This is a genomic window from Streptomyces sp. M2CJ-2 (genome assembly GCF_016757295.1).
Taxonomy (GTDB): Bacteria; Actinomycetota; Actinomycetes; order Streptomycetales; family Streptomycetaceae; genus Streptomyces.
In genome coordinates this window covers 1-57,332 of sequence record NZ_JAESIF010000039.1, presented here as the reverse complement: position 1 = coordinate 57,332, position 57,332 = coordinate 1, and the positions used below count along the sequence as shown (strand labels likewise).

Below are 57,332 nucleotides of genomic sequence, written 5' to 3'. Positions count from 1 at the left end.
CTCGGCGCCATCGGCAATGACGCGTACGACCTGCTGGGCCGGCTGGCGAAGGAGGGCGACATCGCCCGTGCCTCCACGTTCGAGGCGGCGACGGCGCTGACCAACGGGAACTTCGTGAGCGGTTCGGCCGTGCTGAAGGTGCATGACTTCTGGCAGACCCACCTGAAGACGCTGCTGGACGCCTGTGCACGGATCTCGAATCACCTCGATTACAGCAAGGCCCAGCACGCCAAGGACGAGGCGAAGATCGAGGGAGAGCTGACGCGGATCTCCGTGCTCTCGGAATACATGAACTAGCTCGGGGGAGCGCTCAGCATGCTGAAGTACGAGGACATCGTCGACGCCCCGGTGGCGAAGCTGAAGGCCGCCGTCGACGACTGGGCGGAGATGGTGGGGAAGCTGGACAAGCTCGCCACCGCCGCCGCCGACGGGATGAAGACGAAGGCGGACAGAGCGGCCTGGGAGGGCGTCAACGCGGGGGTCACCAAGGCGTTCATCGGTAAGACGGCCAAGGAGTTCACGGACGCCGCGGCCGAGGCCAGGGGTGTGAAGCGGGTCCTGGAAGAGGGCTACGCGGCCATCAAGAAGGCCAGGGACGACCTGGTCGACATCCGGGACCACGAGGGGCCCGCGGCCGGCATCCACGTGGACGGCAACGGCAAGGTCACGGCGAAGAACCCGTTGTCCGAGAACGAGGCGGCGCGGCACGACCCCGACTACAGCGAGCTCCTGCGAAAGGAGAAGCGGAACATCGCGTCGTGGCAGAAGAGGATCGACCTCATCGTCGACAACTGCAACGACACCGACCTCGCCCTCAAGAACACCCTCGAGGCCAACGTCACCGACCGCAAGGACTTCAGCGCCCCGACGTACACGAAGCTGGACCAGGAGGAGGCCGCCCGCGCCGCCGCCCTGGCGGCCAAGGGCCGGGCCATCACACACGCCGAACTTCAGCAGCTCAACGAGCTGCTGAAGGACAACAGTTCGTCGGTGGAGTTCGCCAAGGGCTTCTATGAGAAGCTCGGTCCCGAGAAGTCGCTCGCGTTCTTCGGTCAGCTCTCCACGGACACGCACGAGCTCGGCAAGGTCGATCCGGAGCGGCTCAAGGAGGTCCAGGAGCTCCAGAGGAACCTGGGCCTCAACCTGGCCACCGCCTCCCACGACAAGGCGTTCACCGACAAGTGGGGCCCGGAGCTCCGCAAGCTGGGTATGGAGCAGATCCCGCTGAGCAGGTACGACCACAGCGCACCGTTCGGGTACCAGCTGCTCGGCGGGATCATGCGGCACGGGGACTACGACGCGAAGTTCCTCAACCCGATCGCCGAGCACGTGGCACAGCTGCACCAGAAGGACCCGGACCTGTTCACCACCAACAGAGGGATGGGGAGTACGGCCAGGAACCCGTTCAACCCCTCCGGAGTGAACGGCGCCGGCTACGACCCGGTCACCGCCATGCTGGAGGCGCTCGGCAACAGCCCGGAAGCGGCGAAGAGTTTCTTCGCCGACCCCCCGACCGCGTACAACGAGGACGGCACGGTCAACCGTGGTGCCACGGCCGATCTCGGCAAGGACGAGAACGGCGAGGCGATCGACAACTACCTCGACTTCTTCGGCAACGAGAAGTGGGAGCCGTTCTGTGACGCCGAGCTGAACGACCTGGAGGGTGTCGAGGCGTCGGTCGGTCACATGCCCGACGCCCTCGGGCACGCCCTGGAGGCGGCGACCCTCGGCTACCCGGCCGGACAGCCGGACCCCGGCGTGGTGCGGGACGCGGACAACGCCGCGGTCATGCAGAAGGTCATGGAGAAGTACGGCGACGAGCCGGGACTGCTCAAGAAACACGAGGTGATGGCCGACAGCCTGGGCGTCATGGGTGCCGGCTACATCGACGACATCAACTGGGCGCTGGCCAAGAACGAACAGGGCAGCGTGTTCGCGCCGGGCCGGAACCCGGAGGGGCGCATCGACTTCGCGGACACCGCGGACGGGGACGGGCGGAGCGTCGTCCGGGGCTTCCTCAGCACCTTGGGCCAGCACCCGGACGCCTACGCGACGCTCTCGACCGCGGAGCAGGTCTACACCCGCAGTGTCCTGGAGGAGAAGGCGGTGGGCCCGGACGGAACGATCAAGGAGGGCCCCGCCAGGGCGGCCGTGCGCGTGGGCGCCGAGGTGCAGGGCATGCTCGACCAGGCCCGGGCCGACCAGGTGGAGGCGACGAACCTCAAGCTCCACGAGGACTACGAGAAGGCGGTCGCCAAGAGGGCGGGCTGGATCGAGTTCGGGGCCACGGCGGGCATCGCGGCGGGCGTCGCCTTCCTGCCCGCCACCGCGGCCGTGGGTGCGGCCGCGGTACTCGTCCCGCTGGCGACCGACACCGCCAGCGGCGCTGCCGAACAGGTCATCGGCCAGGTGATCGGTGATATCTCCGACAACTCGGTGGATGAGCACAAGGAGAAGGTGGAAGACCTCAACGACAAGGAGAAGGAGAAGATCTACTTCGCCGGTGAGAGCCTGGCCGAGGCTCCGGCAGAGGATTTCTTGAAGCGTCACGGTCAGGACGGAGAAGGCCCGGCTAGTCAAAATATCAAAGAATCGGTATTGATCGGTTACGGGGTCGGCAACGACCGGCAGCAGCAGCAGGGCAACTCCCCGGAAACCGGTTGAGCCGGTGGAAGGCCGAAGACACGTGAGGATGCGGGCAGTGATCAGTCGTAGGTCGGTACGTAGAAGGCTCCTTGCCACGGTCACGACCAGCTCATTGGTTTTCGGGGCCACAGGTTGTGGGGGGGACGGAGAGGTGGATGGGACTCCGAAGACTCCGAAGGGCTACAAGGTGGTCTCGGGGACGGAGCTCTGTGGTGGTAAGGCGATGTCCGCCGAGGCTTCCAAAGCGTTGAAGGTGATTACGGGGACGTCGCGGTTCGAGGCGTCGGGGGAAGAGGACACCATTACGCAGGCTGCGGAGAATCTGATCGAGGCGTTCCCGGTCCCCACCGTTACCAAGGACATCTGCCGTACCTACACGCCTATCGGGACGCCGGATTTCGATCTGAGAATCACATGGAGTCTGGAAGACGGTGCCCCGACGGGACCCCCGGCCCCGGAGTTCACCGTGCTGAAGATGGGGGAGCGGGCCGTGACGGCGGCGAACAAGGCGTACGTCCGGTTCGCGTGCCGGAGCGAGAGGCTGCTCAACTCGTCGAGGGTGGGCCACATCGTCATCGGCGTGCGGCATTGGGCCGTGCCGACGGAGCCCGAGGGCGACGTCGAGGCGTTGAAGGACGCCTACGCGACCGTGGCCCACTCCGTCTCGCTGGCCATGGCCAAGGAACTGCGCTGTGAGAAGGACGGCGGACTTCCCGCGCGGCCCGTGCTGGATCCCGCGTAGCCGCCGGCGTGCGCGGAAACGACCGTGAGCAGGCGGCCCTTCCTGTCCGGTGGAGGGGCCGTCTGCCGTGTGCGGTGCGCCACGGCTGAGCGGTGCACGGACCTCACCTTCAAGAGGCCGCCGGCCTCGCACGCGCTCACGATCCCGGCCCGGCCCCCCGTACCGGACGGTGCGGAGAAGCCCTGCTCGGCGAAGACCCGGTCGAGGTCTGCGTACCGGTCACCCCCCTCGTCGGCTGGGCCGTGCTGACACTGTCGCCGGGGAAGAGCTACAGTCCACACTTCGAGGAGCTCGCCCGCCAGTGGTGTTTCGAACATGCCGTGCCGGAAAGCCTCGGGGCCGGGCAAGCTGGGTGTGCCTGACTGAGATCGCCGGCCGGGAACATCGGCGCGGTCACGAACTGGACCTGGTGGTCGCGGAGTCGCCGGCGTTCGGGGCCGAGCGGATCACCGCGATCGGTGAGGCCAAGGGGACGCTCACGCCTGTCGGCCTGCCGCAGTTGGAGCGGCTGGAGCACCTGCGGGGGCTGCTGCCCAGCGCCAGGGTGGGGTCCTGCCGAAGCTCCTGCTTTTCGCCCGCTCTGGCTTCACCGGAGATCTGAGGCGCGAGGCCGACCGGCGCGGTGATGTCGAGCTGGTCGACCTGCACCGCATTCACCGCTGAGAGTGATGCACAGCGGGTACGGCGGCCGGCCCAGGCATTGCAGGACGCAGCCGCACTCCTCGGCCCACTCTGCTCGCCGCCTCTTCGTCCTGCGCAGCCCCACATGCACGGCCATGAGGCTTGAAGCTCGTTTGACGCTCAGGAGCTTGGGGGGCGTCAGGGGCACTCGGAAGACCGCTTCTGACCTGGGGTTCTGTACCGCCTTCCGGTACTGACATGTTCCCGATGACCCACCACGTGGAGTGCGTGGCGGTTCTGGAACCAGCTGTTAAGGGTGCCTGACCTGCGGGTTCTTCTGGATTGCCAGTCACGGGCTTGACCTTGACACGGTGGCAAGGTGTCCCCTGGGTGCAGGAGGTGGTTTCGATCAACCCGAGCAACGGAACCCCGCAGAACGCCCGTGTGGTCGGTGCCCTGAGCGCCGAGGACGCGTCGGTCCGGCTGCAGGCGGCCCTGGCGGTCGGCTCGACCCCCGACCCCGGCTTCCTCGAGACGCTCGTCGAACGGTGCGCGGTCGAGCCGGACTTCTTCGTGCGGGACATGCTGTCCTGGGCCCTGACCCGCCTCCCGTCGGAGATCACCCTGCCCCGGATCCGCCGGGAACTCGCCTCCGAGCGGACTCAGGCCCGCAGCCAGGCGTTGCACACGCTATCCAAGATCGGCGACGGGAGCGCCTGGGTCTGGATCACGCACGACCTGCTGCGCGACGCCGACGACGAGGTCGCGCGGACCGCGTGGCGGGTCGCGGTCGCCCTCGTACCCGAGGACGAGAAGAAGGAGCTGGCCGACGAACTGGTCATGCAGCTCGGCCGCGGCGACCGCGATGTGCGGCTGAGCCTGAGCCGGGCCCTCGTCGAGCTCGGCGACGTGACCGAGCCCGCCCTGGAGAAGGCCGCGGCGAGCCCCGACCCGGCGGTGGCCACGCACGCCCGTGCCACCGAGCTGCTGCGGCAGAACCCGGAGACCGGTTTCGACGCGGCCGTCGAGGAGGCGAAGCGAGTCGTCGCGCTCGGCCCGGAACGAGCCGCTGCCGCCGCGGAGGCAGCGGAATGCTGATCGGTGAGGTGTCCCGCCGCTCGGGGGTGAGTACCCGGATGCTCCGGCACTACGACGCCCTCGGGCTGGTGCGGCCGACCGGTCGCACCGTCGGCGGCTACCGCGAGTACTCCGCCGAGGACGTCCGCAGGATCTTCCACGTGGAGAGCCTGCGCTCCCTCGGGCTCTCGCTCAAACAGATCGGACGCGCGCTGGAGGACCCGGCCTTCACGCCGTCCGCCCTGGTCGGCGATCTCATCCGGTGGACGGAAGACCGCTTGGAGCGGGAACGGGAACTGCTCGAGCGGCTCCGTGCCGTCGACGCGTCGGCGCCCACCGGCTGGCAGGACGTCCTGCGCATCGTCGAACTCATGCAGGGGCTCGACTCGACCAGCGCTGCGCGCAGACAGCAGGCCGTCCTGGCCCGGCCGGGGAGTGTGTCGGTTCCCGCCGAGCTGCTGGCCGGGGCGGTCCTGGCCGAATCCGACGCCAACGTCGCCGGCGCCCTGCGCTGGGCGCTCGCCCGATCGGACGGCGACGGCGTGGCGGCACTGGCTGACGGCGTGTACGCGCAGGATGTCGACATCCGGCGGCGCGCGGTGCTGGCGATCGCCGAGATGGCCGAGGCCCCGGGTGCGGCCGCGGTGCTCGCGGACGCCCTCGGGGACCCGGACACGGTGGTGCGCAGGCACGCCGCTCTGGCTCTGGGCAGGCGGGGAGTGACCGCGACCGTGCCGACACTCGTCGGCATGGTGGTCGAGGGTTCCCACGACGTCGACGCGGCGGAGGTCCTGGGAACGCTGTCCCGGGACCCCGGGTGCGCGGACCGGATCACGACCGCACTGGTCGACGAACTCGCCGCCCCCACCGCGGACTCCGCGACGCGGATACGTCTGGCCCAGGCGCTGGTCGAGCTGCCGGGGACCACCGTGCGGGATGTCCTGCGTCAACTGGCTCGCGACGACGACCCCGCCGTCGCCCTCGTCGCCTCGGCCTTCGTCACGGTCCTCGACGAGCGGTCCCCCGAAGACCGAGGAGCCGAGGATTCCTGAAGACGTACGACCGAGGCGCCGCGGCACCCTGTCCCGACAGGCATGCCAGCCGTGGGATCGGAGACGGCGCTCACTTCCTCACGGCCATCACCCACCCCTTTTCGGCGACGACTCCTGGCGACTCGCCCTCGTTGCTCCGGGGTACACCTCATGTCACGGGCGCGTGCCACTACTCGCCCCGGCTGCGGTCCGAGCAGTCTCAAAGGGGGAGGCACACAGGCGTGTTGGCAGGCAAGACGGCACTGGTGACGGGGGCGAGCAGGGGGATAGGGCGGGGCATCGCGCAGCGACTGGCGCAGGACGGCGCCCTGGTGGCGGTGCACTTCCACGAGGACGAGAGCGCGGCCGAGGAAACCCTCGAGGCGATCCGGGACGGCGGCGGACGCGCTTTCGCGATACAGGCGGACCTCGGCGCGCCGGGGGGAGTGGAGAGTCTGTACGCCCGGTTCGACGCCGGAGTGGCACGGTACGGCACGAGTCCGGGCCTGGACGTACTCGTCAACAACGCCGGCGTCAGCGGGTCCGCCCGTATCGACGAGGTGACGCCCGAACTCTTCGACCGGATCTTCGCAGTGAACACAAAATCCCTGGTGTTCATGGCACAGCAGGCCCTGAAACGCATGCCCGACGGGGGCCGCATCATCAACATCTCATCCGCGGTGACCCGCGTCGCCTATCCGGAGTCCCTCGTCTACTCCATGAGCAAGGGGGCGGTCGACACCTTCACCCTGGCGCTGGCCAAGGAAGTCGGGGCGCGCGCCATCACGGTGAACTGTGTCCGGCCCGGATTCGTCGAGACGGACATGAACGCGGGGAAGCGGCGTACGAGGGAAGCGGCGGCGGGCCTGGCGTCCCTGTCCGTCTTCGGACGGCTGGGACAGCCGTCCGACGTGGCCGACATCGTCGCCTTCCTGGCGTCCGAGTCCTCGCGGTGGATCACCGGCCAGTGCATCGACGCCTCGGGCGGATCCCGGCTGTGAGGATTCCTGACGCTCGTGTTGAAGGCGGTGGTGGCAGTGCCGGACGTGGCCCCGGCGAGCCGGCCGCCCATGGAGGTCGCCCGGCTGCCGACCTTGTCGTGTCCGGCCCCGGTGGGCCGGGGCCGGACACGAGGTCGGCGTGGCAGAGGGCGCGGTGGAGGCGACCGAGTCGGTGTCGGTGTGCGGTGCCGTCGACGCTCGCCGCGCTCGCCGTCGTCCGACGGCGCTGCCCTGCACCGGGCCATCCCGTGGCGCTCACCCGCATGGCCGTCCTGGATGCGGACGGGACGGCTCATGCGATGCTCAGCTCGTCGGTACGGCGGCCCCGAGTACCGGAGGTTCGGTTTTCGCCCTGACCTCCTCGACGGTGAGGTCCGGGGCCAGTTCGACCAGGCGCAGGCCGTCGGGGGTGACGTCCAGGACGCACAGGTCGGTGATGATCCGCTGGACGACCCCCTTGCCGGTGTAGGGCAGGGAGCACTCCTCGACGATCTTGAAGCTGCCGTCCCGGGCCACGTGTTCCATGAGGACCACGACCTTCTTGGCGCCGTGCACCAGGTCCATGGCCCCGCCCATGCCCTTGACCATCTTGCCGGGGATCATCCAGTTGGCGATGTCGCCGGTGGCGGAGACCTGCATCGCGCCGAGGACGGCCGCGTCGATCTTGCCGCCGCGGATCATCCCGAAGGACAGGGCGGAGTCGAAGAAGCTCGCGCCGCGGCGTACGGTCACGGTCTCCTTGCCGGCGTTGACGAGGTCGGGGTCGACCTCGTCCTCGGTCGGGTAGGGGCCCCGTGCCGAGGATGCCGTTCTCCGACTGCAGCACCAACTCCACGTCGTCGGGAACGTGGTTCGGGATGAGGGTCGGGAGGCCGATACCGAGGTTGACGTAGTCGCCGTCCCGCAGTTCCCGGGCCGCGCGTGCGGCCATCTGCTCGCGTGTCCAGCTCATGCGCGTGCGCCTTCCGCACTCATGCCCGTACCGTCCTCTTCTCGATGCGCTTCTCGGCGGCCTGCTCCGGGGCGAGGGCGACGACCCGGTGGACGTAGACGCCGGGGACGTGGACCTCGTCGGGATCGATGTCGCCGGGTTCGACCAGGTGCTCGACCTCGGCGACGGTGGTCCGGCCGCACATCGCCGCGAGCGGGTTGAAGTTGCGGGCCGCGTCCTTGAAGACGAGGTTGCCGTGCCGGTCGCCCTTCCAGGCCCGTACCAGCCCGAAGTCGGCCACGATCGCGCGCTCGAGCACGTGGTCGAGGCCGTCGAAGGTCTCCACCGGCTTGGCCGGGGAGGTCACCTCGACGCTGCCGTCGGTCGCGTACTTCCAGGGCATGCCGCCCTCGGCGACCTGGGTGCCCACGCCGGTGCGGGTGTAGAACGCCGCGATGCCGGAGCCGCCGGCCCGCATCCGCTCCGCGAGCGTGCCCTGCGGAGTCAGCTCGACCTCCAGCTCCCCGGCGAGGTACTGCCGGGCGAACTCCCTGTTCTCCCCGACATGCGACGCCACCACCCGGCGCAGACGGCCCGCGCCGAGCAGGATGCCCAGCCCCCAGTCGTCGACGCCGGCATTGTTGGACACCGTCTCGAGCCGGTCGGTGCCGGTCTCCAGCAGTGCCCGGATCAGCACGGCGGGGATGCCGCACAGCCCGAAGCCGCCCACCGCGAGGGTGCTGCCCGAGGGGATGTCGGCGACCGCCTCGGCGGCCGAGGCCACGACCTTGTCCATCACGCCGCCACCCCTGCGGCCGGAGCGAGGTGTTCGCGCAGCGCCCCGGGGACCGGTGCCGGGCGGCCGGTGGCATCCACGTGCACGACGGCGTGTGCGCCGCGTACGCAGACACCGGCCGGACCGGTGACCGTCCAGGTGTAGGTGATCGAGCTGTTCCCGAGGCGGTCGAGTTCGAGGTCGACCGTGTACGCGTCACCGGCCGTGAGCGGTCGCTCGTACGTGGCCGACGTGGAGCGGCGGGGGAACCGGCCGATGTCGACGTCCGGGAGCACCGAACGGTAGAACGCGTGCTCGGTGTTCTCCGCCCACCGGTACGCGGCGGTGTGGTGGAACCGGCCGGAGGCGTCGGTGTCGGAGAAGGCGACGACGCCGGACGTGCTGTGGACGCTCATGCCGGCACCTCGTCGAGCTGCCCCAGTCCCAGCATCTCGCGCGCCTCGCTCGGGGTGGCGATCTCGTGGCCGAGTTCGCGGATGATCCGCACGGCGCGCTCGGCCAGCTCCAGGTTGGTCGCGAGCCGGCCGCGCGAGTAGTAGAGGTTGTCCTCGAGGCCGACCCGCATGTGGCCGCCGAGCAGCAGGCCGTGGGTCGTCGCCGGAAGCTGGGTCGGCCCGATGCCTGACACCCCCCCACACCGTGCCCTCGGGAAGGTGCTCCACGAGCATCTGGAGGATCTTGGGGGTGTACGGCAGGGCGCCCTGGAAGCCGCGCTGGCAGCCGAGCACGATGTTGCAGTAGTACGGCCGGGAGTCCAGGCCCTCGGCGGTCAGGGTGGTGAAGTCGGACAGGATCCTGGACAACCTCCACGCCGAGGCCGGCTCCGGTGCCTGGCTGCGCTACCGGTACCGGCACATCGTGGTCGACGAGGCCCAGGACCTCAGCGCCGCCCACTGGAAGATGCTGCGCGCCATGGCGCCGTCCGAGCCCGACGACATCTTCCTCGTCGGCGACACGCACCAGCGGATCTACGACAACCAGGTCACCCTCGGCAGCCTGGGCGTCCACATCCGCGGCCGGTCCTCCCGGCTGACCCTCAGCTACCGGACGACCCGGGAGATCCTCCGCGACGCGATCCGGGTCCTGGGCGACGCCGACTACGACGACCTCGACGAAAACGCCGACACCCTTGCCGGGTACCGCTCGGTCCTCCACGGCCCGGCCCCGTCGCTGCGCGGTGCGCGGAGCTGGGCCGAGGAGATGGACCTCGTCGTGGAGCAGCTGCGTGCCTGGCACGACGTGCCCCGTGAGTCCACGGCCGTCTGCGTCCCGACCAACGACATGGTCACCCAGCTCGCCGACCGCCTGGCCCGGCGCGGCATCACCCCGACGGAGATCACGCAGGACGGGCCGCGCGGCGATCAGGGCGTCCACATCGGCACCATGTACCGCTTCAAGGGACTGGAGTACCGCTGTCTGATCATCGCCGGGGTGGCCGAAGGACTCGTTCCCCGTGCTTCCGTGGACGCTTGGGAACACACGGACCTGAGCCGCCACCGGCGAGAACTGCACCGGGCGCGATCGCTGCTCTTCGTCGCGGCGACCCGTGCCCGTGATGCACTCGCCATCACCTGGCACGGCGAGCCGAGCCGCTTCCTGGCGCGTGTACGCGACTCCCCCGTGAGCCCGTGAACGGGGGTGGAAGAATGTGCCGAGATGACCTCTGCCGACTACACCCCCTTCGCCCACCTCACCGCCCCCAACGTGGCCCTCTACCGCCAGGTGATGCGGGCCTTCCTCGCCGCCAAGGAGCGGTTCGCCGTGCATCTGCGGCCGGAGGACGTGTACGCCGCCCTGGACGCGGGGAGCCGGCCCGCCGACCCCGAGGCGGTGACGCAGGCGCTGGACAAGCTCGTGGAGTGGGGGAACCTGCGGGCCGATCCGGACCACGCGCGGGTGACGGCGGTCGAGGACTTCTACCGTAGGCGGTTCATCTACCAGCTCACCCGGGCCGGTGAGGCGGTCGAGGCGGCGCTGGGGACGTACGACGAGGGGCTGGGGCGGCGCGGCGAGCTCCAGGCGGTCGCGCTGCACGACATCGTCACGCAGTTGCGGGCGCTGCTGGTGATCGCCGCGGAGGACGAGCCCGACCCGGCCAAGACGTACGTCGCCTTGTCCGTGCTGACGGCGCGGTTCACCGACCTCGCGGACAACGCCCGCGCCTTCATGGGCTCGCTCCAGCGCACCATCGACCTGCACGACATCGAGGTCGAGGCGTTCCTCGTGTACAAGGACCGGCTGATCCAGTACCTGGAGCGGTTCATCCAGGACCTCATCACCCTCGGCGGGCGGATCGCCCTGTTGATCGGGGAGCTGGAGGAGCGGGGGAGCGTGAAGCCGCTGCTCTCGCTCGCCGCCGCCCGCGAGGCCGCCGACGCCGCTCCGGAGGACGCCGAGCGCGCTCAGGCGGTGGCGTACGAGCGGTGGGCCGCCCGGTGGTCCGGGCTCGCCGAGTGGTTCGTGTCGGGGGAGGGACGGGAGTCGCAGGCCCGACTGCTGCGCGGGCGGGCGCTCGGTGCGATCCCGCAGCTCCTGGCCGTCGTACGGCAGCTCAACGAGCGGCGGGCCGGGCGTTCGGACCGCTCGGCCGACTTCCGCACCCTGGCGCGTTGGTTCGCCCAGGCGCCGGACGACGCGGCGCGGCACCGGCTGTGGCGGGTGGCGTTCGGGCTGCACTCCTCGCGGCACCTCACCGTGGACGCCGACACCCTGGCCGAACGGGCGGCCTCCCCGGAGCCGGCCTCCACCCCGTGGGGCGAGGCGCGACCGCTGCGGATCAGCCCCCAGCTGCGCCGCACCGGCAGCTACGAACGGCGCGGCAAGCCGCGCAAGGTGGCCGACCGGGGCGAGGCGAAGCGCCGGCTCGCCGAGATCGCCGCCCGGCAGACGGAGGAGACCAGGCGGGCCCGGGACCGCCTGGTGACGGGCGGGCCGGTGCGGCTGTCCCGGATCGGCGAACTCGAGCCGCCCGCCTTCCAGTTGTTCCTGCGGCTGCTCGGTGACGCGCTCGCCACCTGGCGGCCGGACACGACCACCACCGCGGTCACCAGCGGGGACGGTTCCATGGAGATCCGGCTGACCGCGCTCGACGACGGAGCGAGGGCCGAAGTGCGCACACCGGACGGGGTGTTCAGCGGCCCCGACCACCTGATCGACATCGTCGACCTCACGGCGGGGCACGGCGACCGCGCCGCACCCGGCCCCGTCCCCCTTCCCATACCCGCCCCACGGGAGGACATCTCCCCCCGGCTCACGGAGGACCGATGAGCAGCGGCCCCCTCGCCGAAGTCCTGGACGGCCAGCGCCAGGCCGACCTGCAGAAGGCTGCACGCGCCCTGCTGAAGGAGCCGCTGCTCACCGCCGACGGACCGTACGCCGACGAGTTCCGGCTGGTGCGCCGGCACGCCGCCGAGCTGCGGGAGTGGTTCGAGCGCAACGTCGGCTGGACGCTGCGCACGGACGCCGACGCCGCACGGCTGCGCAAGACACCGGGCACCCTCACCGACGCCACGCACCCGGCGCGCGAGGCCGCCCGCAGCGCCCTGCCCTTCACCCGCCGCCGCTACGTCCTGCTCTGCCTGGCCCTGGCCGCGCTGGAGCGGGGCGAGTCGCAGGTGGCGCTCGGGCGCCTTGCCGAACAGGTCGTGCTGGCCGCCGCCGATCCCGAACTCGTCGCCGCCGGGATCACGTTCACCCTGGAGCGGCGCGACGAGCGCCTCGACCTCGCCGCCGTCGTCCGCCTGCTGCTGCGGCTCGGGGTGCTGCGGCGGGTGGCCGGCGACGAGGACGCCTACGTCAGCGGATCGGGCGACGTGCTGTACGACGTGCGGCGGCGCGTGCTGGCCGGGATGCCGGCGTCCCTGCGGGGCCCCTCCATGGTCGAGACCGAGGGCTTCGAGGAGCGCCTGACGGAGATGACCGCGCGGACCGCGCTCGACAGCGACGAGCTCAGGTTCCGGGCGATCCGCTGGAAGCTGACCCGTATCCTCCTGGACGACCCGGTGCTCTACTACGACGACCTCACCGACGACGAACTGGCCTACCTCACCAGGCAGCGCGGCTTCATCACCGCGCGCATCAACGAACTGACCGGACTCGTCCCGGAGGTCCGGGCCGAGGGCATCGCCATGGTCGACCCCCTGGACGACCTCACGGACGTGCGCATGCCGGAACAGGGCACCCACGGTCACATCACCCTGCTGCTGGCGGGACACCTGGCACGGGCGGGCAGGCCGGTCGAACCGGCGGAGTTGGCGGCCCGCGTACGGGAACTGGCCGTGGAGCACGGCGGGTTCTGGTCCAAGTCGGCGAGGGAGCCGGGAGCGGAGCCCGAACTCGTCGAGCGGGCGCTGACCAAGCTGGTGGCGCTGGGACTCGCCGAGCGCACGGAACGGGGGGTCGTCCCGCGGTCGGCCCTCGCACGGTACGCGGTCGGCGAGCCCGTCGTCCGAGAACCAGAACCCGGACGGACCCGCCGACCCGCCACGACCGCGCAGACCGCAAAGGCAGCGCAGACCGCGCAGGCAGTGCAGAACATGCAGGACGAAAGGTGAACCGCCCCGTGACCGCGCTCCCCGGCCCCGGATTCCCTGGCCCCGCGCTCCCCGCTCCCGCCCCCGGCCGGTGGCGCCCCCTGCGCATCGGACTCGTCGACCTCTTCCACTACGACGTCGAGGAGTTCTGGTTCCGCGACGGCCGGCTGCTGCTGCGCGGCAACAACGGCACCGGCAAGTCGAAGGTGCTCGCCCTCACCCTGCCGTTCCTCCTGGACGGCGACCTCTCCGCCCGCCGCGTCGAGCCCGACGGCGACCCGGGCAAGCGCATGGAGTGGAACCTGCTCCTGGGCGGCGCGCACCCGCATCCCGAACGGCTCGGTTACACCTGGATCGAGTTCGGACGGCTCGACGGGACCACGGGCGAGGCGCACTTCCGCACCCTGCTGTGCGGACTGAAGGCGGTCGCCGGACGCGGCATCGCCCGCCACTGGTTCGCGGTCACCGACCAGCGGATCGGCGCCGGCCTCGCCCTGCTGGACGCGACGGGGACCGCCCTGTCCCGGGACCGGCTCGCCGAGGCCGTCGGCGACCGCGGCATGGTGTACGACACGGCGAAGGCCTACCGCAGGGCGGTCGACGAGGCGCTCTTCGGGCTCGGGGAGCGGCGCTACGGCGCCCTCGTCGACCTCCTGATCCAGCTGCGCCAGCCCCAGCTGTCCAAGCGCCCGAGCGAGGCCGCCCTGTCCCGGGCGCTGACCGAGGCGCTGCCGCCGATGGACCAGGCGGTCGTCGCCGACGCGGCGGAGGCGTTCCGGTCGCTGGACGAGGAGAAGGAGGAACTGCGGGCGGCCCGCGAGGCCGAACAGGCGTCCTCGGCGTTCCTCGACCACTACCGGCGCTACGCCCGCCTCGCCTCCCGGCGCCGCGCCCGCCTGCCCCGCCGCGAACACGCCCGGTACGAGAACCTCCAGCGGGAACTCTCCAAGGCGCAGGCGGACCGGGACCGGGCCGCGGCGGACCGCGAGGAGGCCCGGGCGAGGGGCGCCGCCCTCGACGAGCGGGCCGCGCGGCTGGCCGCCCAGGACGCCACGCTCCGCTCCCGGCCCGAGATGCGCGACGCCCGCGCGCTCGACCGGGCGGCGGACGACGCCTCCCGCACGGCCGGTGAGCTGAAGCGGGCCGAGGCGGACCGGCGTACGGCGGCCGAGGCGCACACCCGGGCCCTGGGCCGGCTCGCCACCGCGGACAACCGGCTCACGGCCGCCCGGGAAGCCCTGGACGACACCCTGAGCCGAGTGGCCGAGAGCGCCGCAGCCGCCCGGCTCGACGTCCCCAGGACGGAGGGAGCCCCCGACGCGGTCCTGCGCCGGGAGGCGGACGGGGCGACGGCGAGCAGGCGGCGCGCCGTCGAGCACGTGGCGGAACTCGCCGTGCGGGCCGAGCGGGCCGGGGAACAGCACCGGGCCGCCCGGCTGCGCGCCGACGAGGCCGACGAGGAGGCCGTGCACGCCGAGGAACGGCTGGCCGAGGCGGAGGAGGGCGTCACCCGGGCAGGGCGGGCACTGGTCACGGCCGTGCGGGAGCACCTCTCCGGGTGCGGGGAGCTGCGGATGCCCGAGCTGCCGGGGGTCCTGGACGCGGTACAGGACTGGGCGACCTCCCTGGACGGCCCGCTGCCGGCCCGTACGGCGGCGACCGACGCGCATCGCGCCGCCGCCTCGCGGCTGGCCGACCGGGCGGCCGGACTGGCCCACCGCGAGGAGGCGGCGGCAGAGCGGCAGCGGCTGGCGGCGGAGGAACTGACCGCCCTCGAAACGGGAGGGCAGCGCGGCCCGGCGGCCCCCCACACGCGCACACCCGGCGTGCGGGACCGGGGCCCCGGCGCTCCGCTGTGGCGGCTCGTCGACTTCCGTCCGCACGTCACCGAGGCCGACCGAGCGGGACTGGAAGCCGCGCTGGAGGCGTCGGGGCTCCTCGACGCCTGGGTGCGGCCGGACGGTTCCGCGGTCGGGGCGGACGGCCACGACGTGCTGCTCGACCCGGTCGGGCTGCTCGGCGGGGCCGGCCTCGACCGCGCGCTGTGCCCGGCGGTCGACCCCGCGGACGCCGGAGCCGCCGCCGTGGGGGAGGAGACGGTCGCGCGCCTGCTCGCCTCGATCGGGCTGGCCGCGGGCGGCGACGGGCCCGGGGAGGCCTCCTGGGAGGCCGGCGGCCAAGACACCTGGGTCTGCGCGGACGGCCGCTTCCGCGTCGGGGCGCTCACCGGAAGCTGGGCCAAGGACAGCGCCCAGTACGTCGGAGAAGGAGCGAGGGAGCAGGCGCGTCGCATCCGGATCGGAGAACTGCGCGCCGAGATCGACGACTTGACGGCGGAGCGGGAACGGCTGACCGAGGAAGCCCGCGCCGTGGCCGAGCGCCGCACCGTACTGGACGCCGAACTCGCCGCACTGCCGGGCGACGACGACCTGCGGCACGCCCACGCACGCGTCACCGCCGCGGCCGAGGCGGTCCGCCGCGCCCGCGCCCGGCGGGACGAACGAGCCGCGGAACTGGCCCCGGCGGCGGAACGGGCCGACCGCGCGGCGGCCGAACTCGCCGACACCGCCACCGCCCTGAACCTCCCCACCGAGCCCGCAGCACTGGGCGCCGTGCGCCAGGCGCTCGCCGACCACACCGCCCTCCTGGCGGCCCTGTGGCCCGCCCTGCGCGAACGCACGGAGGCCGAGCGCGCGATGACCGGCGAGCAGGAGGAGACCCACCGGGCCGAACTCCTCGTCTCCGAACTCGCGAAGCGTACGGCGGAGTCGGCCCGGATCGCCGCGGCGGCGGACGAACGCCTCGCGACACTCCGCTCCACCGTCGGGGCGGCCGTCGCCGAACTCCAGCGGCAGCTGGAGGAGACGGCCGAGGCCGTCCGGATCTGCGCGCACGAACAGGAGCAGACCCGGGCGGAGCACGGTGACGCCGATCGGCGGGCCAGCCGCGCCGAGGGACGTATGGAGCGGCTCGCCGAGGACGTCACCGAGGCGACCGCCGCACGGGAGGAAGCCGTCGCGGCGCTCCAGCGGTTCGCCGCGACGGGACTGCTCGCCGTCGCACTGCCCGACCTCGCCGTACCGGACGACGACGGCAGCACGTGGGCGGCGACCCCCGCCATCGCCCTCGCACGGGCCGTGGAGTCCCGGCTCTCCTCGGTCGACGACACCGACGCGGCCTGGGAGCGGGTGCAGAAACGGCTGAGCGAGGAGTTCGGCAGGCTCCAGGACGCGCTGTCGCGGCACGGTCACACCGCCACCGCCCGCCCGAGCGAGGACGGCATGCGGGTCGACATCGTCTACCAGGGCCGGGAACGGGCCGTGCCCGAACTCGCCGAGGCGCTGGCGGTGGAGGTCGAGGAGCTGACCCGCATCCTGTCCGCACACGAGCGCGAGATCCTCCAGACCCATCTGATCACCGAGGTCGCCGGCACGCTCCAGGAGCTGATCGGGGCGGCCGAACGGCAGGTGGCCGCCATGAACAGGGAGTTGGAGGAGCGCCCGACCTCCACGGGGATGAAGCTGCGGCTGGTGTGGAGGGCATCTCGTCGAGCCCCGCAGGGACTGGCCCAGGCCCGTGAACGGCTGCGCCAGTCCGCCGACGCCTGGTCGACCGAGGACCGGGCCGCGGTCGGCGCGTTCCTCCAGGAGCAGATCGCCCGACGGCAGGCCGACGACAGCGCCGGCAGCTGGCTGGAGGACCTCACCGCCGCCCTCGACTACCGGGCCTGGCACGAGTTCGGGGTCGAACGCCACCAGCACGGCAAGTGGGTGCCGGCCACCGGGCCCGCCTCGGGCGGGGAGCGGGTCCTGGCCGCGTCCGTACCCCTGTTCGCCGCCGCGTCCTCCCACTACGCGAGCGCGGGCGGCGCGTACGCCCCGCGCCTGGTCACCCTGGACGAGGCGTTCGCCGGCGTCGACGACGACTCGCGCGCCAAGTGCCTCGGCCTGCTGCACGCCTTCGATCTCGACGTCGTCATGACCAGCGAGCGCGAATGGGCCTGCTACCCCCAGGTGCCGGGCATCGCCATCGCCCAGCTCTCCCGCGTCGACGACATCGACGCCGTGCTGGTGACGCGGTGGGAGTGGGACGGCAACGAACGGCGGCGCGGTACGGAGCCCGGCGCACGGGCGGACGCGTCGAGGCCGGCTCCTCTCGCGGACGGCCTGGGCAAGGCGGCCGAGGAACCGGTGGGTCCCCCCGGTGAGCCGGGGCGGACCGCCGTTGAAGGTGCCGGAGATGCCGAGGGCGCCGGAAGTCAGGAGTCCCGGTGGACGTGAACCCCGCGACGAGTCCGTCCGCCCGCGACGGTCGTGTTCCCCCGGTCCGCGCGGCGGCCGGGCGGGCGACACCGGTGGACGGCACCGTCGCGGACACGGCGTCGGCCGTGCCGCCGCCGGAGATCGGGCACCGGGCCGGCATCGACATCGAGCGTCTCGGCCGTCTGCTCGGGGACCCCGGCCTCGTCTGGCTCGTGGACCGAGCCCGGCAGCGGATGGCCCGTGGGCGGCAGCTCACCGGCCCCGTCACCCTGTCCGCCCCCGACGCGTCCCAACGCCTGGCCGTCGAGCGCCTGTTGGGGCGAGCGCCACGAGCAGGCGGTTCCCTGAGCGTCCGCCTCGACACCGTGGACGCGGTCCTGCGCCGCTCCGGCGTCAGCCCCGACGGACTGGCGGCCGCCGTGGTGGCCCTCACCGGCCCCGTCCCCCTCCGCGCGGAGACACGGGACAGGGAGGAACGGGCCTGGGCAAAGGCGTACGCCCCGCTCGACACCCTCGGTGCCGGACTGGCGCCCTGGGCCGAACGGATCCGCGGAGACGGTCTCGTACGGCGCCTCGCCCGTACCCCGCAGGACGCGGGCCCTCTGGTGCAGGCTGCCGTGCGCGCGTTGCGTGCGCTGCCCGCGGCACCCCCGATCTCGCGAGCGACGTTCGCGGCACGGAACCTTTCGGGCGCCCACGCCCTGGACGAGGGGAAGCCGCTCGCCACTCTCGTCCTGTCCGGCATCCGTCACTTCACCGGCTTCCCCGACGGCTCCGGTGCGCAGTGGCGGCGGGAGGCGTGGGCTTCGGCGGGGCTGCTCAAGGACGACGTGTCATCGACCGTGCTCACCCTCAACCTGCGCGGTACTCCACCTCTCGACTGGATGGCCGACGCGGGGGAGCCGGCGGTGCTGACGCTCCGCTCCCTCACCCGTCGCGCACCGGTTGTCGCCGTTCCGGTGACGGGAACCGTCCACATCTGCGAGAACCCGGCTGTGCTGTCCGCCGCCGCCGACACCCTCGGCCCGGCGTGCCCGCCCATGGTGTGCCTCCAGGGGCAGCCGTCGGCCGCCGCTCTCACCTTGCTGCGCGACCTGTCCGCACGGGGAGCCGGCCTTCTCTACCACGGCGATTTCGACTGGGGCGGTGTACGCATCGCCGCGGCGTTGGCGGGAAACGTCCCTTGGCGGCCGTGGCGCTACGAGGCCGTCCACTACCGAGCAGCAGTGGCCGCACTGGCCGAAGCCCCGGAGTTGACGGGCCCGCCCGCCGCGACTCCCTGGGACCCTGCCCTGGCCGTCGCTCTCGCCGAGCACGGTGTCCGGGTCGAGGAGGAAGCTGTGCTGGACGACCTGCTCGCGGACCTCGGGCCAGGATCCCGTTGAGGCGCGTCCCCCACGTGTGGCGGGCACGGAATCCGACGAGTACCGCGCCGATGGCGGCCAGAGTTCCCTCGGCATCGGGCGTCTTTCCGATGCCGCACCACGTGGAGTGCGTGGCGATCCTGGCGCCTGCGGGAAAGAGCGGCTGACCTGCGGTTCAGCGGTGGCGTCGGTGGTCTCGGCCTGTTTCACGGTGTCCAGCGGGTCGAGCCGATCGGGCTCGCCTCACCTGGAGATGTGTGCTGGAGTGACTGGTGGGAGCGGCTGCGTGCTGCCCGGCCGTCAGGACTCCTGACGCCCGTACGACGCTCGATTCCCGTCGGCGAGGCCGACGGGAGCAGGGTGTTGTGACGCCCGTGACGGGCGGGGGAGAGGAGAGGAACGCATGCGCACCTTCACCGGCACACGCGTACACACCGTGGCTCACGACAGCCCCCTGCACGGGCGCGTCGCCGTGGTGACCGGGGCGGCCCGCGGCGTCGGCGAAGCCCTCGCCCGGCGCCTGTCCGCGGACGGCATGCGCATCGCCCTGCTGGGCCGCGAGGAGAAGACCCTCGCCCGAGCGGCGGCCGCACTGGCCTCTCCGAGCCTCTGCGTCGAGACGGACGTGACCGACCAGGCCGCGCTCGACGAGGCCGCGCGGCAGGTCGAGGAGCGGCTCGGGCCGGCCGCCGTCGTCGTGGCCAACGCGGGGATCGCCGCGGGCGGCCCCTTCAGCCGTACGGCGGCCGACCTGTGGCGGCGCGTCGTCGACGTCAACCTCGTCGGGTCGGCGAACACGGCCAGGGCCTTCCTGCCGCAGCTCACCCGCGCCCACGGCTACTTCCTGCAGATCGCCTCGACCGCCGCCTTCGGGTCCGCCCCCATGATGAGCGCGTACTGCGCCTCCAAGGCGGGCGCGGAGTCCTTCGCCCAGGCCCTGCGGGGTGAGGTGGAGCCCGACGGGGTCGCCGTCGGCATCGCCTACCTCCACTGGACCGGCACCGACATGGTGGTCGGCATCGACGACCATCCGGTCCTGCGGGCCCTGCGGCGGCATCAGCCGTGGTTCGCACGCCGGGTGCACAGCCCCGACCAGGTGGCCGACTGGCTCGCCACCGGCATCGCACACCGCGCCCGGCACGTCTACGCCCCGCCGTGGCTGCGCTGGTGCCAGCCTCTGCGACCGCTCTTCCCGTCCGTGGTCGCCCGCATCGCCCGCCGTGAACTGCGGGAGCCGTCCACCGGCGACCTCGGGGCCGACGTCGGAGTACTGGGCGAGGGCGGCCGCGCCGACTGGGAGACGTTCCTGTCCACCACCCGTTCCGAAACCGCTCCGGGACGGGAGTAGGAGCTCTGGCGGCGGACGGTTCCGGTCGAATGCCCTGATGAACGGTGTCCTCGTCGCTTCGACCGGACGACCGGGACAGCCGAGCGAGACGGCGAGGGCGCAAGGGACGCCATGGACGCGGGCCGGGCCCCGGAGAAGACCCTCGACGGGCACTTCGTCGTCGTCCGGGGACGGAGACGGCGGGCGACGGATCCCTCCGTTCCGGAGGAGACCGCGGCCCGTCTGCGCCGTCACCTCATGGCGGCCCGGCGCGCGGTGCGGGCCGCGACGGCCGCGGGGGACGCCCGAGCCGAACGCTCCGCACGCGCCCGCGTCCACCGGGCGAAGGTGGCGTCGGGGACGCGGGGTACGCCGTGGTGGGAGCAGTCCGGGAGCGACCGCCGTCAGCGGTGGGAGCAGGGGTCGGCGCGGCTCGACGCGGACGCGCCGCGCTGAGGCGCTGGCAGCGCCTGGGCCGGGTCGGCTGCTCGGTTCGCGGGCTGGGTGCCGGTCGCGGGCTGGACGCCGGTCACGGGTGGTCCGGGCCTCGGCCGCGGAGCCGCCGGGTGGTGGGAGCAGGGGCCGGCTCGGTGAGCGGGTCTTCCGGGCGGAGCTTTCAGGCGGGGTCCGCGACGATGGGTGAGGCGGGGCGCGGGATGGCGCCGACGGGGACGTACTGGGCGGCCTGGGCGTCGAACATCGCGGCGTAGCGCCCTCGGGCGGCCATGAGTTCGTCGTGGCTGCCGTACTCGACCAGACGCCCCTGGTGCAGGACGTAGATGCGGTCGGCGTGGCGGACGCCGGACATGCGGTGCGTGACGAGGACGACGGCGCGGTTCGGTGCGGCGAGCCGGCGGATGCGGTCGAACGCCTCGATCTCGGCCTCCGGATCGAGGGCGGAGGTGGGTTCGTCCACGATGAGGACGCTGTCCGCCGGCGAGGTGGAGCTGCGCCAGTGGGTGCGGGCCAGGCCGATCTTCTGCCATTCGCCGCCGGACAGTTCGACGGCTCCGCGGAACACGCGGGCCAGCAGGCTCTGCAGCCCGTCGGGGAGTTTGGCGACGACCGAGTCGGCCCTCGCGTAGTCGACGGACGCCTGCAGGTCTTTCGAGGAGGCGTCGTGGTCGGGGCGCCCGATGCGGATGTTCATCGCGGCCGTCACCGGCCAGCGTTGGAAGTCCTGGGTGAGCAGTGCGACGCGGTCGAAGACCTGGGAGCGTTCCAGGCCGGCGAGGTCCGAGTCGCCCCACCGCACGATCCCCTCCTGGGGCAGCAGCAGGCCCGAGAGGATCTTCATGAGGGTGCTCTTGCCGGAACCGTTCTCGCCCACCACGGCCGTGACCGAGCCCATCGGCAGGGTGAGCGTCACCCGGTCCAACGCGGGAGCCTCGCGGTCGGGGTAGCGGTAGGTGACCCGGTCGAGGGAGACCTGCTCGACCCGTTTCGGGACCGGATCGCCGGTCCGGGGGAGGGCGTGCCGGGCGGCCTCGGTCAGGAAGCGTCCGTGATCGCGGACGTAGAGGGACTCCTCGTGCAGCGTGTTGATGTTCATCACCAGGGCGCCCAGGCTCGCCGAGCCGGAGCGGACGGCGATCACCGCGGTGCCGGCCACCGCCAGGCTCATGTGTCCGCTCATGATCAGCCAGATCATGGTTCCGTAGGTGGCCGCCATCGCGATCCCGGACAGCGCGGCGGCCACCCACTCGGTGACCGCTTTGCTGGAGGCCAGCCGCTCCTGCTCGGCCTCGGCGCTCCGGGCCATGCGCTTGTACCGGCTCAGCAGAAAAGGACCGACACCGTGGATGCGCACCTCCTGGGCGGCGGTGCGCTCGGTCAGGAGATTGCCGATGAGGCGACTGGCCCGCACGTGCTCGACCCAGCTCATCACCGACACATAGCGCTCCTGGGCCACGCGCATGGCACCCCAGCCGCGCGGCGCGGCGATGAGGATCAGCATGGGCAGCAGCGCCGGGTGCAGGACGGTGAGCACGCCGGCCGTGGCCACCAGGGAGATGGTGCTGTTCAGCGCGGCGACACAGGCGCTGATCATGCGGCGGGCGGAAGCCGGGCCGTACTGGGCGATGTCGATCAGGCGGCGGAAGTCCGGGTCGTCGATGGCCTCCAGCTCGACGGAGACGGCGGCAGCCAGGTACTGGGTGGTGGCGATCCGCTCGACGAGCGGTTCCAGACGGCCCGCCCGGGACGTGGACCACCCGGCGAGAACCGAGTTGACGACGGCGACCGCGGCGACGGCGAGCAGACCGGGCAACAGGGCGTGCAGCCGTTCCACGGCGCTGCCGGAGCCGAGGAGGGCGTGCATGACGGCGTTGACGGCGAGCAGTCCGACGGCAGCGGCGATGCCTTGCCCGACCTCGCTGATCCCGACGGCGATGAGGGCCCGGCGGTCCGCCTTCCACGCCATGCGCAGGGTCGCGCCGACCAGAGTCGGCATCGACCGGAGCGCGGACACCAGGGTCAGGTCCAGTTGGGCGTTCTCGTGTCGGGACCAGCCCATGTCGTAGCGCAGCGGGCCGCCGAACAGTTCGCGTTCTGCTTCGGACACCTCCGGCTCGGCCGGCCGGACCTTCCCGAAGAACCTCTTCACCGTGCGCCTCCCGGGGGTGAATTCGCAGTTCGCCAGAGAGAGTTGCGCGGTGGCCGTCCCTTTGAACAGGGAGCAGTCACCGCCGCCGGTTGCACACCCCCGGGCACGCGCCCGCGCACACCCCCGCCTTGATCACCCCGTGGCGGCAGGGAGAAGCGTGAGCACTCGAGCGGTTCGGTGCTCACGCTTTTCGCTTCCCGGGCCGGAGCGTCGTGGTGTTACGGGTGCAGCACCACCTTGGTGTAGCCCTCGATGCGCTTGTCGAACTTGTCGTAGGCCGACGCCGCCTGGTCCAGGGGCAGTTCGTGGGAGACGACGAAGCTGGGCTTCGCCCTGCCCTCGATGATCATGTCGCGCAGCTGCCGGTTGTAGCGCTTCACGTTGCACTGCCCCGTGCCCATCCGCAGGCCCTTCTCGAAGAGCTTGCCGATCGCGACGAGGAGCATGCCGCGCTTGGCCTGTTCGTCCGGGCCTCCGGGGTCGGACGGGACGTAGAGGCCGGGCACGCCGAGTGCTCCGGTGGCCCGGACCGTACCGACGAGCGAGTTCAGGACGGTCGCCGGTTCCTCGTGGTCCGCGCCGTGCGCCGACGCCTGGTAGCCGACCGCGTCGACGCCCTTGTCCGTGCCGATGCCCTCGGTCTGGTCCTTGATCTGCTCCGCCGGGTCGCCCTCGGCGAAGTTGATCGGAATCGCGCCTATCTCCTCGGCCTTCTGCAGCCGCTCGGGGACCCGGTCCACGGAGAACACCTTCTTCGCGCCGCGCAGCAGGGCCGAGTAGGCGGCCATCAGGCCGACCGGTCCCGCGCCGTACACCGCGACGCTCTCGCCGGGGCGGACCTGGGCGAGTTCACAGCCGTGGTAGCCCGTGGGGAAGATGTCCGCGAGCAGGATGAAGTCGGTCTCGTGCTCCTGTCCCTCCGGCAGCTTCAGGCAGTTGAAGTCGGCGTAGGGAACGCGCAGGTACTCGGCCTGGCCACCCTTCCAGGGACCCATGGCGACGTAGCCGTACGCGCCGCCCGGGAAGCCCGGGTTGACGGTCAGACAGTATCCGGTGAAGCCCTCGACGCAGTTGGTGCAGAAGCCGCAGGCGACGTTGAAGGGCATGACCACGCGGTCGCCCTCCTTGAGCGAGGTGACGCCCTGGCCGGCCTCCTCGATGATTCCCATGTTCTCGTGGCCGAAGACGATGCCGGGCTCGGCAGCGGTGCGGCCCTCGTACATATGCAGATCGGAGCCGCATATCGCGGTGGAGGTGACTCGTACGATCACATCGTTCGGATGCTGGATGCTGGGCTTCTCGACGTCTTCGACCGCGACGCTGAACGGCTCTTTGTACACGACGGCCTTCATGGCTGAGACCTCCACTCGGTGGCATACGTGTGCGACGGCCACGCCCCCGCCCGCTGTCCGCGTGACTCATGTCTCATGATTCTCCGGTCTACTCGATCGGGCAAACCGGTACTCTCCGGATATATGAATCTCCGGCGCCGCGCCGAGAAGGGAGTGGTGGAACATGGCAGCACAGAGGCTGGGGACCCTGCTCGTCCCCGTGCCGGGGTTGTCCGGCACCACGTACCCGCCGGGAACGACCGTGACGGTCCGTGGTCGCGGCGCGACGGTGGACGCCTTCGTCAACGGCGACTGGCTCCCCCTGTCATGGTGGGAGTTCTCCGACGGCCTCCGCGAGGACATCGCCGACCGCTGACAGCCGCGTCGGCTGCCGGCCCTCAGGTCAGGTGACCTTGACCCAGTCCAGGGTGCGTTCCACGGCGCGCTTCCAGTCCCGGTAGCCGTCCTGGCGCTGCTCTTCGCTCCACGCCGGGCTCCAGCGCTTCGACTCCTGCCAGTGCGAACGCAGTTCGTCGGTGTCGCGCCAGAACCCGGTGGCGAGCCCGGCGGCGTAGGCGGCGCCCAGCGCGGTGGTCTCGGCGACCACCGGACGGCTGACCGGCACACCCAGCACGTCCGCCTGGATCTGCATGCACAGGTCGTTCGCGGTCACGCCGCCGTCGACCTTGAGCACGTCCAGGTGCACGCCCGAGTCCTGTTCCATGGCGTCGACCACGTCACGGCTCTGGTAGCAGATGGCTTCCAACGTGGCCCGTGCGATGTGGCCCCCGGTGTTGTACCGGGCCAGGCCGACCATGGCGCCGCGGGCGTCGGAACGCCAGTACGGGGCGAACAGGCCGGAGAAGGCCGGCACGAAGTACATCCCGCCGTTGTCCTCCACCGAACGCGCCAGCCGCTCGCTCTCCGGGGCGCTCGTGATGATCTTCAACTGGTCGCGCAGCCACTGCACGGCCGCGCCGGTGACGGCGATGGATCCCTCCAGCGCGTAGACCGCCGGGCTGCCGGCGAACTGGTACGCCACCGTCGTCAGCAGCCCGTGCTGCGAACGCACCAGCTCCGTACCGGTGTTGAGCACCAGGAAGTTGCCGGTGCCGTAGGTGTTCTTGGCCTCGCCGGGGGAGAAGCAGACCTGGCCGACGGTCGCCGCCTGCTGATCGCCGAGTACGCCGGTGATCGGAACGGGGGCGCTCAGCGGCCGCGAGGTGCGGGCCTGGCCGTACGCCTCGGGATGGGCCGAGGGGTTGATGGCCGGCAGCATCGCGCGCGGGACGCCGAAGACGCCCAGCAGTTCGTCGTCCCAGTCCAGGGTCTCCAGGTTCATCAGCATGGTGCGGCTGGCGTTGGTCACGTCGGTGGCGTGCACTCCGCCGTTCGGCCCGCCGGTGAGGTTCCACAGCACCCAGGCGTCCGTGTTGCCGAACAGGGCGTGGCCCGCCTCGGCGGCCTCGCGCAGTCCGTCCACGTTCTCCAGCAGCCACTTGATCTTGCCGCCGGAGAAGTAGGTGGCCGGCGGCAGGCCGGCCTTGTGGCGAATGACCTCGCCGTGGCCCTCGCGCTCGAGGGCGGCGGCGATGCCGTCGGTGCGGGTGTCCTGCCAGACGATGGCGTTGTAGTACGGGCGGCCGGTGCGCGGGTCCCAGACCACGGTGGTCTCGCGCTGGTTGGTGATGCCGATGGCCTTCAGGTCGGTGGCCGACAGGTTCCCGGCACGGAGGGCGTTCTGGATCACCGTGTTGGTGCGCTCCCAGATCTCCACCGGGTCGTGCTCGACCCACCCCGGCCGCGGCAGGATCTGGCGGTGCTCGAGCTGGTGCTTCGCCACCTCGTTTCCGTCGTGGTCGAAGATCATGAAGCGTGAACTGGTGGTGCCCTGGTCCACCGCGCCGACGAATTCGGGCATCGCGGCCACTCTCCTCGTGGTCGTACGGGAAGGGATGCGGGCGTGCCCGCCCGTGGCAGGGCTAGGAGGGCTCCTCGGTGGCCGGACCTTCCTCGGCCGCACTGAGCCGGGCCTTGAGCACCGGGCTGATGAGCAGGTCGTACACGAGGGTCCCGATGACTCCGCCGATGAGGGGGCCGACAATGGGGATCCACCAATAGTTGCTGAACCAGCCGAAGGTTCCGGGTAGGGCAATGGAGCCCCAGCCTTCGAAATAGGTGAACAGTCTGGGGCCGAAATCTCGGGCGGGATTGATCGCATACCCGGCGTTGGTGCCGAATGTGAAACCGATCCCGACGACGATCAGGCCGATGAGGAACGGGCCGAGATTGGACCCGGGGGCCAGGTTTCGGGTGTCGATGAGTGCGCAGATCAGCAGCAGCAGAATCCCGGTGCCGATGATTTGGTCGAGCAGGGGGCCCCACCAGGAATTTCCGAAGTATTCGGCGGGGAACGTGGCGAAGATCGAGTATGTCGCCAGTGATTCGTCCCGTGGGATTCCCGCCTTGGTGTTGGCCGAGTCGATCGCCCACCGGTAGGACGCGTAGACGAGCGCGGCGCCGACGAACGCCCCCGCGACCTGCGCCAGCCAGTAGGGCAGGACCTTCCGCCAGGGGAAGTCCCGCCGGACGGCGAAGCCCAGCGTCACCGCGGGATTGATGTGGGCCCCGCTGATACCGCCGGCCACATAGATACCGAACACCACGGCGAGACCCCAGCCCCACGAAATGATGATCCAGTTGGCGGGACCGAAGGCCACCGTTTCTCGACCTGATCCGGGCAGGCCGACAACGGCGACGGCCACCGATCCGGTGCCCAGGAGAATCAGGACGAATGTTCCCAGGAATTCCGCGATCATCTCGCCGGCGAGGCCTTCGCGATAGCCGCGTCGGCGGGCAACTCTTTCAGCCATCGGTTCTCCTCGGCTGGAATGGCGCAGTCTTGCCCTCCCCATTACCGGAAGCCTATGGCCATCAGCGGCGCCTCGCCTGCGCGGTACCGGAATTCCCTCCCATGGAGTAATGCGCTGTTTCCGCGCCGCCCGTCGTGAAGGGCCGGAGCCGGGGGCCGTCAGCCGGTGGGCGGGTCGAGAGCCCGCCGTCAGACCGGGTAGGCGTGGGTCTGGGCCGCCTTCACCGTGGCCCAGACGTCCGTGCCGGGGTGCAGGCCGAGTTCGGCGGCGGCGACCGCGGTGAGGTCGGCGGTCAGGGGGAGCTCCCCGGCGAGGGCGACGCGGATCTGGTCGCCGTGGATCTCCATACCGGTGACCTCGCCGTGCCAGAGGTTGCGGGCGCTGGAGCCGGTGGGGCGGTCGCGGTGGAGGGTGACGGCGCCGGGCGGGAACGCGACGAAGACCTGACCGGTGAGGTCCTCGGTGGTGGTGAGCGTCGGACCGGAATCCAACCGCACGGTGTGGCCCCGGGCCCGGCCGGTGTAGAGGTTCAGGCCGACCAGTCGGGCGACGTAGTCGGTGCGCGGGCGGCGGGCGATGTCCTGGGGCGTCCCCTCCTGGACGACCCTGCCGTGCTCGACGACCACCAGGCGGTCGGCCAGCACCATCGCGTCCAGCGGATCATGCGTGACCAGGACGGCCACGGCCTCGAACGCGGCCAGGTGGCGCCGGAGCTGGGCGCGTACGTCCAGACGGGTGCGGGCGTCCAGGGCGGCGAGGGGTTCGTCGAGGAGGAGCAGCCGGGGACCGGTGGCCAGGGCGCGGGCGAGCGCCACGCGCTGGGCCTGACCGCCGGAGAGGTGACGGGGCTTGGTACCGGTGTGGTCCGCCAGACCCATGCGCTCCAGCCACTCGGCGGCCGTCGCCCGTGCCTGCGCCTTCGTGGCGCCCTGGCAGCGGGGGCCGAAGGCCACGTTGTCCAGCGCGGTCAGGTGAGGGAAGAGAAGGTAGTCCTGGAAGACGACGCCGACGGGGCGGGATTCGGGTGGCGTACGGTCCAACCGCGCACCGTCCAGGTGCAGACGGCCGGCGGTGAGGGGCGCGAGGCCCGCGAGGGCGCGCAGCGCCGTGCTCTTGCCGGCGCCGTTCGGGCCGAGCAGGGCGACGACCTCGCCCGGGGCGGCGGTGAGCGCGATGTCCAGGCGGAAGGTGCCGTGGTCGACGACGAGACGGGCGTCGAGGCCCTCGGGCCCGGGGGCGCCGGGGCCGTCGCCGGTGGGGCCCTCGCCGGTGAGGTCGTGCCGGGGCCTGCCGGTTCGGGTCATGACGCGGTCAACCAGCGGTCGCGCAGGCCGGCCAGCACCGCGATCGAGACGGCGAGCAGGACCAGGCTGAGGGCGATGGCCGCCTCCGGGTCGCTCTGCAGGGCGAGGTAGACCGCGAGGGGCATGGTCTGGGTGCGGCCGGGAAAGTTGCCGGCGAAGGTGATCGTCGCCCCGAACTCGCCCAGTGCCCGCGCCCAGGCCAGCACGGAGCCCGCCGCGACGCCCGGCGCGATCAGCGGCAGCGTGACCCGGCGGAACGCGGTGAAGCGGGAGGCGCCCAGGGTGGCCGCCGCCTCCTCGTAGCGCCGGTCGGCGGCGCGCAGGGTGCCCTCGACGCTGATGACCAGGAACGGCATCGCCACGAACGCCTCCGCGAGCACCACGCCGGCGGTCGTGAAGGGCAGGGTGATGCCGAACCAGGCGTCCAGCCACTTCCCGACGATGCCGTTGCGGCCGAGTGCCATGAGCAGGGCCACACCGCCCACCACCGGGGGCAGCACCAGGGGCAGCGTCACCAGGGCCCGGACCAGACCGCGGCCGCGGAATTCCGTACGGGCCAGCAGCCAGGCCAGCGGTACACCGACGACCAGGCTCACCGCCGTCGCCGCGGTGGCGCACACCAGGGAGAGCCGCAGGGCCTGCCACACCTCGGGGCTGGTCAACTGCTCGGGCAGGCTCCGCCACGGGGCCCGGACCAGCAGGCCGAGCAGCGGCACCAGCAGGAACGCCAGACCGAGCAGCGCGGGCAGCAGCAGCGGAAGCGGTACACCCCGGCCGCCGCCCGCCGGTGTGCGGCGGAGCCGCGGACCGGAGCCCTTGCGGGCGGCGGCCGAGGGGCCCGGGGTGCCCGTGGGGGTCACGGCGTGAGGAACCCTGCGTCGGCCAGGACCTTCTGGCCCTCCTCGGATCGCACCAGCGCGATGAACGCCTCGGCGGCTTTGGCGTTGGGCGCGTCCTCGAGCAGGGCGATCGGGTAGTCGTTGACGGCCTGCGCGGCTTCGGGGAAGTCCACGCCCTCCACCCTGTCACCCGCCGCGCGCACATCGGTCCGGTAGACGAGGGCGGCGTCCGCCTCCTTCAGTTCGACCTTCGTCAGGGCGCTCTTGACGTCCTGCTCGTACGACGCCGGGGTGAGCTCCAGACCGCCGGCCTCTAGCGCCTTCTGCGCGGCGGCCCCGCACGGCACCGCCTCGTCGCACAGGACGACCTTCAGCTTCGAACCGGTCAGGTCCTTCAGCGAGGAGACGCCCTTCGGGTTGCCCGGCAGGGTGGCGATCTCCAGCCGGTTGCGGACGAAGGTGGCCGGGGTGCCGGAAACGCCCCCCGCGTCCGTGACGGTCTTCATCGTCCCGGGGCTGGCGGAGGCGAAGACGTCGGCGGGGGCGCCACTGGCGATCCCGGCGGCGAGACCGTCGCTGCCGCCGAAGTTGAACGTGACCTCGGTGCCGGGGTGCTCCTTCTCGAACTCCTCGCCCAGCGCCGTGAAGCTCTCCGTGAGGGAGGCGGCGGCGAAGACGGTCACCGTGCCGGACAACTCGCCGGAGGAAGAGCCCGAGGAGGGGGCGGCGGAGGACGACGAGCAGGCGGTCACGGCGCCCAGGACCAGCAGCGCGGCGGCGCCCGCGCCGGCCGTCCGCCTCGTCCGACGGGTCCGGGGAGCGGGACGGGTCATCACAGGGCTTCTCCCTCTGCCTACTGCTTGCTTCTCACGGGCCGGTCCAGGGGAACGCGTCCACTGATCATACTGCCGCAGATGCGAGGGGGAAATCCCTTGTCTGTGCGCACGTGCTGCCCAGATCACGCGCCAGGGCTGTATGTGCGACTTCAGAAGGAAGGTGGTCGGCATCTGGTGTATGAGATACGAAAGGGCGCACTCATGGCGTCCGGAGCCTTGTCAGTCCGGATGGAGGCACCCTATTCTCGCGGCGAGAAAGCGCTTTCCATCGAGTCGATGGCGTTCGACGGCACCCTGCATGACATGCCCATGACTTTAAGTGAACAGGGAGAGCCCCGCATGAAGAGATCAGCAGCACTGCGGTTCCACGCGACGCTGGCCACGGCGGCCCTCGCGGCCGCGACCGGACTGGTGGTGGCGATGCCCTCGGCGTCGGCCGCGACCGGCAGTGCCACCGGCTACGCGAGCCAGAACGGCGGGACCACCGGCGGCGCGGGCGGGCAGACGGTCCGGGCCGCCACCGGCACCGCGATCCACACCGCCCTGTGCAACCGCGCCAGCAGCAGCACCCCGATCATCATCGAGGTCCAGGGCACCATCAACCACGGCAACACCAGCAAGGTGTCGGGCAGCAGCTGCAACACCGCCGCCGGTGTGATCGAGCTCAAGCAGATCAGCAACGTCACGATCGTCGGGGTCGGCAGCGGTGCCGTCTTCGACCAGCTGGGCATCCACATCCGGGAGGCCCGCAACATCATCATCCAGAACGTGACCGTCCGGAACGTCAAGAAGTCCGGCTCGCCCACCTCCAACGGCGGCGACGCCATCGGCATGGAGACCGACGTCCGCAACGTCTGGGTCGACCACGTCACCCTGGAGGCGTCCGGCGGGGAGTCGGAGGGCTACGACGGCCTCTTCGACATGAAGGACAACACCCAGTACGTGACCCTGTCGTACAGCACCCTGCGCAACTCCGGCCGCGGTGGCCTCATCGGATCCAGCGAGAGCGACCGCTCCAACGGCAACATCACGTTCCACCACAACCTGTACGAGAACATCGACTCCCGTGCGCCGCTGCTGCGTGGCGGCATCGCCCACATGTACAACAACCACTACAAGCGCCTCAACGACTCCGGCATCAACTCCCGGGCCGGGGCGCGCGCCAAGGTGGACAACAACTACTTCGAGAACTCCAAGGACGTCCTCGGCACCTTCTACACCAGCGAAGCCGGCTACTGGCAGGTCGGCGGGAACGTCTTCGACAACGTGACCTGGTCCGCCCGCAGCGGCGACAACCAGCCCGCCGGTCCCAACCCGACCTCCAACACCTCGGTCGCCATCCCCTACTCCTACAAGCTCGACGCCGCCAACTGCGTGCCGGACGTGGTGAACCGGACGGCGGGCGCCGACAAGGGCCTGAAGGTGTCGGACGGCAACTGCACGCCGCAGAACCCCGCCCCGACCGACCCCACCGCCCCGACCGACCCGACCGACCCGACGGACCCGACCGACCCGACGGACCCGACGGATCCGACGGATCCCCCCACCGGGACCAACCTCAGCCGCGGTGCCGGTGCCGACGGCTCCAGCAAGGCCGGCGGGACGAGCTACGGCAACGTGATCGACGGCAACCTCGGCACCTACTGGTCGCCGAGCGGCTCGACCGGTTCCGTCTCGGTCAAGTGGTCGTCCGACACCGCGGTGTCGAAGGTGAACATCCGGGAGGCGTCGGGTTCCGAGGGCGCCGTCCGGTCCTGGCGGCTCCTCGACCACGACACCGGTGTCGTCCTGGCCTCCGGCAGCAGTGCGGGCGTCGTCTCCTTCGCGCGGACCTCGCTGCGCAAGATCACCTTCGAGATCACCGGCTCGAGCGGCACGCCGCGGATCGCCGAGTTCGAGACCTACAACGGATAGGGACGGGTGAGTCGTCGTCCCGTCCATCGGGTGCCGTGCACCGGCTCGGCACCCGATGCCCCGTGTTTTCGGACAGTGCCGTCCGAGAGGAGTGTACGTTCGTACGCTCCCTGGATAAGGTCAGGCGCATGACCACTGACGTACTGCGCCGGCCCGCCCTGGCCGAGCGGCAGGCTCGCGCAGCCGTTGCCGTCCTCTTCTTCACCAACGGGGCCCTGTTCGCGAACCTCCTGCCCCGCTATCCGCAGATCAAGGCGGATCTCGGCATCGGCAACGCCGCCTACGGGCTGGCCGTCGCGGCGTTCCCGACGGGGGCCATCGTCGCCGGTCTGGCGGCGGGGGTCCTCATCCGCCGCCTGGGGTCGGCGCGGGTGGCGGTGGTGAGCACCCTGCTGACCGGGGCGGGGATCCTCGTCGCGGGCATGGCGCCTTCGGTGGTGCTGTTCGCGGGAGCGCTGTTCCTGGCCGGAGCGATGGACGCGATCACCGACGTCGCGCAGAACGCCCACGGCCTGCGGGTGCAGCGCCGCTACGGGCGCTCCATCATCAACTCCTTCCACGCCATCTGGTCCATCGGTGCCGTCACCGGCGGCTCCATGGCCGCCGCCGCCATAGCGCTCGACCTCTCACGCGGGGCGCACCTGACGATCTCGGGGGTGGTTTTCGGTCTCGCCGCCTGTGCCGCCCTGCGGTTCGCCCTGCCCGGACCCGACACCGAGCCGGTCGAGGACACGGACGAGAAGGACGCCGGGAGCGGGGCGCCGCAGCGCAACGGGCGTCCGGCCGTGGCCTCACGCGTCCGCTACGTGATGATCGCGCTCGTCCTCATCGCGACGGCCGGCACGCTCGTCGAGGACGCCGGCAACTCCTGGGCCGCGCTCTACCTCTCCGACTCGCTGAACGCCTCGGCGGCGCTGGCGGCATCCGGCTTCATCGCCCTGGTGGGCGCCCAGTTCGTCGGCCGGATCCTCGGCGACCGGCTCGTCGACCGGTTCGGCCAGCGCGCGGTGGCCCGCGCCGGCGGCCTCATCACCGCGGTCGGCATGGGACTGGCGCTGGCCGTGCCCACGGTGCCCGGAACGATCCTCGGCTTCGCCGCGGCCGGGTTCGGCGTGGCGACGCTGGTGCCCGCGGCCATGCTCGAGGCCGACGAACTGCCCGGCCTCAAGCCCGGATCGGGGCTGACGATCGTCTCCTGGCTGATGCGGCTGGGATTCCTGCTCTCCCCGCCGGTCGTCGGGCTCGTCGCCGACGAGGCCGGCCTCCGGCTGGGACTGGTGGTGGTGCCCCTCGCGGGCGCGCTCGTGGTCGTGTGCGCGGGGGTGCTGCGGGCCGGCAGCGTCAAACGGTAGTCCCCGGCGCGGGGAGTGTACGTTCGTACGCTCCGGGTGTACCGTCGTTCCCATGGCGACGGACTACTTCGCGCAGGACCCCCGTACCCACCTGGAACGGATGCAGGCGGGCGACCTCTACATCGCCGACGACCCCGAGATCGCCCGCCGCCAGCAGCAGGCGGTACGCCTGGCCGCCCGCTACCAGGCGGCCTACGTCGAGGACGCCGAGGCGGCGGGACCGATCCTCGCCGAACTGCTCGGCGCGGTGGGCGAGCAGGCGCATGTGCGTCCGCCCCTGTACGTCGACTACGGCAGCAACATCACCATCGGGGCGCGCACCTTCGTCAACTACAACCTGACCGCGCTGGACGTCGCGGCCATCGTCATCGGCGAGGACTGCCAGATCGGTCCGAACGTCCAGCTCCTCACCCCCACGCACCCCCTGGAACCGCAGCCCCGGCGCGACAAGCTGGAGGCCGCGCAGCCGATCACCATCGGCGACAACGTCTGGATCGGCGGAGGAGCGATCGTCCTGCCCGGCGTGACCATCGGGGACAACTCCGTGATCGGAGCCGGTTCGGTCGTCACCAAGGACGTGCCGCCGAACGTGGTCGCCGTCGGCAGTCCCGCCCGTCCGGTCCGGACCCTCTGAGGCGCGACGCCCATGGCCACCGGACACACCGACCCGCAGCGGCGCGCACGCATCATCGCCGCCACCCTCGACCTCATCGCCGAGGAGGGGCTCGCGGCGGTCTCCCACCGCAAGATCGCCAAGCGGGCCGGGGTGCCGCTGGGGTCGATGACGTACCACTTCAGCGGGATCGACGAGTTGCTGCGGGAGGCGTTCAGCGACTTCACCGGCCACATAGTCGCCGTGTTCGACACGTACCTCGCGGCGCCGGCCGGCCGTGAGGAGGCCCGTACGGCCGTGGCCGACCTCGTCCACGCCCTGTCCGAGGGCAGCTCGCGCGACCTGGTGCTGACCCAGGAGCTGTACTCGCTCGCCGCCCGCCGGCCCGCCTACCGGGAGCTCACCCATGAGTGGATGCGCCGCAGCCGCAGTCACCTCGAGAAGCACTTCGACCCGGACACCGCCCGTCAACTCGACGCCCTCATAGAAGGATTGACGCTCCATCGTGCTTTGTCGCGGGAGCCGCACGACCGGTCCCTGACCCTCGAGGCGATCGCCCGCATCACCACGACGGACCGCCGGGAGCCCTGAGCGGCGGCCCCCCCAGCCGCCCGTGCGGCACAGTCCTGACCACTGTGCCGCACGGGCTTTTGACCGGGACGGTTCACGGTGCCGACGGCGTCCGAGGTGCCGGCGGCGTCAGGATCGCCGTGAACCGGTAGCGCGAGCCGCGGTACACCGCGCGGACCCACTCGACCGGTGTCCCCCGCTCGTCCCGTGAGTGGCGGGACAGCAGCAGCATCGGCAGGCCCACGTCCGTGTGGAGCAGACCGGCCTCCCGCGGTGTGGCGGGCGAGGTCTCGATGGTCTCGTCGGCCTCCGCCAGGCGCACCCCGTACACCTCGGTGAGCGTCGCGTAGAGCGAGGTGCGGCGGGCCAGGTTCCGGCGCAGGCCGGGGAAGCGGCGTGCGGACAGATGGGTCGCCTCGATCGCCATGGGCTCGCCCCCGGCCAGCCGCAGCCGCTCCACGCGCAGGACGCGCTCACCCCGTTCCACCTCGAGCAGGGCCGCCAGTTCCTGGTCGGCCGCGATGTGGTCGATGTTCAGGACCCGGGAGGCGGCGGTGAGCCCCTGGTTGCGCATGTCCTCGGTGTACGAGGTCAGTTGGAGGGTCCGGTAGATCTTCGGGCGGGCGACGAAGGTGCCCTTGCCCTGGATGCGGACCAGCCGCCCCTCGCTCACCAGCTCCTGCAGCGCCTTGCGCACGGTGGTGCGGGAGGTGCGGAACTCGAGGGCGAGGAAGCGCTCGGCCGGCATCGGCGATCCCGGCGCGCGCGCCTCGGTCATCCGCAGTAACCGCTGCTTGACGCGGTAGTACTTCGGTACGCGGTCGGCGCGGTCCGGCGTCCCCGGGACGGTCTGGGCGCTGCTGAGGTCGGTGCTCATGACCTGCCTTCCGGCTGCGGTGTCCGGCGCGCGGGCGGCAGGCGCCGACCGCGGTGCACATCGGCGGACGGCCGGGTTCGGCGCCGCACACTCGGCGGTCCCGTTATAACCGCACGCCCCTCTTTGGTCTAGTCCAACCGTCGACACGTCCCCGTTTGGGAGGACTTGCAGGTCCGTGCGGGGCGCCGGGAGCGGTCCGGGGATTGGCGGCGGGACCCTTGACAGGGTCATAGGTCTAGGCCAAGCTCCCCCTGCTGGTCTAAACCATTTAGAGGAAGCCGGGTCCCAGCCCGCCGAGTGCCGCGCCGTTGCGAGGGTCACCGCCGAAGGCGTGGGTGTGGAAGGCGTTCCTGAGGAGGGGTGGCGCGTGAAGCGCAAGCTGATAACCGCGATCGGGGTCGCGGGCATGTTGTTCTCCGTCGCCGCGTGCGGGGGAGACGACGGTGACGGCAAGAGCACCGGGGCGAACGGGTACGAGGGCCAGACGCTCACCGTGTGGGTGATGGACGGCTCCTCGCCGGACGAGTGGCAGAAGGACCTGGCCACGGAGTTCGAGGCGAAGACCAAGGCGAAGGTCGAGTTCGAGGTCCAGCAGTGGAACGGCATCCAGCAGAAGCTGACCACCGCCCTGTCCGAGGAGAACCCGCCCGACGTCTTCGAGATCGGCAACACCCACACCCCGGCCTATGCCAAGACCGGCGGTCTCGCGGACCTCGCCGACCTCAAGTCCGAGATCGGCGCCGACTGGACCGAGTCCCTCAACGAGTCGTCCGTCTACGACGGCAAGCAGTACGCGGCACCGTGGTACTTCGCCAACCGCGTCGTCCTCTACAACAAGAAGGTCTGGGCGGACGCGGGCCTCGAGGACACCCCCAAGACCCGCGACGAGTTCTACGACGCGCTCAAGAGGATCGGTGACAAGACCGACGCGGAGCCCATCTACCTGCCGGGCCAGAACTGGTACCACTTCGTCGGCCTGGTGATCGGCGAGGGCGGCGAACTGGTCAAGAAGGACGGCGACAAGCACGTCTCCAACCTCGGTGACCCGAAGGTCGCCGCCGCCGCGGAGACCTACAAGAAGTTCCAGGCCCTGTCGAAGGCGCCCAAGGACAAGGACGAGGCCACCCCGCAGCAGGGCGAGGTCTTCGCCAAGGGCGATGTCGGCGCCTTCATCGGCATGGGCTGGGAAGCCGGCATCGCCATCAAGGCCAACCCGAAGATCGAGAAGGAGATCGGCTACTTCACCATTCCCGGTGCCACGGCCGACAAGCCCGAGGGCGTCTTCCTCGGCGGCTCCAACCTCGCCGTCGCCGCGGGCAGCAAGAAGCAGGACCTCGCCCAGGAGTTCCTGAAGCTCGCCCTGTCCGACAAGTTCGAGGGCGGGCTGGCCAAGGCCAACGGCGTCATCCCCAACAAGGAGTCGCTGCAGGGCAACCTCGAGGGCAACGCCCCCGCCGAGGCCGCCGCCCCCGCCGCCGCCGTCGGCGGCACCACCCCGCTGATCCCCGAGTGGGCCGCGGTCGAGAACGCGCCCAACCCGATCAAGACGTATCTGACCGCCGTGCTGAACGGCAAGTCCCCGGCCGAGGCCGCCCAGCAGGTCGAGGGCGAGTTCAACAAGCGCCTGGCGCAGCAGCAGTAGAAGCGCACGCGCTCCGGCCGGAGCGGGGGCCGGCCACGCGACGGCCCCCGCACCGCGTCCGGGTACGTCGAGAAGAGAGATCGCGAGCATGACCGTGCAGACCGAACGGCCGCCCTCCGGCCCGGCGGACCTCCGCAAGGCGGACGACGGGGTGGTATCCGGCAGGCCTCCCTCGCGAGCCGGCGTGCTCGCCCCGTACCTGTTGCTGCTGCCCGCCTGCGCGGCCACCGTGCTGCTGCTCGGCTGGCCGCTGCTGAAGGACGTGCTGCTGTCCTTCCAGAACCTCAACATGGCACAGCTGATCCAGCACGTCACCGAGTGGAACGGCGTCGACAACTACAAGGAGACCCTCACCAGCGAGGACTTCTGGCGGGTCACCCTCCGCTCGGTCCTGTTCACGGCGGTCAACGTCGTCCTGATCATGGTCCTGGGCGCACTGGTCGGCCTGCTGCTCGCCCGCCTCGGCAGGCGGATGCGGTTCACCCTGCTGCTCGGCCTGGTGCTGGCCTGGGCCATGCCGATCGTGGCGGCCACCACGGTCTACCAGTGGCTGTTCGCCCAGCGCTTCGGCGTCGTCAACTGGGTCCTGGACAAGCTCGGCCTGCACTCCATGGCCGACTACAGCTGGACCAGCAGCCAGATGTCGACGTTCTTCGTCGTCACCCTGCTGATCGTCTGGGGGTCCATCCCGTTCGTCGCGATCAACCTCTACGCGGCGACCACCACCATCCCGAAGGAGCTCTACGAAGCCGCGTCCCTCGACGGCGCCGGTGCCTGGCGGAGCTTCACCACGGTCACGATGCCGTTCCTGCGGCCGTTCCTCTACGCCACGACGTTCCTGGAGATCATCTGGGTCTTCAAGGCGTTCGTCCAGGTCTTCACCTTCAACGGCGGCGGCCCCGACCGTCTCACCGAGATCCTCCCCGTCTACGCCTACGTCGAGGGTGTCGGCAACCAGCACTACGGCATGGGCGCGGCGATCGCGGTCCTGACCATCCTGATCCTGCTCGGCCTGACCGCGTACTACCTCAGGATTGTGCTCAAGCAGGAGAACGAAGAGGAGGCCGCGCTGTGAAGCGCTCGCTCTTTGCCCGGGTCTGGCCCAACGTCACGGCCGTCGTCCTGTTCATCGGCTTCGTCTTCCCCGTGTACTGGATGTTCGCCACGGCCTTCAAGCCGACCGGCGACATCATCGCGGAGGACCCGGTCTGGTTCCCGACCGACGTCACCTTCGAGCACTTCAAGAACGCGACCGCCGTCGACCACTTCTGGACGTTCGTCGGCAACTCGCTGATGGTCACCGTTCTCGCGGTCGTCTTCTCGCTGGGCATCGCGCTGGCCGGCTCCTTCGCCCTGGCGCGGATGCGGTTCAAGGGGCGGCGCGGTTTCGTCATCGGCTTCATGCTGGCCCAGATGGCGCCCTGGGAGGTCATGGTCATCGCGATCTACATGATCGTGCGGGACGCCTCGATGCTGAACAGCCTGGTGCCGCTCACCGCCTTCTACACGATGATGATCCTGCCCTTCACCATCCTGACGCTGCGCGGCTTCGTCGCCGCCGTGCCGAAGGAGCTGGAGGAGTCGGCGATGGTCGACGGCTGCACCCGCGCCCAGGCGTTCCGCCGGGTCATCCTGCCGCTGCTCGCCCCGGGCCTGATGTCCACCTCGCTGTTCGGCTTCATCACCGCCTGGAACGAGTTCCCGCTCGTGCTGGTGCTCAACAAGGAGGCCGAGGCCCAGACCCTGCCCCTGTGGCTGTCCGGTTTCCAGACCGTCTTCGGCAACGACTGGGGAGCGACCATGGCCGCATCCTCCCTGTTCGCCGTCCCGATCCTGATCCTCTTCGTCTACCTGCAGCGCAAGGCCGTCAGCGGCCTCACCGCGGGCGCCGTGAAGGGATAACGCCACCCGATGACGACATTCACCACCGGTACCGACACCCTCACCCGGGACGCCCTGGCCGTCCTGCAACCGGGCTTCGCCGGCACCACCGCGCCCGACTGGCTGCTGCGCCGCCTCGGCGAGGGCCTCACCTCCGTCGGCCTCTTCGGGCGCAACATCGCCTCGTCCGGGCAACTGGCCGCTCTGACCGAGCGACTGCGCGCCGAACGCCCGGACGTGCTGGTCGCGATCGACGAGGAGGGCGGCGACGTCACCCGTCTGGAGGTGCGCACCGGCTCCTCCTTCCCCGGCAACCACGCCCTGGGCGCGGTGGACGACACCGACCTGACCAGGGCGGTGGCCGCGGAGCTGGGCCGTCGGCTCGCGGCCTGCGGGGTGAACTTCAACTGGGCCCCCTCCGCCGACGTGAACTCCAACCCGGACAACCCGGTCATCGGCGTGCGCTCCTTCGGCGCCGACCCCGGCCTGGCCGCCCGGCACACCGCCGCCTACGTCGCCGGCCTGCAGTCGGCGGGTGTGGCGGCGTGCACCAAGCACTTCCCGGGGCACGGTGACACGGCCGTCGACTCCCACCTCGCCCTGCCGCGCATCGACGCGGACGCCGCCGTGCTGGCCGAACGCGAACTGGCACCGTTCCGCGCGGCCATCGCGGCCGGCTCGCGCGCCGTGATGAGCGCGCACATCCTGGTCCCCGCGCTGGACCCGGACCGTCCGGCGACGTTGTCCCGGCGGACACTGACCGACCTGCTGCGCGGCGAACTGGGCTACGACGGCCTGATCGTCACCGACGGCATGGAGATGCAGGCCATCGCCGGCCGCTACGGCATCGAACGCGGCAGTGTGCTGGCCCTCGCGGCCGGCGCCGACGCGATCTGTGTGGGCGGCGGTCTGACCGACGAGGAGACCGTACGGCGGCTGTGCGACACCCTGGTCGAGGCCGTCCGCTCGGGCGAGTTGCCCGAGGAGCGCCTGGCCGACGCGGCGGAGCGGGGCCGGGCGCTGGCCCGCTGGGCCGCGGAAGCGCGGCGGTCCCCGTCCCCGGGCGACCCCGAACCGGAGATCGGCCTCACGGCGGCCCGCCGCGCGGTGACCGTCACCCGCACCGGGCCCACCGCACCGGTCACCGCACCCGTGTACGCGGCCACCTTCAGCCCCGAGGCCAACATCGCCGTCGGCGACGAGACACCCTGGGGCGTCGGCGCGGAGCTGGAGCGGTTGCTGCCCGGCACCACCACCGGCTTCTTCACCGACGCCGACGCCGACGCCGGTGCGCGGGTGCTCGAGGCCGCGGCCGGCCGACGCGTGGTCGCCGTGGTCCGCGACGAGCACCGGCACCCGTGGATGCGCACCGCCCTGGACACCCTGCTCGCCGCCGCGCCGGACACCGTCGTCGTGGAGATGGGCGTCCCGCAGTCCGCGCCGCGCGGCACCCCGCACATCGCCACGCACGGCGCGGCCCGCGTCTGCGGTGTGGCGGCGGCGGAGGCGGTCGTCGCGGGCTGACCCGGAGAGGCGGTCCGGACCCCGGGGCCCGGACCGCCTCTCCGGGTGCCTGCCAGGCCGTCACCTGGTCACGGCGTCACGGCGTCACGGCGTCACGTTGTCACGTCGTCACGGATGGAGCTTCTCCCCCTCGGCGAGCATGGCGACGAACTTCTCGATACGGGCCGCCCTGGTCTGCGGACGCTTGGCGTCCTGCACGCGGTAGAGGATCGCGTACCGGTTGCGGCTGTCGAGGGTGCCGAAGAAGTCGCGGGCCGCCGGGACCGCGTCCAGCGCGGCTCGCAGGTCGTCGGGGACGGTCGCGGTGCTCTGGCTCGCGTACGCCGCTTCCCAGCGGCCGTCGGCCCGGGCACGCTCCACCTCGCGCAGTCCGGGCTCCCGCATCCGGCCGACCTCGATGAGCGCGGTGGCCTTCTGCCGGTTGATCCTGGACCATTTACTGCGCGGCTGCCGGGGAGTGAACCGCTGGAGCCAGTGGGTGTCGTCCAGCTTCTTCTTGTGCCCGTCGATCCAGCCGTAGCACAGTGCCGACTCCAGGGCGGCGGCGTAGTCGGGGCCGGGCAGTCCGGAGTCCTTCCTCGGGATCCGCAGCCAGACCCCGGGCAGTTCGTCGTGGTACTCCTCCAGCCACTTCTCCCAGTCGCCCTGCGTCCCGACGGCGAGGACCGGATCCCCCGTGTGCGCTTCGTCAGCCATGGCACACAGGGAACCCGGTCCGCGTCCGCGGGGTCAACGACACGGACCCCGCCGGTGTGGCGGTCTACTGCGCCGGAGCGGTGGTCGGGGCCTGGGGCCGGTCCGACGAGCCCTGCTCGGCTGTGTGTTCCGTGTGTTCCGTGTCCAGGGTGCGGGGGGCGCGGATGCCGGCCATGCCGATCACGGTCACGGCCGCGGCCACCGCGGCGGCGACCCCGCACACGGTGTAGGCGAGGCCGAAGCCGCTGCCCAGCGCGTCGAGGGCGATGCCCTGTGCGGCCGCTCCGGGGGCGTCCGGCGGCAGGCTGTTGACGGCGATCGGTCCGGCGGCCCGGCCGATCTCCGTGGCGGCGCCCAGCTGGTCGGGCGGCAGGTCCGCGCCGGCCAGCTTCGAGGCGAAGGTCTCGCCCGCGTGGCTGAGGGCGACCGCGCCGACGACCACCGGGCCCAGGGCGAAGCCGAGGTCGCGCAGCATGTTGGTGGTGGCGCTCGCCATGCCGGCCAGCCGGCCCGGCACGCTGTTCAGCGCGACGGCCGTGATCGAGCTGACGGCCAGCGCGAAGCCGATGCCGATGAGCAGGGTGGGCACGACGAACGGGGTCAGGCTCCGGTCGGTGACGTCCAGCCGGGCGCACAGGAACGACCCGACGGCCATCAGGCTGAAGCCGGAGGTCAGCAGCCAGTTCGGGGAGACCCGGTGGAGCAGCCGGGAGACGACCGGGATCAGGACGAACGCCGGTCCCTGGAGCAGCAGGAAGGGGAGGGCGACACGCAGCGGGTCCTGGTGCTGCACGGGGCCGAGCCACATGCTCGTCGCGAAGCACGCGCCGAGGAAGGCGATCATGCCGATGACCGCCACGACCGACCCCACCGCGAAGGCGCGGTCCTTGAACAGGGAGAGGTTGAGGATCGGGGACTCGGCGCGGCGCTCGATCAGCAGGAAGGCGATCAGGAAGCCCGCGCCGACGGCGAACGCGCCCACGATGTCCGGTGCGCCCCAGCCCTTCTCGGGTCCCTCCACGGCCGCGTACAGCACCAGGATGAGACCGATCGCGAAGGTGATCTGGCCCGGGACGTCGAGCCGGCGTCCCTCGGCGGCCTTCGACTCGGTGGCCAGGGCCAGCGAGAGCACCATGCTGACGAAGGCCAGCGCGACGAGGACCAGGAACGAGCCCCGCCACGACCCGACCTTGGCGAACGCCCCGCCGATCAGGGGGGAGAGCGCCGCACCGGCCGACAGGAAACCGCTCCACAGCGCGATGGCGCGGGCCCGCTCCAGGGCGCTGCGGGCGACGTCCGCGATCATGGTGAGCGATCCGGGGAACATGGCGCCGGCGCCGAGACCGTTCAGCGCGGCGCCGACCCACAGCCAGTGCACGGTGGGCGAGACGGCCGAGACGATGCTTCCGGCGACGACGAGCGCCGCACCCGAGGCGATGAGCTTGCGGCGTCCGAACAGGTCGCCGAGGACACCGAAGGTGAACTCGAAGACGACCACGGCGATCATGAAGGACGCCGTGATCCAGGTCAGCTGGGACCCGTGCGTGCCGAGGTCCTGCTGGAAGAGTCCGTTGAGCGAGGCCGGCAGGGCGTTGGCCAACTGGGCCACGAACACCGCGGCGCTCGCGGCAGCGAGCGTGCCCGCGTAGCCCGGCCTCCGGGCGGCCCCCGCGGAAGGGCCGGGGGACGTCGTCGTCCCGTTGTCGAGCGTCACTGCAGTCTCCCTGACTGGGGATGGTGGGACGGCCCGGCCCCTTGTGGCCGGTTCCGGTGGGTGTGACGGGGTGGGCGCGACCCGTCGGACCACGTGGTGACGTGGTGTGGAGTGGGGGGAGGGACGCAGACCGGGCTTCCGGGAGGTGGCGAAGGAAGCGCGGTGACGGCGAGAATGGCACTAGCTTTACGTCACGTCAAGGAAATGTACGAGGAGTATGAGAAGCGATCATGGAGTAAGGCGGGCGCCGTCGAGCGGGAGACCGGCGATAGGATGAGCGCCATGACCGCCCCCACGGCCGAACCGTCCCCCAAGCCGTCCGGCGCCAGGAAGCGGGGGCGCTGAGATGGCCGGGCTGCGCGAGGCGCAGAAGCAGATGACCCGCAAGCTCCTGCTGGACTCGGCACTGGAGCTGTTCCGCACCAAGGGCTACGCCGCCACCACCGTGGACGACATCGCGGCCGCGGCGGGCACCACCCGGGTGACGTTCTACGCGTACTTCCCGTCCCGCAGCGATCTGATGCGGGCGCTCATCGGAGAGTTGAACGAGAAGCTCGAGCGCATCGACTCACCCGTCCACGGCTCGACCGCCCGGCGCCTGGTCGAAGTCGTCCACGACGGCAGCCGCGAGGCGATCACCGAGTGGCTGTACGGCATCTCCGGCCGCTGGGAGTCGATCCGCCCCTACACGGTGGCCGCCTTCGAGGCGGCGGCGGTCGATCCGGAACTGCGCGGCCTGGTGAACGCGTGGCTGGAGGAGGCCGTCAGCGACATCGAGGAGGGCCTCGACCATGCGGACCGCTTCCCTCCCGAGAGCCGCCACCTGCGCGGTGTGCTCGCGATGGCCCAGCTCGACCACGTGGCCCGCACCTGGACCCCCGGCCGCTGGGGCGCCGACCGCGCGTCCGTGGTCGACGTCCTGGCCGAAAGCTGGACCGGCCTGCTGAGCACCGGCGCCCCGGACGTGCCGGAAGCGCGGCGCGACTGACCGCGGGGCGGACGCCCATCGTGTTCGGGGGGTCTCAAGCCGTCCCGGCCAGGTCCGTGCTCAGGGCCCGGGCCGCCGCCTGCAGGGTGCTGACCAGGAACTGCAGGTTGAGGGGGTCGTAGCGGGTGCCCGGCATGGAGATCGACAGGCCCGCCTGAACCGTGCCCTCGACGTCACGGACCGGGACCCCGACGGCCACCAGGCCCCGCTCGGAGCGGTTCCGGTTCACGGCGAAGCCCCCGCGGGCGATGTCCTTCAGCTCCGCGGACAAGGAGTCGAGATCCGGGCGCTCCTGGGGCCGGTCGCGGTAGTGCTCGCTCGCGTACACCTCCGCCAGCTCCTCCTCGCTCAGTTCCGCGAGCAGCAGCAGGCCGCCCGTCGTCCGGTGGGCCGGGAAGACCATCCCCTCCCGGGACCCGACCCGCAGCGCCCGGTCGCACTCCACGCTGGCGATGAACCGGGCCGTGTCCCCCGTGCGGATGGTGAGGTTCGTGGTCTCGTTCAGCCGGTCCACCACCCGGTGCAGGTGGGGCAGGGCCGCCGTCCGCAGCCGGGACACCAGGGAACGCGAGTGCGTCGCCAGCTCCAGCACCGGACCCGCGCGGTAGACCCGGTTCTCGTCCCGGATTGCGAAGTCCCGGTAGACCAGCATGGCCAGCAGCCGGTGCGCGGTCGACCGGGCCACCCCGAGCCGCTCGGCGACCTGCGTGACGGTCAGCGAGCCCTCCAGCTGGAGCATCGTCGCGGCCCGCAGCGCGTGGTCGACGCTGGCGATGGCGTACGGCGGCGGCGTCTTGAGCGGCTTGTCCACGGTGAACCTCCCGGTGCGGCCCGTTCCGAATGTCGTCGGTGTTCTGCTCTCCAGAATTTACATGTCCGTTCCGTGGACATGAAGCACAGTGGGAGCTGTGACCACCTCCTTCAGCACTCCCACTGCCACGGGCTCCCCCGTCCGCCTGAGCGCTGTCAGCGCCGCGGACCAGCCCGACGTCACCCCGGCGCTCGAGGAGCTGTACCGGGGCTTCGAAAGCGAACTGCTCGTCCCGCTGTGGACCGAGATCGGCGACCTCATGCCGGCTCACCCGCGCTCCCGCGCCGTACCGCACCTGTGGCGCTGGGAGAAGCTGCGGGAACTGGCCGCCCAGGCCGGTGAGATCGTCCCGGTCGGCCGGGGCGGCGAGCGGCGCGCCATCGCACTGGCCAACCCCGCCCTCGGCGGCCGCCCCTTCGCCACGCCCACCCTGTGGGCGGCCATCCAGTACCTGATGCCCGGCGAGGACGCCCCCGAGCACCGTCACACCCAGCACGCCTTCCGCTTCGTTGTCGAGGGCGAGGGCGTGTGGACGGTCGTCGGCCGTGACCCGGTGGCCATGCGGCGCGGCGACTTCCTCCCGCAGGCCGGGTGGAACATGCACGCCCACCACAACGCCACCACCGAGCCGATGGCCTGGATCGACGGTCTGGACATCCCGTTCCAGTACACCAGCGAGTCCCAGTTCTTCGAGTTCGGCCGCGACGAGATCAGCGACGCCGAGCGGATCACCCCGGACCGGTCCCGCTCCGAGCGCCTGTGGGGCCACCCGGGCCTGCGCCCGGTCGCCGCCGGCTCGGCCGCCCCCGGCACGCCCCTGCTGGCGTACCGCTGGGAGCACACCGACCGGGCGCTCACCGACCAGCTCGCCCTGGAGAAGGAAGGGTTCGACGGCACGGTCGAGCCCGGCCACGCCGCCGTCCGGTTCACCGACCCGTCGACCGGCGCCGATGTGCTGCCCACCATCCGCGCCGAGGTGCACCGTGTGGCCCGCGGCGCCGAGACCGCCCCGGTGCGCGAGACCGGCTCGTCCGTCTACCAGGTCTTCGACGGCTCCGGCACCGTCACCGTCGGCGACGTGTCCTGGTCCGTGACGCGCGGCGACCTGTTCGTCGTCCCGTCCTGGCAGCCGCTCTCCGTACGCTCCGAGGCCGGCGCCACCGACTCCGACTCGGGCGCCCTGGACCTGTTCCGGTTCAGCGACTCCCCGATCTTCGAAGCCCTCCGGCTCGACCGCACCCACGTGGAAGGAACCACCCGCTCATGAAGCTCGCCACCCTCCGTACCGACGGCACCACCAAGGCCGTCCGGCTCGACGGTGACGTCCTGGTCGACCTCGGGTTCCCCGACGTGGGCACCCTGCTCGCGCAGGACGACTGGGCCGAGCGCGCCGCCGCCCCCGCCGACGGCGCGACGACCTACCCCGCCGAGGGCGCCGATTTCGCCCCCGTGGTCCCGCAGCCCTCCAAGGTCGTGTGCGTCGGCCTCAACTACCGCAACCACATCCAGGAGATGGGCCGGGACCTGCCCGAACACCCCACCCTGTTCGCGAAGTTCGCCGACTCTCTGATCGGCGCGGGCGACGACATCGTCCGCCCGGAGGAGACCGACCAGTTCGACTGGGAGGTCGAGCTCGCCGTCGTCGTCGGCAAGCAGGTCCGCCGCGCCAAGGGCGAGCAGGCCGAGCAGGCCATCGCCGGCTTCACGGTGCTGAACGACATCACCACGCGCGACTGGCAGTTCCGCACCCGCGAGTGGCTCCAGGGCAAGACCTGGGACTCCACCACCCCCGTCGGCCCGTACCTGGTGACCCCCGACGAGCTGCCCGGCGGCGTCCGCCCCGCGCTCGACGTCAAGCTCACCGTGGACGGCGAGGTCATGCAGTCCGACAACACCGGTGACCTGCTCTTCGACCCGGTCGCCCTGGTCGAGTACGTCTCCACGATCATCCGCCTCAACCCCGGCGACATCATCGCCACCGGCACCCCCGGCGGCGTCGGCCACGCCCGCAAGCCCGCCCGCTACCTGCTCGGCGGCGAGACCGTGGTCACCGAGGTCCAGGGCATCGGCCGGCTGGAGAACAAGGTCGTCGAGGAGAAGCAGGCCTGATGCCCCGCACGTTCGACGACGCCCGCCGCTGGGCGGAGCTCGGCACGAACCTGGTGCTCGAGGCCACCGCCGGCTTCGACGACGAGGCCTACGACGCGCCCAGCGGCCTGCCCGGCTGGCGGCGCAGGCAGCTCGTCGCCCACGTCGCCGCCAACGCGGACGCCCTCGGCAACCTCGTGCACTGGGCCGCCACCGGCGAAGAGACCCCGATGTACGCGTCCCCCGAGGAACGGGCCGCCGGCATCGAGCGCGGCGTCGGGATGCCCGCCGCCGAACTCACCGGCTGGCTCCGCCGGTCCGCCGCCGAACTCGCCGCGTCGACGGCGAAGCTCAGCGACGGCCAGTGGCAGAACCAGGTCGTGACGGCACAGGGCCGTACGGTGCCCGCCACCGAACTGCCCTGGATGCGCTCCCGCGAGGTGTGCGTCCACGCCGTCGACCTGGACACCGGCATCACCTTCGCCGACCTGCCGGCCGACTTCCTCGCCGCGCTCTGCGACGACGTCATCGCCAAGCGCGCCAAGGCCCCCGGCCCGGCGCTGCGCCTGACGGAGACCGACACCGGAGAGGTCCGGGAACTCCCCGGCGACGGCGAGCCGACCGTGCTCACCGGCCCGCTCGCCGAGATCACGGCCTACCTCACCGGGCGCAGGCACGCCCTCACCGCCCCTGACGGCGGCCCGGCACCCACCTTGGGTCCCTGGCTCTGACCGACGGCGCCGGACCCCGGCGCGGCCAGGCAGAGCAGGGTCCCCTGCTCAGACAGGAAAAACGATGACCCCTGCAACCCCTCCCACCGAAGGCCGACCCGACGTCATCATCGTCGGCGGTGGCATCGGTGGCCTCAGCACCGCCTTCGCCCTCGCCCGGGAGGGGCTGCGCATCCGCGTTCTCGAACGGGCCAAGGAGTTCGGCGAGGTCGGCGCCGGCCTCCAGATCGCGCCCAACTGCACCCGCATCCTCGACGAGTACGGCCTGCTCGACGAGGCCAAGGAACTCGGCGTGGTCCCCGAGGGCATGGTCATGCGCGACGCGCTCGACTCCAGCGAGCTGGTCCGCCTCGACCTGGGCGAGCTCGAGCGCCGCTACGGCTTCCCGTACATGGTCATCCACCGCAGCGACCTGCACGCGATCTTCCTGCGTGCCTGCCGGCGGGCCGGCGTGGACCTGGTCACCGACCAGACGGTCGTCGACTACGAGAACCTCGAGAACACGGCCGGCGGCGCCCGCATCACCCTGGCCGACGGCCACACCGAGGAGGCGCCGCTCGTCATCGCCGCCGACGGACTGCGCTCCGTGGCCCGGCAGAAGCTGGTCGGCGACGACGTGGTCAGCTCCGACTACGTGGCCTACCGGGCGGCCGTCCCGATCGAGCAGGTCCGGGACAACGGCATCGCCGAGAAGGACGTCACCGTCTACATCGGCCCCCGCTGCCACTTCGTCCAGTACGCGCTGCGCGGCGGCGAGATGTTCAACCAGGTCGCCGTGTTCCAGTCGCCCAAGGCCCTCGCCGGGCAGGAGGACTGGGGCACCCCCGACGAGCTCGACGCGGCCTTCGAGGGGACCTGCGAGACCGTGGGCAAGGGCATCCCGCTGATGTGGCGGGACCGCTGGTGGCAGATGAAGGACCGCGACCCGATCGACACCTGGGTGCACGACCGCATCGTCCTGCTCGGCGACGCCGCCCACCCGCCGCTGCAGTACATGGCCCAGGGCGCGATCATGGCGATCGAGGACGGCTGGGTCCTCGCCCGGCACGTCGCCCGGCTGCGCGCAGAGGGCGCCGATCCGTCGGCCGTCGACTGGGACGCCGCACTGGCCGCGTACGAGGCGGTCCGCGTCGAGCACTGCCGCCGGGTGCTGACGACCGCCCGCGCCTGGGGCGAGCTGTGGCACCTCGACGGCACGCCGCGGCTGCAGCGCAACGCGATCATGCGTGAGGTCGACCCCGCCGAGTGGGCCTTCACCGACTGGGTGTACGGACCCACCGCCCTGTTCCCGGACGAGGAACCCGCCATGTTCACCCCCATCCCGCTGGCGTCGGCCCGGATCGAGGAGAGCGCCCCGGTGGTGACCGACGCCGCGGCCTAGGCCACGGAAGCCGGCGCGACCGCGCTCGCGGGTGGCACGGCCCGCTGACGACGGGAACCGAACACGAGAGCGCCGGCCGGTCCGCGACATGCGGACCGGCCGGCGCTCTGTCGTGCGCACACCCGGCGGCGTGCGGTCAGCCCCCGGCCGGGAGCATCAGCCGGGCCAGCAGGTCGTCCAGGGTGACCAGACCGGTGAGCCGGCCCGCGTCGTCGCGGACGACCGCCAGCGTGCCCCGGCGCCGGCGCAGTACGTCGATCGCGTCGGCGACCGTCGTGGTGTCCGTCAGCTCGGGCACCGGGCGGGCCAGCTCACGGGCACTGGTGGCGCGACCGCGGGCCCGGGCGACCAGGGCGTCGCGCGCGTGGACCGCGCCGAGGACGGTGCCGCCCTCACGGACGAGCAGCCGGGTGCGGTCGTGCGCGGTGGCCACCCGCAGCACCTCGTCGAGGCCCGCGCCACCCTCGACGGACGTGATCTCCTCGGCCGGGATCCGCAGGGCGGCGACCGGGGTGTCGGGCTCGGTCAGCGAGCGGGTGAGCAGCTGCGAGTCCGTCTTGCTGATCAGGCCGAGCCGCTCCGACTCCACCACCAGATGGGTGAGCTGCTCCCGGTCGTGGACCGAGGCCAGCTCGTCGCGCGGGCTCACCCGGCACAGCCGTACCAGGGCGTTGCTCACCACGTTCAGCACGTGGATCAGCGGCCGGACGGCCTTTACCACCGCACGGAACGACGGGGCGAGCAGCATCGCGGAACGCTCCGGATGGGCGATCGCCCACGACTTGGGGGCCATCTCGCCGACCACCATGTGCAGGAACACCACCACGGTCATCGCGACGGCGAACGCCACACCGTAGCTGACCGCGCTGGGCAGCCCCAGGGCGTGCAGCAGCGGGTCCAGCTGGTGCGAGATCGCGGGCTTGGACACCGAGCCCAGACCCAGCGTGCACACCGTGATGCCCAGCTGGGCACCGGCCAGCATGAGCGACAGCTCGCGCATTCCGGCCAGCGCGGCCCCGGCGCCGCGCCGTCCCTCGGCCGCCGCCTTCTCCATCCGGTGCCGCCTGGCGGCGACCAGTGCGAACTCGGCCGCCACGAAGAACCCGCTGCCGATCAGCAGCAGCACGGTCACGAAGAGAGCCATCGGGAAACTCATGCGGGCTCCTCCGTCGTGTGCTCTTCCCGGGCCAGGGGCGTGATCCGCACCCGCTCGGCGACATGCCGGTCCAAGGTGCGCACGTCGATCACCGCGCGGCCGCCCCCGGGCAGCTCGACGGTGACCCGGTCACCCACGATGGGGAAACGGCCCAGGCGGTCCACGATCAGCCCGGCCACCGTTTCGTAGTCGTCCTCCTCGGGCAGCCGGACACCGGTCGCCTCGGCCACCTCGTCCAGCCGGCGGCCCGCGTCCACGAGCCAGCCCTCGCCGTCGGCCACCGCGAGCTCGGTGACCTTGTCGGACTCGTCGGCGATGTCACCGACCAGTTCCTCGGCGATGTCCTCGTAGGTGACGATGCCCGCCACCCCGCCGTGCTCGTCGAGGACGACCGCGAACTCGTCGTCCTGCTCGCGCATCCGCGCGACCGCGTCCGGCAGCGGAAGCGTGTCCGGCAGCAGCAGGGGCCGCCTGGCCATCGCCCCGGCCGTGGCGCCCGCGAGCCGCCCGGCGGGCACCGCCATCAGCTCGCGCACGCCCAGCACCCCCGCGACGTCGTCGGGGTGGTCGCCGAGCACGGGGTAGTTGGAGTGGCCGTGCGCGGCGATCAGGGCGACCGCCTCGTCGGCGTTCGCCTCACCGCGCACGAAGACGGCGTCCGCGCGCGGCACCATCACCGCGTGCAGGGTGCGCTCGGAGAACTCCAGCGCGTGGTCCAGCAGGGTGGCGGTGTCCCCGGGCAGTGTCCCGTGCTCGTGGGACTCGCCGATCAGATGACCGAGCTCCTCCAGCGTGGCGCCGTGGTGCAGCTCCTCGACCGGCTCGATGCCGATGCGGCGCAGCAGCCGGGAGGCCGCGTTGTCGAAGATCCGCACCACCGGTCCGACGACCTTCAGATACGCCAGGGTCGAGCCGGCCAGCGCCTTCGCCAGCCGCTCGGGCACGGCGATGGCGAGGTTCTTCGGGGCCAGCTCGCCGAGCACCATCTGCACGATCGTGGCCAGCACGAAGGCGAGCACGACGGCGATGCCGCTCACGGCCGAGTCCGGCAGCCCGAGGCCGGACAGCGCCGGCCTGAGCAGCGCGGACACCGACGGCTCGGCGATGAAGCCGACGACCAGACCGGTGACGGTGATGCCGAGCTGGGCGCCCGACAGCATGAAGGACAGCCGCTCCAGCACCTTCAGCGCGCGGGCGGCCCCGCGGTCCCCGGCCTCGGCCTCGCGGCTGAGCGCGAGCCGGTCCACGGAGACGTAGGCGAACTCCTGGGCGACGAAGTAGCCGGTGCCGGCGGTCAGCACGAACACGGCGAACAGGCCCCACAGGGCCTCCACGGCACTCATCCAGCACCACCCCGCCGGGTGCCGATCTCAACCATCACGTGACGGGGCGGTCCGGGACTGTGTCCCGGGGGGTCCGTCGATCTGCCGGACACGTACGTGGCTCCTCGTATTCCTGCGGGTCGGGTCTGTCGGCGGTCCAACGATCCTGACGGGAGCCATGTTCCCGCGACGGGCCGGACCGCACGCCTCGGGGTGCGGTCCGGCCCGCGGCTCACAGGTCGAACTCGTGGGGCGAAGGCCACACCTCGGGCGCCCCGAGGTGGCGGAGTGTGTCGCATTGGGCCGAACGGGTGACCATGCGTAAGAATTGGCCGATGCAGACCATCAGCGCGACCCGGGACGGAGCATGCCGGTGAACAGCCACGACGTCACCGACGAACAGTGGGAGGGACTGGCCCAGGTCGTTCCGCTGCGGGGCCGGGACGCCTGGCCGTCCTCCGTGGGCCACCGCTCCATGCCGGAGGCCGAGACCGAGACACGCCGCCGCCTCGTCGTCCTTCGGGTGAACGTGTTCGCGGACGCCCGCGACGTCGCGGAGACCCTGATGGCCGGGATCCCCGTCCTGCTCGACCTGACCAGTGCGGAGGGCGATGTCGCCAAGCGGGTACTGGACTTCAGCACGGGCGTCGTCTTCGGCCTGGCGAGCGGAATGCACCGCGTCGACCGCAACGTGTTCCTGCTGACCCCGGCCGGCACCGAGGTGACCGGACTGATGGAGGGCATGGGGATCCCCGGGAACGGGCAGGGCTCCCGGCAGGGGTGAACTGCCGGGAGTCGACCGGGGTGTCGTCCGATCGGGGGAAGACCGGACAAGCGGAACGGTTCGCCCCGTACCGGAACCCTTACCTTCCGCACATGACCCCGCCGCTCCCGTCGCCGTCCTCCGTCCCTTCACCCAGGCCCGCGCCGTTTCCCTCCCCGCCGACCTCCCCGGCTTCCCTGCCTGCCGCGTCCACCGCGCCCTCCGGCACGGACGCCGCCCAAGGGCACCCCGACCGGCCGCGCGTCACCGAGCTGCTGCTGTCCGCGTTCGCCGGGCACCGCAACACCGGGCTCCGGCTCGGCCCGTTCACCCTGCTCGCCGGGGCCAGCGGCAGCGGCAAGACCAGCGCGCTGCGGGCCTACGAGGCGCTCGCCCGGCTCAGCGGCGGGGCCGAGCTGGGGGAGGTGTTCCCCGAGCCGGACGCGTGCGTGCCGGAGCGGGCCCGCGCCGACGCGCAGCGCCGCCGGGGCTTCCGGATCGGCTGCACCGCCGACGGCCCCGAGGGCCCGGTCCGGCTGGAGGTCGCCGTGCAGGCCGAACCGGAGCTGCGGATCGTGGGGGAGCGGCTGACGGCGGACGGGGTGGTCCTGCTGGAGACCGCGCTGCGCGACCCCGGCCGGCGCACCGTGCAGGCCGCATGGCACACGGCCGGGTCGACACCGGTCACCCGGGGCCCGCTGCCCGACGACCGGCTCGGCACCGCGCTGCTCCCGCTGCGCGTCGCGGGCAAGACGCCCGGACAGCGCAGGGTGCTGGCCGCCGCCGAACAGATGGTGGTCGCCCTGCGCTCCGTCTTCGCCTGCGACCCCCGCCCCGACCGCATGCGCGAGCCGGTGTCGCTCGGCAGCGGGCGGCTGCTCGGCGGCTGCGGCAACCTCGCCGACGTGCTGTGGCGCACCCAGGCCGAGTGCGCGATCCGCTACGGGCTCCTGGTGTCCGCCGTGCGCACGGGATGCGCCGGCCCGGTCGCCGGGCTGCGCGCCGAACCGTACGGCGCGGGACTGGTCCGCGCCCTGCTCGACCGGGGCGACGGCATCCGCACCGACCTCGGCCGGCTGGGGGACGGAGAGCTGCGGTACGTCGCCCTCGCGCTGGTGCTGCTCACCGGGCCCGGTGTGCTGGAGGTCGACGCGCCCGGCGAGGTGCCCGCCGCGCTGCAGACGCTCACCGTGCTCGCCGACGGGTTCGACCGGGGACTGGACCCGCTCCAGCGCGCGGAACTGCTGCGGCTGGCGGCGCGGATGTGCGAGCGCGGGCACATCCGGCTGGTCGGCGCGGTGAGCGACGCGTCCTGGGCCGTGGGGGTGGACGGAGTGACGGTGGTACACCTGAACCGTGACTGACCCGACCGACCCGACCGACCCGACCGACCCGGACCACCCCACCGGCTCGCGCGCCCCGCTCGACGTGGCCGGACTCCAGCGCAGGCTCGCCGAGTTCGCCGCCGCGCGGAACTGGCAGCCGTACCACACGCCGAAGAACCTCGTCACGGCGCTCAGCGTGGAGGCGTCCGAACTGGTCGAGATCTTCCAGTGGTTGACGCCCGAGGAGTCGGCCCGGGTGATGGACGACCCGGACACCGCGCACCGCGTCACCGACGAGGTGGCCGACGTGCTCGCGTACCTCCTCCAACTGTGCGAGGTGCTCGGCGTCGACCCGCTGACCGCGCTGGATGCCAAGATCGACCGCAACGAACGCCGCTTCCCGGCCTGAACCGCCCCCGCGCGGAAACGAACTCCCCGTCGTCACGCTCCGTGTTCAACATGTCGACCGTTTTTGAATTGTTGTCCCCAGATTTCCACCTTCTCCGTGGCTTTCTGACTGAACAAGGCTCACTCTGGGTAATTGACAGGGAAGTTGGGTGGACGCGTGGGCAGCGCGTCGGACAGACAGGGGCAGCGCACATGGACGCTGTGCGACTGATAGCGGAGAGCAGACGGGCCCTGACCGCTGCCGGCGATGTGCCGGAGCTCTCGGCGGAGGTGTGGCAGGCCCAGGCCCTCGCCCAGGCGATAGGGAGCCGCCTCGCGGTCGCCGGCCCGCCCGAACTGCGGGGCGAGGCGCTGGGGCTGACCGAACTGGCGGGCCGTGGCTGCGGTGTCCTGGACACCTCGCCCCTCGCTCCCGCCGACCTGCGCGCGGCCCGGCTCACCGACCTGGGCGACGCCCGGCAGACCCTGACACACCTCGGCGGACTGCTCGGAGAGGTCGGTATCGCACTGGTCGGCCTCGCCTGCTCCGCGGACGACGAGTCCGCGTACTGGCAGTGCGTGGAGGCCATCGACGCGGCGGACGAGTCCCGCGACCGCGTCCTGGAGATGCTCCGCAAACTGGCGGACCGCGACCGCGCCCTGTCGGAGCGCGAAGCGGAACGCGCCTGAAGATCGTCCCGTGTATCGCGGGCGTATCGAAAATCGCATACGCCACCGCAACCGCCCCCCGCCTCCAATGGGGGCATGAACCACGACGCATCCCCGTCGGCACCGCCCCGCCGCACACGCAGGATCATGCTCCTCGGCCTGGCGGTCCTCGCCCTGGCGAGCGCCCTGCTCACCGTGCGGCGGCCGCTCATGATGTCCGCCCCGATGTGCATGGCCGGGCGGTGGCACGGCTGCCTCGACACGTTCAACGGCGTGGTGCTCATCACGCTGGTCACGCTGCCGTTGGCCGCGCTGGTGGTGTGGGCGCTGGCGCGCCGTCGGCGGGCCGCCGGCGTCACATCGGCGTGGCGGATGTCGCTGGCCGAGGTGGGCATGGTCCACGGGACGGTGCCGTTCCTCTGGATGACCATGATGCCGGGCGCCGGGGCCGGCATCGTCCCCGGCCGGGTCAGCCTGGTACCGCTGCGGGACCTGCTCACGATGGGGACGCTCGGAATCGTCGGCAACCTGCTGGTCTTCGCATCGCTGGGGTTCTTCGCCCCGATGCGGTACGCGGCGCTGGCGTCCGTGCCGCGGATCCTGGCGCTCGGGGCGGTCTGCTCGGTCCTGGTCGAAACCGCACAGTACGTCCTGCGGCTGGACCGGGTGTCCTCCGTGGACGACGTCCTGGTCAACGCCACCGGCGCCGCGCTGGCCACACTGGCGTCGCGCCGCTGGTGGCGCACCACGACCGAAGCACCGTCGGACCGGCCCCACTCCGAGCCCACGCCCGTACCGGCAGGCTGAGTCGCGTCTCCGATGTGCACACGTCCTCGCATACATCGCCGATATGCCGTGCTGCCTAGGCTTCGGACATGCGCGTACTGATCGTGGAGGACGAGCCCTACCTGGCCGAAGCCGTCCGTGACGGTCTCCGGCTGGAAGCGATCGCCGCCGACATCGCCGGCGACGGCGACTCCGCCCTGGAACTGCTCGGCGTCCACTCCTACGACCTCGCGGTCCTCGACCGCGACATCCCGGGCCCCTCCGGCGACGAGGTCGCCCGGCACATCGTCGCCTCCGGCAGCGGCATCCCGATCCTCATGCTCACCGCCGCCGACCGGATCGACGACAAGGCGTCCGGGTTCGAACTCGGCGCCGACGACTACCTCACCAAGCCGTTCGAGCTGCGCGAACTCGTCCTGCGACTGCGGGCGCTCGACCGCAGGCGCGCGTACGCCCGGCCCCCGGTCCGCGAGATCGCGGGCCTGCACCTCGACCCCTTCCGCCGGGAGGTCTTCCGCGACGGACGCCACGTCGCGCTCACCCGCAAACAGTTCGCCGTGCTCGAAGTCCTCGTCGCCGCCGAAGGCGGGGTCCTCAGCGCCGAAGAGCTGCTGGAACGGGCCTGGGACGAGAACGCCGACCCCTTCACCAACGCCGTCCGCATCACCGTCTCCGCACTGCGCAAACGGCTCGGCGAACCATGGATCATCGCCACGGTGCCGGGCGTCGGCTACCGCATCGACACCGGCCCCGACACCACCCGCCCCGGCGGTACGCGTGCATAGACGCCCAGGGCTCAGCGCCCGACTGAAACTCACCCTCAGCTACGCCGGATTCCTCGCCGTCGCCGGCGCCCTCCTGCTGGTCGTGGTGTGGGTGTTCCTGCTGCGCTACGTGCCAGACAACCCCAAGGGCCTCCTCGGGATCTCACCCAACCGCTACCTCCTCGTGCGCACCTTCACCCCCGCCGCGGCCGTGGCGATGGCCTTCCTGCTCGTGTTCGGCCTCGTCGGGGGATGGATCCTCGCCGGCCGGATGCTCACACCGCTCACCCGGATCACGGACGCGGCACGGACGGCCGGGAACGGATCACTGTCCCACCGGATCCGCATGGAAGGCCGCCAGGACGAATTCCGCGAACTCGCCGACACGTTCGACACCATGCTCGAACAACTCGAGTCGCACGTCGCCGAGCAGCGGAGGTTCGCCGCGAACGCCTCCCACGAACTGCGCACCCCGCTGGCCGTCTCACAGGCACTGCTCGACGTCGCCCGCAGGGACCCCACGCGGGACCGGGGCGAACTCCTCCAACGCCTGCAGACCGTCAACACGCGCGCGATCGGCCTCACCGAGGCCCTCCTGCTGCTCAGCCGCAGCGACCGCGGGAACTTCACCCGCGAGAGCGTCGACCTCTCCCTCCTCGCCGAAGAGGCCGCCGAAACCCTGCTCCCCCTCGCCGAACAACGCGGGATCACGCTCGACGTCACTGGTGGGGCGACACGGACCGGCGGCTCCGCGGAACTCCTGCTGCGGATGGTGACGAACCTCCTCCAGAACGCCGTCGTCCACAACCTCCCCGCCGACGGCACCGTGACGGTCCACACCGAGACGCAGGGCGACACGAGCGTGCTGCGGGTCGAGAACACGGGGCACCCGCTCCCACCGGAACTGGTGCCGACCCTCACCGAACCCTTCCAGCGCGGAACGGAACGCGTACGCACCGACGAGCACGCCGGCGTCGGCCTCGGCCTCGCCCTCGTGCACAGCATCGTCCACGCCCACGACGGAACCCTCGACCTCGTCCCCCGCCCCGTCGGCGGCCTCCTCGTCACGGTCCGGCTGCCCGGCATGCTGTAGGCATCGTCCCCGATGGGACCGGCCCGACCGTACCGGGTCCCACCAGGCAGGATGGAGACATGGATCTCCGTATTTTCACCGAGACCCAGCAGCCCGACTTCATCAGTAGGTAGGCACACGTGGTCGGCGGATTCGCGGGCTGGCCTGCGAGAATGGCATGAGGAGCC

General features: G+C 71.7%; 50 protein-coding genes and 2 pseudogenes (1 of these 52 running past the window's edge). 35 read left to right on the top strand and 17 right to left on the bottom strand.

What is annotated here, in order from left to right; genetic code table 11:
* The 7 genes from JL475_RS25525 to JL475_RS25495 all read left to right on the top strand — a co-directional run.
* Positions 1-297 carry the 3' portion of a hypothetical protein gene (locus tag JL475_RS25525; protein ID WP_202280270.1) on the top strand. Its footprint begins 135 nt before the window's first position, so 297 of the gene's 432 nt are visible here — the last part of the coding sequence; its start codon lies off the left edge, out of view; it ends in the stop codon at positions 295-297.
* Positions 298-315: 18 nt separating this feature from the next.
* On the top strand, positions 316-2,664 hold the full coding sequence (locus tag JL475_RS25520; protein ID WP_202280269.1) for a DUF6571 family protein: 2,349 nt from the start codon (positions 316-318) through the stop codon (positions 2,662-2,664).
* Between the two features lie 133 nt (positions 2,665-2,797).
* On the top strand, positions 2,798-3,388 hold the full coding sequence (locus tag JL475_RS25515) for a hypothetical protein (RefSeq protein WP_307825154.1): 591 nt from the start codon (positions 2,798-2,800) through the stop codon (positions 3,386-3,388).
* 352 nt (positions 3,389-3,740) lie between these two features.
* The gene (locus tag JL475_RS25510) at positions 3,741-3,989 is read left to right on the top strand and encodes a hypothetical protein (protein ID WP_202280267.1); all 249 of its coding nucleotides are present in this window, start codon (positions 3,741-3,743) and stop codon (positions 3,987-3,989) included.
* A 410-nt stretch (positions 3,990-4,399) separates the two neighbouring features.
* Positions 4,400-5,107 carry a HEAT repeat domain-containing protein gene (locus JL475_RS25505; RefSeq protein ID WP_202280266.1) on the top strand — a complete coding sequence of 236 codons (708 nt, stop codon included), beginning with the start codon at positions 4,400-4,402 and terminating at the stop codon, positions 5,105-5,107.
* Complete coding sequence (locus JL475_RS25500) at positions 5,101-6,138, top strand: MerR family transcriptional regulator (RefSeq protein ID WP_202280265.1); 1,038 nt, start codon at positions 5,101-5,103, stop codon at positions 6,136-6,138. Before JL475_RS25505 ends, JL475_RS25500 begins: the two co-directional genes overlap by 7 nt.
* A gap of 224 nt (positions 6,139-6,362) precedes the next feature.
* Positions 6,363-7,118 (top strand): SDR family oxidoreductase, encoded by a 756-nt coding sequence (locus JL475_RS25495; RefSeq protein ID WP_272932970.1) that lies wholly within the window; start codon positions 6,363-6,365, stop codon positions 7,116-7,118.
* Between the two features lie 303 nt (positions 7,119-7,421).
* Here the strand turns inward: JL475_RS25495 and JL475_RS25490 are convergent.
* The 4 genes and pseudogenes from JL475_RS25490 to JL475_RS25475 all read right to left on the bottom strand — a co-directional run bounded on the left by JL475_RS25490 (position 7,422) and on the right by JL475_RS25475 (position 9,473).
* A pseudogene (locus JL475_RS25490) lies at positions 7,422-8,070 on the bottom strand (CoA transferase subunit B).
* 19 nt (positions 8,071-8,089) lie between these two features.
* Positions 8,090-8,845, bottom strand: coding sequence for a CoA transferase subunit A (locus JL475_RS25485; protein WP_202280264.1), 756 nt, complete (start codon positions 8,843-8,845; stop codon positions 8,090-8,092).
* Positions 8,845-9,240 (bottom strand): thioesterase family protein, encoded by a 396-nt coding sequence (locus JL475_RS25480; RefSeq protein ID WP_202280263.1) that lies wholly within the window; start codon positions 9,238-9,240, stop codon positions 8,845-8,847. The genes JL475_RS25485 and JL475_RS25480 overlap by 1 nt, the downstream gene beginning before the upstream one ends.
* Complete coding sequence (locus tag JL475_RS25475) at positions 9,237-9,473, bottom strand: 3-keto-5-aminohexanoate cleavage protein (RefSeq protein WP_202280262.1); 237 nt, start codon at positions 9,471-9,473, stop codon at positions 9,237-9,239. Before JL475_RS25475 ends, JL475_RS25480 begins: the two co-directional genes overlap by 4 nt.
* Before the next feature lie 167 nt (positions 9,474-9,640).
* On the opposite strand from JL475_RS25475, the pseudogene JL475_RS25470 reads away from it, so the two are divergent.
* From JL475_RS25470 to JL475_RS25440, 7 genes and pseudogenes are all read left to right on the top strand, one after another.
* A pseudogene (locus JL475_RS25470) lies at positions 9,641-10,477 on the top strand (3'-5' exonuclease); the annotation flags it as partial.
* 24 nt (positions 10,478-10,501) lie between these two features.
* Positions 10,502-12,112: a TIGR02677 family protein gene (locus tag JL475_RS25465; RefSeq protein WP_202280261.1), complete on the top strand. Its 1,611-nt coding sequence runs from the start codon at positions 10,502-10,504 to the stop codon at positions 12,110-12,112.
* Complete coding sequence (locus tag JL475_RS25460) at positions 12,109-13,398, top strand: TIGR02678 family protein (protein WP_202280260.1); 1,290 nt, start codon at positions 12,109-12,111, stop codon at positions 13,396-13,398. The genes JL475_RS25465 and JL475_RS25460 overlap by 4 nt, the downstream gene beginning before the upstream one ends.
* An 8-nt stretch (positions 13,399-13,406) precedes the next feature.
* Positions 13,407-17,657, top strand: coding sequence for a TIGR02680 family protein (locus JL475_RS25455; protein ID WP_202280259.1), 4,251 nt, complete (start codon positions 13,407-13,409; stop codon positions 17,655-17,657).
* On the top strand, positions 17,648-19,024 hold the full coding sequence (locus JL475_RS25450) for a TIGR02679 family protein (protein WP_307825152.1): 1,377 nt from the start codon (positions 17,648-17,650) through the stop codon (positions 19,022-19,024). The genes JL475_RS25455 and JL475_RS25450 overlap by 10 nt, the downstream gene beginning before the upstream one ends.
* A 382-nt stretch (positions 19,025-19,406) precedes the next feature.
* Positions 19,407-20,351 carry an SDR family oxidoreductase gene (locus JL475_RS25445; RefSeq protein WP_202280258.1) on the top strand — a complete coding sequence of 315 codons (945 nt, stop codon included), beginning with the start codon at positions 19,407-19,409 and terminating at the stop codon, positions 20,349-20,351.
* 111 nt (positions 20,352-20,462) lie between these two features.
* On the top strand, positions 20,463-20,786 hold the full coding sequence (locus JL475_RS25440) for a hypothetical protein (RefSeq protein ID WP_202280257.1): 324 nt from the start codon (positions 20,463-20,465) through the stop codon (positions 20,784-20,786).
* A gap of 160 nt (positions 20,787-20,946) precedes the next feature.
* Here the strand turns inward: JL475_RS25440 and JL475_RS25435 are convergent, their stop codons facing one another.
* Positions 20,947-22,935: an ABC transporter ATP-binding protein gene (locus JL475_RS25435; protein WP_202280256.1), complete on the bottom strand. Its 1,989-nt coding sequence runs from the start codon at positions 22,933-22,935 to the stop codon at positions 20,947-20,949.
* Positions 22,936-23,153: 218 nt separating this feature from the next.
* Complete coding sequence (locus JL475_RS25430) at positions 23,154-24,287, bottom strand: glutathione-independent formaldehyde dehydrogenase (protein ID WP_202280255.1); 1,134 nt, start codon at positions 24,285-24,287, stop codon at positions 23,154-23,156.
* A 163-nt stretch (positions 24,288-24,450) separates the two neighbouring features.
* On the opposite strand from JL475_RS25430, the gene JL475_RS25425 reads away from it, so the two are divergent.
* Positions 24,451-24,642 carry a hypothetical protein gene (locus tag JL475_RS25425; protein ID WP_030931808.1) on the top strand — a complete coding sequence of 64 codons (192 nt, stop codon included), beginning with the start codon at positions 24,451-24,453 and terminating at the stop codon, positions 24,640-24,642.
* A gap of 27 nt (positions 24,643-24,669) precedes the next feature.
* On the opposite strand, the gene glpK is transcribed toward JL475_RS25425, so the two are convergent.
* The 5 genes from glpK to modA all read right to left on the bottom strand — a co-directional run bounded on the left by glpK (position 24,670) and on the right by modA (position 30,115).
* A complete protein-coding gene (gene glpK, locus JL475_RS25420; protein ID WP_202280254.1) occupies positions 24,670-26,187 on the bottom strand; it encodes a glycerol kinase GlpK in 1,518 nt (505 codons plus the stop codon).
* Between the two features lie 61 nt (positions 26,188-26,248).
* On the bottom strand, positions 26,249-27,139 hold the full coding sequence (locus JL475_RS25415; RefSeq protein ID WP_237408211.1) for an MIP/aquaporin family protein: 891 nt from the start codon (positions 27,137-27,139) through the stop codon (positions 26,249-26,251).
* 188 nt (positions 27,140-27,327) lie between these two features.
* A complete protein-coding gene (locus tag JL475_RS25410) occupies positions 27,328-28,443 on the bottom strand; it encodes an ABC transporter ATP-binding protein (RefSeq protein WP_202280253.1) in 1,116 nt (371 codons plus the stop codon).
* Positions 28,440-29,303, bottom strand: coding sequence for a molybdate ABC transporter permease subunit (gene modB, locus JL475_RS25405; protein WP_202280252.1), 864 nt, complete (start codon positions 29,301-29,303; stop codon positions 28,440-28,442). The genes JL475_RS25410 and modB overlap by 4 nt, the downstream gene beginning before the upstream one ends.
* Positions 29,300-30,115, bottom strand: a complete 816-nt coding sequence (modA, locus tag JL475_RS25400; RefSeq protein WP_202280251.1) for a molybdate ABC transporter substrate-binding protein — start codon at positions 30,113-30,115, stop codon at positions 29,300-29,302. Before modA ends, modB begins: the two co-directional genes overlap by 4 nt.
* 342 nt (positions 30,116-30,457) lie before the next feature.
* On the opposite strand from modA, the gene JL475_RS25395 reads away from it, so the two are divergent.
* The 4 genes from JL475_RS25395 to JL475_RS25380 all read left to right on the top strand — a co-directional run bounded on the left by JL475_RS25395 (position 30,458) and on the right by JL475_RS25380 (position 34,588).
* Positions 30,458-32,032, top strand: a complete 1,575-nt coding sequence (locus JL475_RS25395) for a polysaccharide lyase family 1 protein (protein WP_202280250.1) — start codon at positions 30,458-30,460, stop codon at positions 32,030-32,032.
* A gap of 128 nt (positions 32,033-32,160) precedes the next feature.
* Positions 32,161-33,384, top strand: coding sequence for an MFS transporter (locus tag JL475_RS25390; RefSeq protein WP_202280249.1), 1,224 nt, complete (start codon positions 32,161-32,163; stop codon positions 33,382-33,384).
* 52 nt (positions 33,385-33,436) lie between these two features.
* Complete coding sequence (locus JL475_RS25385; RefSeq protein WP_202280248.1) at positions 33,437-34,018, top strand: sugar O-acetyltransferase; 582 nt, start codon at positions 33,437-33,439, stop codon at positions 34,016-34,018.
* A 12-nt stretch (positions 34,019-34,030) separates the two neighbouring features.
* Positions 34,031-34,588 carry a TetR/AcrR family transcriptional regulator gene (locus JL475_RS25380; protein ID WP_202280247.1) on the top strand — a complete coding sequence of 186 codons (558 nt, stop codon included), beginning with the start codon at positions 34,031-34,033 and terminating at the stop codon, positions 34,586-34,588.
* A 73-nt stretch (positions 34,589-34,661) separates the two neighbouring features.
* Here the strand turns inward: JL475_RS25380 and JL475_RS25375 are convergent, their stop codons facing one another.
* Positions 34,662-35,444: a GntR family transcriptional regulator gene (locus tag JL475_RS25375; protein ID WP_202280246.1), complete on the bottom strand. Its 783-nt coding sequence runs from the start codon at positions 35,442-35,444 to the stop codon at positions 34,662-34,664.
* A gap of 367 nt (positions 35,445-35,811) precedes the next feature.
* Here JL475_RS25375 and JL475_RS25370 point away from each other — a divergent pair, with 367 nt between their 5' ends.
* The 4 genes from JL475_RS25370 (at position 35,812) to JL475_RS25355 (ending at position 40,491) form a co-directional block, all read left to right on the top strand.
* Positions 35,812-37,086, top strand: a complete 1,275-nt coding sequence (locus JL475_RS25370; RefSeq protein ID WP_202280245.1) for an extracellular solute-binding protein — start codon at positions 35,812-35,814, stop codon at positions 37,084-37,086.
* Positions 37,087-37,174: 88 nt separating this feature from the next.
* Positions 37,175-38,161, top strand: coding sequence for a carbohydrate ABC transporter permease (locus tag JL475_RS25365; RefSeq protein ID WP_202280244.1), 987 nt, complete (start codon positions 37,175-37,177; stop codon positions 38,159-38,161).
* A complete protein-coding gene (locus JL475_RS25360) occupies positions 38,158-38,988 on the top strand; it encodes a carbohydrate ABC transporter permease (RefSeq protein WP_202280243.1) in 831 nt (276 codons plus the stop codon). The genes JL475_RS25365 and JL475_RS25360 overlap by 4 nt, the downstream gene beginning before the upstream one ends.
* 9 nt (positions 38,989-38,997) lie before the next feature.
* Complete coding sequence (locus tag JL475_RS25355; protein WP_202280242.1) at positions 38,998-40,491, top strand: glycoside hydrolase family 3 protein; 1,494 nt, start codon at positions 38,998-39,000, stop codon at positions 40,489-40,491.
* A 108-nt stretch (positions 40,492-40,599) separates the two neighbouring features.
* Here the strand turns inward: JL475_RS25355 and JL475_RS25350 are convergent, their stop codons facing one another.
* Together JL475_RS25350 and JL475_RS25345 are read right to left on the bottom strand one after the other, a co-directional pair.
* Entirely contained in the window at positions 40,600-41,187 is a 588-nt protein-coding gene (locus tag JL475_RS25350) for a YdeI family protein (RefSeq protein WP_202280241.1), read from the bottom strand.
* 64 nt (positions 41,188-41,251) lie between these two features.
* Complete coding sequence (locus tag JL475_RS25345) at positions 41,252-42,901, bottom strand: MFS transporter (RefSeq protein ID WP_202280240.1); 1,650 nt, start codon at positions 42,899-42,901, stop codon at positions 41,252-41,254.
* A 346-nt stretch (positions 42,902-43,247) separates the two neighbouring features.
* On the opposite strand from JL475_RS25345, the gene JL475_RS25340 reads away from it, so the two are divergent.
* Positions 43,248-43,889, top strand: coding sequence for a TetR/AcrR family transcriptional regulator (locus tag JL475_RS25340; RefSeq protein WP_202280239.1), 642 nt, complete (start codon positions 43,248-43,250; stop codon positions 43,887-43,889).
* 34 nt (positions 43,890-43,923) lie between these two features.
* Here JL475_RS25340 and JL475_RS25335 read toward each other — a convergent pair whose 3' ends face one another.
* Complete coding sequence (locus JL475_RS25335; protein ID WP_202280238.1) at positions 43,924-44,700, bottom strand: IclR family transcriptional regulator; 777 nt, start codon at positions 44,698-44,700, stop codon at positions 43,924-43,926.
* A 97-nt stretch (positions 44,701-44,797) separates the two neighbouring features.
* Here JL475_RS25335 and JL475_RS25330 point away from each other — a divergent pair, with 97 nt between their 5' ends.
* From JL475_RS25330 to JL475_RS25315, 4 genes are all read left to right on the top strand, one after another.
* Complete coding sequence (locus JL475_RS25330) at positions 44,798-45,967, top strand: cupin domain-containing protein (RefSeq protein ID WP_202280237.1); 1,170 nt, start codon at positions 44,798-44,800, stop codon at positions 45,965-45,967.
* Positions 45,964-46,809, top strand: coding sequence for a fumarylacetoacetate hydrolase family protein (locus JL475_RS25325; RefSeq protein WP_202280236.1), 846 nt, complete (start codon positions 45,964-45,966; stop codon positions 46,807-46,809). The genes JL475_RS25330 and JL475_RS25325 overlap by 4 nt, the downstream gene beginning before the upstream one ends.
* Entirely contained in the window at positions 46,809-47,519 is a 711-nt protein-coding gene (locus JL475_RS25320) for a maleylpyruvate isomerase family mycothiol-dependent enzyme (RefSeq protein ID WP_202280235.1), read from the top strand. The genes JL475_RS25325 and JL475_RS25320 overlap by 1 nt, the downstream gene beginning before the upstream one ends.
* 64 nt (positions 47,520-47,583) lie before the next feature.
* On the top strand, positions 47,584-48,900 hold the full coding sequence (locus JL475_RS25315; RefSeq protein ID WP_202280234.1) for an FAD-dependent oxidoreductase: 1,317 nt from the start codon (positions 47,584-47,586) through the stop codon (positions 48,898-48,900).
* 136 nt (positions 48,901-49,036) lie between these two features.
* Here the strand turns inward: JL475_RS25315 and JL475_RS25310 are convergent, their stop codons facing one another.
* Together JL475_RS25310 and JL475_RS25305 are read right to left on the bottom strand one after the other, a co-directional pair.
* A complete protein-coding gene (locus JL475_RS25310) occupies positions 49,037-50,056 on the bottom strand; it encodes a hemolysin family protein (RefSeq protein WP_202280233.1) in 1,020 nt (339 codons plus the stop codon).
* Positions 50,053-51,399 carry a hemolysin family protein gene (locus JL475_RS25305; protein WP_202280232.1) on the bottom strand — a complete coding sequence of 449 codons (1,347 nt, stop codon included), beginning with the start codon at positions 51,397-51,399 and terminating at the stop codon, positions 50,053-50,055. Before JL475_RS25305 ends, JL475_RS25310 begins: the two co-directional genes overlap by 4 nt.
* Positions 51,400-51,745: 346 nt before the next feature.
* Between JL475_RS25305 and JL475_RS25300 the strand changes: the two genes are divergently transcribed.
* The 7 genes from JL475_RS25300 to JL475_RS25270 all read left to right on the top strand — a co-directional run bounded on the left by JL475_RS25300 (position 51,746) and on the right by JL475_RS25270 (position 57,165).
* The gene (locus tag JL475_RS25300; RefSeq protein ID WP_202280231.1) at positions 51,746-52,162 is read left to right on the top strand and encodes a cell division protein SepF; all 417 of its coding nucleotides are present in this window, start codon (positions 51,746-51,748) and stop codon (positions 52,160-52,162) included.
* 92 nt (positions 52,163-52,254) lie between these two features.
* A complete protein-coding gene (locus tag JL475_RS25295) occupies positions 52,255-53,505 on the top strand; it encodes an ATP-binding protein (protein ID WP_202280230.1) in 1,251 nt (416 codons plus the stop codon).
* Between the two features lie 64 nt (positions 53,506-53,569).
* The gene (locus tag JL475_RS25290) at positions 53,570-53,875 is read left to right on the top strand and encodes a nucleotide pyrophosphohydrolase (protein WP_202280277.1); all 306 of its coding nucleotides are present in this window, start codon (positions 53,570-53,572) and stop codon (positions 53,873-53,875) included.
* A gap of 191 nt (positions 53,876-54,066) precedes the next feature.
* The gene (locus JL475_RS25285; protein ID WP_202280229.1) at positions 54,067-54,543 is read left to right on the top strand and encodes a DUF6099 family protein; all 477 of its coding nucleotides are present in this window, start codon (positions 54,067-54,069) and stop codon (positions 54,541-54,543) included.
* 75 nt (positions 54,544-54,618) lie between these two features.
* The gene (locus JL475_RS25280) at positions 54,619-55,329 is read left to right on the top strand and encodes a VanZ family protein (RefSeq protein WP_202280228.1); all 711 of its coding nucleotides are present in this window, start codon (positions 54,619-54,621) and stop codon (positions 55,327-55,329) included.
* A gap of 68 nt (positions 55,330-55,397) precedes the next feature.
* Positions 55,398-56,093, top strand: coding sequence for a response regulator transcription factor (locus JL475_RS25275; RefSeq protein ID WP_202280227.1), 696 nt, complete (start codon positions 55,398-55,400; stop codon positions 56,091-56,093).
* Positions 56,086-57,165 carry a HAMP domain-containing sensor histidine kinase gene (locus JL475_RS25270; protein WP_202280226.1) on the top strand — a complete coding sequence of 360 codons (1,080 nt, stop codon included), beginning with the start codon at positions 56,086-56,088 and terminating at the stop codon, positions 57,163-57,165. The genes JL475_RS25275 and JL475_RS25270 overlap by 8 nt, the downstream gene beginning before the upstream one ends.
* Positions 57,166-57,332: the final 167 nt, after the last annotated feature.

What these genes read in the sequence shown, in the direction of transcription:
- JL475_RS25410 (WP_202280253.1), bottom strand. Translation starts at nt 28,443, where the DNA reads ATGACCCGAACCGGCAGGCCCCGGCACGACCTCACCGGCGAGGGCCCC.
- modA (WP_202280251.1), bottom strand. Translation starts at nt 30,115, where the DNA reads ATGACCCGTCCCGCTCCCCGGACCCGTCGGACGAGGCGGACGGCCGGC.
- JL475_RS25395 (WP_202280250.1), top strand. Translation starts at nt 30,458, where the DNA reads ATGAAGAGATCAGCAGCACTGCGGTTCCACGCGACGCTGGCCACGGCG.
- JL475_RS25425 (WP_030931808.1), top strand. Translation starts at nt 24,451, where the DNA reads ATGGCAGCACAGAGGCTGGGGACCCTGCTCGTCCCCGTGCCGGGGTTG.
- JL475_RS25365 (WP_202280244.1), top strand. Translation starts at nt 37,175, where the DNA reads ATGACCGTGCAGACCGAACGGCCGCCCTCCGGCCCGGCGGACCTCCGC.
- JL475_RS25320 (WP_202280235.1), top strand. Translation starts at nt 46,809, where the DNA reads ATGCCCCGCACGTTCGACGACGCCCGCCGCTGGGCGGAGCTCGGCACG.
- glpK (WP_202280254.1), bottom strand. Translation starts at nt 26,187, where the DNA reads ATGCCCGAATTCGTCGGCGCGGTGGACCAGGGCACCACCAGTTCACGC.
- JL475_RS25295 (WP_202280230.1), top strand. Translation starts at nt 52,255, where the DNA reads ATGACCCCGCCGCTCCCGTCGCCGTCCTCCGTCCCTTCACCCAGGCCC.
- JL475_RS25500 (WP_202280265.1), top strand. Translation starts at nt 5,101, where the DNA reads ATGCTGATCGGTGAGGTGTCCCGCCGCTCGGGGGTGAGTACCCGGATG.
- JL475_RS25440 (WP_202280257.1), top strand. Translation starts at nt 20,463, where the DNA reads ATGGACGCGGGCCGGGCCCCGGAGAAGACCCTCGACGGGCACTTCGTC.
- JL475_RS25275 (WP_202280227.1), top strand. Translation starts at nt 55,398, where the DNA reads ATGCGCGTACTGATCGTGGAGGACGAGCCCTACCTGGCCGAAGCCGTC.
- JL475_RS25430 (WP_202280255.1), bottom strand. Translation starts at nt 24,287, where the DNA reads ATGAAGGCCGTCGTGTACAAAGAGCCGTTCAGCGTCGCGGTCGAAGAC.
- JL475_RS25355 (WP_202280242.1), top strand. Translation starts at nt 38,998, where the DNA reads ATGACGACATTCACCACCGGTACCGACACCCTCACCCGGGACGCCCTG.
- JL475_RS25280 (WP_202280228.1), top strand. Translation starts at nt 54,619, where the DNA reads ATGAACCACGACGCATCCCCGTCGGCACCGCCCCGCCGCACACGCAGG.
- JL475_RS25305 (WP_202280232.1), bottom strand. Translation starts at nt 51,399, where the DNA reads ATGAGTGCCGTGGAGGCCCTGTGGGGCCTGTTCGCCGTGTTCGTGCTG.
- JL475_RS25285 (WP_202280229.1), top strand. Translation starts at nt 54,067, where the DNA reads ATGGACGCTGTGCGACTGATAGCGGAGAGCAGACGGGCCCTGACCGCT.
- JL475_RS25310 (WP_202280233.1), bottom strand. Translation starts at nt 50,056, where the DNA reads ATGAGTTTCCCGATGGCTCTCTTCGTGACCGTGCTGCTGCTGATCGGC.
- JL475_RS25340 (WP_202280239.1), top strand. Translation starts at nt 43,248, where the DNA reads ATGGCCGGGCTGCGCGAGGCGCAGAAGCAGATGACCCGCAAGCTCCTG.
- JL475_RS25465 (WP_202280261.1), top strand. Translation starts at nt 10,502, where the DNA reads ATGACCTCTGCCGACTACACCCCCTTCGCCCACCTCACCGCCCCCAAC.
- JL475_RS25380 (WP_202280247.1), top strand. Translation starts at nt 34,031, where the DNA reads ATGGCCACCGGACACACCGACCCGCAGCGGCGCGCACGCATCATCGCC.
- JL475_RS25375 (WP_202280246.1), bottom strand. Translation starts at nt 35,444, where the DNA reads ATGAGCACCGACCTCAGCAGCGCCCAGACCGTCCCGGGGACGCCGGAC.
- JL475_RS25390 (WP_202280249.1), top strand. Translation starts at nt 32,161, where the DNA reads ATGACCACTGACGTACTGCGCCGGCCCGCCCTGGCCGAGCGGCAGGCT.
- JL475_RS25480 (WP_202280263.1), bottom strand. Translation starts at nt 9,240, where the DNA reads ATGAGCGTCCACAGCACGTCCGGCGTCGTCGCCTTCTCCGACACCGAC.
- JL475_RS25445 (WP_202280258.1), top strand. Translation starts at nt 19,407, where the DNA reads ATGCGCACCTTCACCGGCACACGCGTACACACCGTGGCTCACGACAGC.
- JL475_RS25460 (WP_202280260.1), top strand. Translation starts at nt 12,109, where the DNA reads ATGAGCAGCGGCCCCCTCGCCGAAGTCCTGGACGGCCAGCGCCAGGCC.
- JL475_RS25350 (WP_202280241.1), bottom strand. Translation starts at nt 41,187, where the DNA reads ATGGCTGACGAAGCGCACACGGGGGATCCGGTCCTCGCCGTCGGGACG.
- JL475_RS25485 (WP_202280264.1), bottom strand. Translation starts at nt 8,845, where the DNA reads ATGGACAAGGTCGTGGCCTCGGCCGCCGAGGCGGTCGCCGACATCCCC.
- JL475_RS25520 (WP_202280269.1), top strand. Translation starts at nt 316, where the DNA reads ATGCTGAAGTACGAGGACATCGTCGACGCCCCGGTGGCGAAGCTGAAG.
- JL475_RS25415 (WP_237408211.1), bottom strand. Translation starts at nt 27,139, where the DNA reads ATGGCTGAAAGAGTTGCCCGCCGACGCGGCTATCGCGAAGGCCTCGCC.
- JL475_RS25325 (WP_202280236.1), top strand. Translation starts at nt 45,964, where the DNA reads ATGAAGCTCGCCACCCTCCGTACCGACGGCACCACCAAGGCCGTCCGG.
- JL475_RS25315 (WP_202280234.1), top strand. Translation starts at nt 47,584, where the DNA reads ATGACCCCTGCAACCCCTCCCACCGAAGGCCGACCCGACGTCATCATC.
- JL475_RS25300 (WP_202280231.1), top strand. Translation starts at nt 51,746, where the DNA reads ATGCCGGTGAACAGCCACGACGTCACCGACGAACAGTGGGAGGGACTG.
- JL475_RS25385 (WP_202280248.1), top strand. Translation starts at nt 33,437, where the DNA reads ATGGCGACGGACTACTTCGCGCAGGACCCCCGTACCCACCTGGAACGG.